48 protein-coding genes, 2 pseudogenes and 1 riboswitch (1 of these 51 running past the window's edge) are annotated in these 57,671 nt (G+C 64.0%); of the genes and pseudogenes, 32 read left to right on the plus strand and 18 right to left on the minus strand.

Translation table 11 applies throughout. The features are described 5' to 3' along the window. Nucleotides 1-48: 48 nt before the first annotated feature. Nucleotides 49-1,758: a tannase/feruloyl esterase family alpha/beta hydrolase gene (locus U6958_RS13230; protein WP_074924053.1), complete on the minus strand. Its 1,710-nt coding sequence runs from the start codon at nt 1,756-1,758 to the stop codon at nt 49-51. Between the two features lie 195 nt (nt 1,759-1,953). Here U6958_RS13230 and U6958_RS13235 point away from each other — a divergent pair, with 195 nt between their 5' ends. Then, on the plus strand, nt 1,954-2,841 hold the full coding sequence (locus tag U6958_RS13235; protein WP_046241907.1) for an amidohydrolase family protein: 888 nt from the start codon (nt 1,954-1,956) through the stop codon (nt 2,839-2,841). Between the two features lie 6 nt (nt 2,842-2,847). Here U6958_RS13235 and U6958_RS13240 read toward each other — a convergent pair whose 3' ends face one another. Continuing rightward, nucleotides 2,848-3,348, minus strand: a complete 501-nt coding sequence (locus tag U6958_RS13240; protein ID WP_016450569.1) for a MarR family winged helix-turn-helix transcriptional regulator — start codon at nt 3,346-3,348, stop codon at nt 2,848-2,850. 216 nt (nt 3,349-3,564) lie between these two features. Between U6958_RS13240 and U6958_RS13245 the strand changes: the two genes are divergently transcribed. The 9 genes from U6958_RS13245 to U6958_RS13285 all read left to right on the plus strand — a co-directional run bounded on the left by U6958_RS13245 (nt 3,565) and on the right by U6958_RS13285 (nt 13,333). Beyond that, nucleotides 3,565-5,394: a CocE/NonD family hydrolase gene (locus U6958_RS13245; RefSeq protein WP_074924050.1), complete on the plus strand. Its 1,830-nt coding sequence runs from the start codon at nt 3,565-3,567 to the stop codon at nt 5,392-5,394. A gap of 51 nt (nt 5,395-5,445) precedes the next feature. After that, nucleotides 5,446-6,072, plus strand: a complete 627-nt coding sequence (locus U6958_RS13250; protein ID WP_074924048.1) for a TetR/AcrR family transcriptional regulator — start codon at nt 5,446-5,448, stop codon at nt 6,070-6,072. Beyond that, nucleotides 6,069-7,118, plus strand: a complete 1,050-nt coding sequence (locus U6958_RS13255; RefSeq protein ID WP_074924045.1) for a DUF418 domain-containing protein — start codon at nt 6,069-6,071, stop codon at nt 7,116-7,118. The genes U6958_RS13250 and U6958_RS13255 overlap by 4 nt, the downstream gene beginning before the upstream one ends. Nucleotides 7,119-7,178: 60 nt before the next feature. Then, a riboswitch (TPP riboswitch) is annotated at nt 7,179-7,270 on the plus strand. Between the two features lie 67 nt (nt 7,271-7,337). After that, nucleotides 7,338-8,456 carry a hypothetical protein gene (locus tag U6958_RS13260; RefSeq protein ID WP_016453240.1) on the plus strand — a complete coding sequence of 373 codons (1,119 nt, stop codon included), beginning with the start codon at nt 7,338-7,340 and terminating at the stop codon, nt 8,454-8,456. Continuing rightward, nucleotides 8,453-9,940, plus strand: coding sequence for an acyl-CoA reductase (locus U6958_RS13265; RefSeq protein WP_074924042.1), 1,488 nt, complete (start codon nt 8,453-8,455; stop codon nt 9,938-9,940). Before U6958_RS13260 ends, U6958_RS13265 begins: the two co-directional genes overlap by 4 nt. 1 nt (nt 9,941) lies before the next feature. Further along, entirely contained in the window at nt 9,942-10,727 is a 786-nt protein-coding gene (locus U6958_RS13270; protein ID WP_016450563.1) for an ABC transporter ATP-binding protein, read from the plus strand. Then, a complete protein-coding gene (locus tag U6958_RS13275) occupies nt 10,724-11,485 on the plus strand; it encodes an ABC transporter permease (RefSeq protein ID WP_016450562.1) in 762 nt (253 codons plus the stop codon). Before U6958_RS13270 ends, U6958_RS13275 begins: the two co-directional genes overlap by 4 nt. A 38-nt stretch (nt 11,486-11,523) precedes the next feature. Then, the gene (locus U6958_RS13280) at nt 11,524-12,534 is read left to right on the plus strand and encodes an ABC transporter substrate-binding protein (protein ID WP_047473999.1); all 1,011 of its coding nucleotides are present in this window, start codon (nt 11,524-11,526) and stop codon (nt 12,532-12,534) included. Between the two features lies 1 nt (nt 12,535). Then, a complete protein-coding gene (locus U6958_RS13285; protein ID WP_074924039.1) occupies nt 12,536-13,333 on the plus strand; it encodes an SDR family oxidoreductase in 798 nt (265 codons plus the stop codon). A gap of 7 nt (nt 13,334-13,340) precedes the next feature. Here the strand turns inward: U6958_RS13285 and U6958_RS13290 are convergent, their stop codons facing one another. The 3 genes from U6958_RS13290 to U6958_RS13300 all read right to left on the minus strand — a co-directional run bounded on the left by U6958_RS13290 (nt 13,341) and on the right by U6958_RS13300 (nt 16,977). Continuing rightward, nucleotides 13,341-15,158 carry a methyl-accepting chemotaxis protein gene (locus U6958_RS13290; RefSeq protein ID WP_074924037.1) on the minus strand — a complete coding sequence of 606 codons (1,818 nt, stop codon included), beginning with the start codon at nt 15,156-15,158 and terminating at the stop codon, nt 13,341-13,343. Between the two features lie 93 nt (nt 15,159-15,251). Next, nucleotides 15,252-16,658, minus strand: a complete 1,407-nt coding sequence (locus U6958_RS13295) for an AraC family transcriptional regulator (protein ID WP_350337311.1) — start codon at nt 16,656-16,658, stop codon at nt 15,252-15,254. Further along, on the minus strand, nt 16,627-16,977 hold the full coding sequence (locus U6958_RS13300) for a hypothetical protein (protein WP_126312084.1): 351 nt from the start codon (nt 16,975-16,977) through the stop codon (nt 16,627-16,629). The genes U6958_RS13295 and U6958_RS13300 overlap by 32 nt, the downstream gene beginning before the upstream one ends. A 300-nt stretch (nt 16,978-17,277) precedes the next feature. On the opposite strand from U6958_RS13300, the gene U6958_RS13305 reads away from it, so the two are divergent. Further along, nucleotides 17,278-20,136, plus strand: coding sequence for a midcut-by-XrtH protein (locus U6958_RS13305; RefSeq protein WP_074924032.1), 2,859 nt, complete (start codon nt 17,278-17,280; stop codon nt 20,134-20,136). A gap of 54 nt (nt 20,137-20,190) precedes the next feature. Here the strand turns inward: U6958_RS13305 and U6958_RS13310 are convergent, their stop codons facing one another. The 5 genes from U6958_RS13310 to U6958_RS13330 form a co-directional block, all read right to left on the minus strand. Beyond that, on the minus strand, nt 20,191-21,459 hold the full coding sequence (locus U6958_RS13310) for a ferritin-like domain-containing protein (RefSeq protein WP_070080984.1): 1,269 nt from the start codon (nt 21,457-21,459) through the stop codon (nt 20,191-20,193). An 8-nt stretch (nt 21,460-21,467) separates the two neighbouring features. After that, a complete protein-coding gene (locus U6958_RS13315) occupies nt 21,468-22,334 on the minus strand; it encodes a phosphate/phosphite/phosphonate ABC transporter substrate-binding protein (protein ID WP_016450660.1) in 867 nt (288 codons plus the stop codon). 64 nt (nt 22,335-22,398) lie between these two features. Continuing rightward, the gene (locus tag U6958_RS13320; protein WP_026062547.1) at nt 22,399-23,508 is read right to left on the minus strand and encodes an acyl-CoA dehydrogenase family protein; all 1,110 of its coding nucleotides are present in this window, start codon (nt 23,506-23,508) and stop codon (nt 22,399-22,401) included. A gap of 327 nt (nt 23,509-23,835) precedes the next feature. After that, a complete protein-coding gene (locus U6958_RS13325; protein WP_061289629.1) occupies nt 23,836-25,068 on the minus strand; it encodes an EAL domain-containing protein in 1,233 nt (410 codons plus the stop codon). 369 nt (nt 25,069-25,437) lie between these two features. Then, nucleotides 25,438-26,253: a helix-turn-helix domain-containing protein gene (locus U6958_RS13330; protein ID WP_034367637.1), complete on the minus strand. Its 816-nt coding sequence runs from the start codon at nt 26,251-26,253 to the stop codon at nt 25,438-25,440. 73 nt (nt 26,254-26,326) lie between these two features. Here U6958_RS13330 and U6958_RS13335 point away from each other — a divergent pair, with 73 nt between their 5' ends. Continuing rightward, nucleotides 26,327-27,043, plus strand: coding sequence for an aspartate/glutamate racemase family protein (locus tag U6958_RS13335; RefSeq protein ID WP_016453229.1), 717 nt, complete (start codon nt 26,327-26,329; stop codon nt 27,041-27,043). A gap of 96 nt (nt 27,044-27,139) precedes the next feature. Here the strand turns inward: U6958_RS13335 and U6958_RS13340 are convergent, their stop codons facing one another. The 3 genes from U6958_RS13340 to U6958_RS13350 all read right to left on the minus strand — a co-directional run bounded on the left by U6958_RS13340 (nt 27,140) and on the right by U6958_RS13350 (nt 30,106). Then, on the minus strand, nt 27,140-28,306 hold the full coding sequence (locus U6958_RS13340; protein WP_017406008.1) for a GGDEF domain-containing protein: 1,167 nt from the start codon (nt 28,304-28,306) through the stop codon (nt 27,140-27,142). A 524-nt stretch (nt 28,307-28,830) separates the two neighbouring features. Next, the gene (locus tag U6958_RS13345) at nt 28,831-29,514 is read right to left on the minus strand and encodes an energy-coupling factor ABC transporter permease (protein ID WP_016453227.1); all 684 of its coding nucleotides are present in this window, start codon (nt 29,512-29,514) and stop codon (nt 28,831-28,833) included. A gap of 202 nt (nt 29,515-29,716) precedes the next feature. Then, the gene (locus U6958_RS13350) at nt 29,717-30,106 is read right to left on the minus strand and encodes a MerR family transcriptional regulator (protein ID WP_016450653.1); all 390 of its coding nucleotides are present in this window, start codon (nt 30,104-30,106) and stop codon (nt 29,717-29,719) included. Between the two features lie 72 nt (nt 30,107-30,178). Between U6958_RS13350 and U6958_RS13355 the strand changes: the two genes are divergently transcribed. From U6958_RS13355 to U6958_RS13365, 3 genes are all read left to right on the plus strand, one after another. Beyond that, nucleotides 30,179-31,258, plus strand: coding sequence for an SDR family oxidoreductase (locus tag U6958_RS13355; protein ID WP_074924029.1), 1,080 nt, complete (start codon nt 30,179-30,181; stop codon nt 31,256-31,258). Between the two features lie 161 nt (nt 31,259-31,419). After that, complete coding sequence (locus U6958_RS13360) at nt 31,420-32,316, plus strand: oxidoreductase (protein WP_074924026.1); 897 nt, start codon at nt 31,420-31,422, stop codon at nt 32,314-32,316. 250 nt (nt 32,317-32,566) lie between these two features. Continuing rightward, on the plus strand, nt 32,567-34,192 hold the full coding sequence (locus U6958_RS13365; RefSeq protein WP_026062543.1) for a sensor domain-containing diguanylate cyclase: 1,626 nt from the start codon (nt 32,567-32,569) through the stop codon (nt 34,190-34,192). 22 nt (nt 34,193-34,214) lie between these two features. On the opposite strand, the gene U6958_RS13370 is transcribed toward U6958_RS13365, so the two are convergent. Both U6958_RS13370 and U6958_RS13375 read right to left on the minus strand, forming a co-directional pair. Beyond that, nucleotides 34,215-34,703, minus strand: coding sequence for a MarR family winged helix-turn-helix transcriptional regulator (locus tag U6958_RS13370; protein WP_012206289.1), 489 nt, complete (start codon nt 34,701-34,703; stop codon nt 34,215-34,217). Beyond that, nucleotides 34,700-35,605 carry an alpha/beta hydrolase gene (locus U6958_RS13375; protein WP_074924024.1) on the minus strand — a complete coding sequence of 302 codons (906 nt, stop codon included), beginning with the start codon at nt 35,603-35,605 and terminating at the stop codon, nt 34,700-34,702. Before U6958_RS13375 ends, U6958_RS13370 begins: the two co-directional genes overlap by 4 nt. A gap of 197 nt (nt 35,606-35,802) precedes the next feature. Between U6958_RS13375 and U6958_RS13380 the strand changes: the two genes are divergently transcribed. From U6958_RS13380 to U6958_RS13445, 14 genes and pseudogenes are all read left to right on the plus strand, one after another. Next, nucleotides 35,803-36,978: an ABC transporter substrate-binding protein gene (locus tag U6958_RS13380; protein WP_016450648.1), complete on the plus strand. Its 1,176-nt coding sequence runs from the start codon at nt 35,803-35,805 to the stop codon at nt 36,976-36,978. A gap of 110 nt (nt 36,979-37,088) precedes the next feature. Beyond that, the gene (locus tag U6958_RS13385; RefSeq protein WP_074924022.1) at nt 37,089-38,009 is read left to right on the plus strand and encodes a branched-chain amino acid ABC transporter permease; all 921 of its coding nucleotides are present in this window, start codon (nt 37,089-37,091) and stop codon (nt 38,007-38,009) included. Nucleotides 38,010-38,011: 2 nt separating this feature from the next. Further along, nucleotides 38,012-38,962 (plus strand): branched-chain amino acid ABC transporter permease, encoded by a 951-nt coding sequence (locus U6958_RS13390; RefSeq protein WP_074924019.1) that lies wholly within the window; start codon nt 38,012-38,014, stop codon nt 38,960-38,962. Then, entirely contained in the window at nt 38,959-39,753 is a 795-nt protein-coding gene (locus tag U6958_RS13395; RefSeq protein ID WP_074924016.1) for an ABC transporter ATP-binding protein, read from the plus strand. Before U6958_RS13390 ends, U6958_RS13395 begins: the two co-directional genes overlap by 4 nt. Further along, a complete protein-coding gene (locus tag U6958_RS13400) occupies nt 39,753-40,466 on the plus strand; it encodes an ABC transporter ATP-binding protein (RefSeq protein WP_074924014.1) in 714 nt (237 codons plus the stop codon). Before U6958_RS13395 ends, U6958_RS13400 begins: the two co-directional genes overlap by 1 nt. A gap of 236 nt (nt 40,467-40,702) precedes the next feature. After that, the gene (gene tssI, locus U6958_RS13405) at nt 40,703-43,054 is read left to right on the plus strand and encodes a type VI secretion system tip protein TssI/VgrG (RefSeq protein WP_350337312.1); all 2,352 of its coding nucleotides are present in this window, start codon (nt 40,703-40,705) and stop codon (nt 43,052-43,054) included. 87 nt (nt 43,055-43,141) lie between these two features. Then, entirely contained in the window at nt 43,142-47,737 is a 4,596-nt protein-coding gene (locus U6958_RS13410) for an RHS repeat-associated core domain-containing protein (protein ID WP_350337313.1), read from the plus strand. 5 nt (nt 47,738-47,742) lie between these two features. Beyond that, nucleotides 47,743-48,186, plus strand: coding sequence for a hypothetical protein (locus tag U6958_RS13415; RefSeq protein ID WP_143044734.1), 444 nt, complete (start codon nt 47,743-47,745; stop codon nt 48,184-48,186). 172 nt (nt 48,187-48,358) lie between these two features. Continuing rightward, entirely contained in the window at nt 48,359-49,126 is a 768-nt protein-coding gene (locus tag U6958_RS13420; RefSeq protein WP_350337318.1) for an RHS repeat-associated core domain-containing protein, read from the plus strand. Nucleotides 49,127-49,136: 10 nt separating this feature from the next. Then, on the plus strand, nt 49,137-49,412 hold the full coding sequence (locus U6958_RS13425; RefSeq protein ID WP_350337314.1) for a hypothetical protein: 276 nt from the start codon (nt 49,137-49,139) through the stop codon (nt 49,410-49,412). Next, nucleotides 49,409-49,684 (plus strand): hypothetical protein, encoded by a 276-nt coding sequence (locus tag U6958_RS13430; protein WP_350337315.1) that lies wholly within the window; start codon nt 49,409-49,411, stop codon nt 49,682-49,684. Before U6958_RS13425 ends, U6958_RS13430 begins: the two co-directional genes overlap by 4 nt. A gap of 264 nt (nt 49,685-49,948) precedes the next feature. Beyond that, a pseudogene (locus U6958_RS13435) lies at nt 49,949-51,814 on the plus strand (RHS repeat-associated core domain-containing protein); the annotation flags it as partial. Between the two features lie 504 nt (nt 51,815-52,318). Continuing rightward, nucleotides 52,319-52,525: pseudogene (locus tag U6958_RS13440) on the plus strand (RHS domain-containing protein); the annotation flags it as partial. Nucleotides 52,526-52,530: 5 nt separating this feature from the next. Continuing rightward, the gene (locus tag U6958_RS13445; RefSeq protein WP_143044741.1) at nt 52,531-52,956 is read left to right on the plus strand and encodes a DUF6896 domain-containing protein; all 426 of its coding nucleotides are present in this window, start codon (nt 52,531-52,533) and stop codon (nt 52,954-52,956) included. Between the two features lie 352 nt (nt 52,957-53,308). Here the strand turns inward: U6958_RS13445 and U6958_RS13450 are convergent. Both U6958_RS13450 and U6958_RS13455 read right to left on the minus strand, forming a co-directional pair. Continuing rightward, a protein-coding gene (locus tag U6958_RS13450) for an IS5 family transposase (protein WP_404997202.1) occupies nt 53,309-54,117 on the minus strand; the annotation gives its coding sequence in 2 pieces (ribosomal slippage) (nt 53,309-53,775 and nt 53,775-54,117; 810 coding nt in all). Beyond that, a protein-coding gene (locus U6958_RS13455; RefSeq protein ID WP_156815040.1) for an IS5 family transposase occupies nt 54,108-54,916 on the minus strand; the annotation gives its coding sequence in 2 pieces (ribosomal slippage) (nt 54,108-54,586 and nt 54,586-54,916; 810 coding nt in all). The genes U6958_RS13450 and U6958_RS13455 overlap by 10 nt, the downstream gene beginning before the upstream one ends. A 682-nt stretch (nt 54,917-55,598) precedes the next feature. Here U6958_RS13455 and U6958_RS13460 point away from each other — a divergent pair. The 3 genes from U6958_RS13460 to U6958_RS13470 all read left to right on the plus strand — a co-directional run bounded on the left by U6958_RS13460 (nt 55,599) and on the right by U6958_RS13470 (nt 57,363). Further along, the gene (locus U6958_RS13460; protein WP_074924124.1) at nt 55,599-56,342 is read left to right on the plus strand and encodes a hypothetical protein; all 744 of its coding nucleotides are present in this window, start codon (nt 55,599-55,601) and stop codon (nt 56,340-56,342) included. A 43-nt stretch (nt 56,343-56,385) separates the two neighbouring features. After that, entirely contained in the window at nt 56,386-56,790 is a 405-nt protein-coding gene (locus U6958_RS13465; protein WP_074924123.1) for an SCO4402 family protein, read from the plus strand. A gap of 171 nt (nt 56,791-56,961) precedes the next feature. Then, nucleotides 56,962-57,363 (plus strand): hypothetical protein, encoded by a 402-nt coding sequence (locus tag U6958_RS13470; RefSeq protein ID WP_074924121.1) that lies wholly within the window; start codon nt 56,962-56,964, stop codon nt 57,361-57,363. A gap of 19 nt (nt 57,364-57,382) precedes the next feature. Here U6958_RS13470 and U6958_RS13475 read toward each other — a convergent pair whose 3' ends face one another. Then, on the minus strand, nt 57,383-57,671 hold the 3' end of the coding sequence (locus U6958_RS13475; RefSeq protein ID WP_074924118.1) for an enolase. The gene runs 458 nt beyond the window's last position; only the last 289 of its 747 coding nucleotides appear in the window; its start codon lies beyond the right edge, outside the window — the gene reads right to left on this strand; the stop codon is at nt 57,383-57,385.

A 57,671-nucleotide genomic window follows, 5' to 3' on the forward strand; every position in this document is an offset into this window, starting at 1 on the left:
GGGCGGAGGGGGCGGGCCGTTCAGGCGCCGCCCGCCTTCAGTGCATGGTCAGCGGCAACTGAAGCTGGCAGCGCTTTCCATGTCGCCGCTGCCGTTGTAGCGGGCGGCCAGCGGATGGGGGCACAGCGGCCGGGTGCGCGTGGGCGACCAGTTGGCGGGCAGGTCGGCGTTGGCGCCGCCCGCGTTGCCCGCGCCGCGCGCACTGGCGATCACGCGGTCCGGCGCCTGGCCTTTCTCCACCCAGGCCACGAGGGAGCTGAGCATGTCGAACTGATCGGTGGCCGGGCCGCCGCTGCAGTGGTTCATGCCGGGCACCAGGTACAGGCGGGCGAAGTCGGCGGCGTCGCCATGGTTGCGGCGCAGCGTGTCGTACCACTGCACGGTGTCATCGCTGGAGAAGATGGGGTCGGCCGTGCCGTGGTAAACCATGAGCTTGGCGCCCCGGTTGCGCAGCACGGGCAGCTTGCCGTAGTCGGGCGGCATCATCAGCGACAGGCCGCTTTCCGTGAAGGTGCTGTTGGTCGCCTGCACCTTGGCCAGCATGCTGTCCACGCTGCCGTTGAGGGCGAACTGCGCGTCGTTGAAGCTGGCGGCGCTTTCCGGCGGCGTCTGCCAGATGAAGGCCACGGCACCGGAGTCGCGGCTGATGGGGTTGGAGAATTTCCAGCCGGCCCAGCCGGCCGTATCCAGGCCCGCGTCATACGGGAAGCTGCTGTAGATGCGGCTGCCGCCGCTGGTGGTGGCGCCCTTGAACAGGCCGGCAATGGTGCTCTTTTGCTCGGCGCTGAGGCAGCTGCCGTCGCGCGCGCCGCCGCAGGTGGGCACGTCGCGCGACAGGTCGAAGCTCGCCTGGCAGGCTGCGCCTGCCTGCACCATGCCGTCGGTGGCCCCGTCCAGCGCATCGCACCGGGCCAGCACGGCCTGGCTGACCAGGCGGCGCTCGGCCTGGGTGAAGCCCGTGCCCAGGTCCGAGGCCGTGGTGGCCAGCTTCGCATAGCCCTGGGCGCCGGCAATGTTGGCAATGGCCGCCAGCGGCAGGCGCGTGCCGGGGTTGCCGGCGATGATGCCGTCGTACTGGTCGGCATAGCGCGAGGCCGCCACCATGGCGTGGCGCCCGCCGTTGGAGCAGCCGCCCAGGTAGGAGCGGTCAGGTCCCTTGCCATAGGCCGTCTGCAGCGCGCTGCGCGCCATGGGCGTGAGCTTGCCCACGGCCTGGTAGCCATAGTCCAGCCGCGCCTGCGGGTCCAGGCCGAAGAAGGGACCCAGGCTGCCTGCATGCCCGGCATCGGAGCTGAGCACGGCAAAGCCCATCTGCAGCGCGTTGCCCAGCGGCCCGCCGCCCAGCGCGCCCACGGCCGTGCTCACGACGCCGTCCAGCCCGCCGTTGGCCTGGTAGAAGAAGCGCCCGTTCCAGTCGCGCGGCAGGCGCATCTCGAAGCCCACGGCGTAGTTCTGGCCATCCACGGTGCTGACGCGCTCGTGCATTCGGCCGGTCACGCGGCAGTGCTCGGCAATGGGCTTGCCCGCCACCGCCAGCGTGCCGGCGGCCACGGTCTCGGCGGCGGTGATGCGGGTGTTGGGGAAGGATATTTTCGCGGCCAGGTCCGTGCACGACAGCAGCGTGGCGGGGCGGGCCTCGGCCAGCTGCGCGATGCCGTCGCTCGAGCCGCCGCAGGCCGACAGCAGCAGGGCGGGCAGGGCGGCGGCCAGCGCGGCCGGCAAGGCGCGGGAACGGGTCTTGTGGATCTTTCTGTCCATGTCTGTCTCCTCGGAAGGTGGTGTGAAGCCTCAGCGCGAATCCGTTGCGTGGCAGCCGTTGCCTGCATCTGCATCGCTTTCTGATGGCCGCGATTTTGGTTATATTTAATAACCAATTCAAGCGGCCTTTGCGAATTTCTTATTGGGACTTCCCCTTGATTGCGGGGCAGGCAGCAGGCCGCACAGGAGACAGACATGGACCACGAAAAACTCATTGCCATCGACATCCACACGCACGCCGAGGTGAGCTGCTGGAACCCGTTCGACAACTACGGCGAGGAGTACGACCGCGCCGCCGACAAGTACTTCGGCAACGGCCGGCGCCCGACCATCGCCGAGACCGTGGCCTATTACCGCGAGCGCAACCTGGGCCTGGTGATGTTCACGGTGGACAGCGAATCGCAGCTGGGCCGGCGCCGCATTCCCAACGAGGAGATCGCCGAGGCTGCGCGGGCCAACAGCGACATGATGGTGGCCTTCGCCAGCATCGATCCGCACAAGGGCCGCATGGGCGCGCGCGAGGCGCGGCGGCTGATCGAGGAAGAGGGCGTCAGGGGCTTCAAGTTCCACCCCACGGTGCAGGGCTTCCATCCCTACGACCGCATGGCCTGGCCGATCTACGAGGTGGTGGCCGAGTACCAACTGCCGGCCATCTTCCACACGGGCCACAGCGGCATTGGCAGCGGCATGCGCTGCGGCGGCGGCCTGCGCCTGGCCTACAGCAATCCCATGCACCTGGACGACGTGGCCATCGACTTTCCCGACATGCAGATCGTGATGGCCCACCCCAGCTTTCCCTGGCAGGACGAGGCCCTGTCCGTGGCCCTGCACAAGCCCAATGTCTGGATCGATCTGTCGGGCTGGAGCCCCAAGTACTTTCCCCGGCAGCTGGTGCAGTACGCCAACACCCTGCTCAGGGACCGCGTGCTGTTCGGCAGCGACTATCCCCTGATCACGCCCGAGCGCTGGATGAAGGATTTCCAGGAAGCCGGCTTCAAGCCCGAGGTGATGCCCGGCATCCTCAAGGGCAATGCGGTGCGGCTGCTGGGCTTGGACCGGCCCGCCGCGCAGAAGGCGGACTGAGCGCGCTCAGTTGTAGATCTTCTGCAGCAGCTGGATCAGCGTTTTGCGCTCGGCATCGGTCAGGCGGTAGGTGGCATCCATCTCCAGCTGGGCCGCCGTTCTTTCTGCCTGGGCCGTGAGTTCGGCGCCGGCCGGCGTCAGGTGCACGCCCACGGCGCGGCGGTCTGTGGGATGGGGGCGGCGCTCGATGAGCTTGCGCCGCTCCAGCGCGGCGATCAGGCCCACCAGGTTGGGCGGCATCACGTCCAGCGCCGCGCACAGCTGGCGCGAGGTGATGCCGGGGTTGTGGGACACCAGGGACAGCACGGAGAACTCCACCATCTTGAGATCGTGGGTGGCCATGCGCTCCACGAACACCTCGATGATGGACATCGAGGCACGCCGGGCGTTGTAGCCGACCAGGGTGTGCAGGAAAGAGGCGTCGATGGACGGCCCCGGCGCTGTGGTGCCGGACGGGGCCGTGTTCTCTTCGGACGGAGCGGGCTTGGATGTGCGGGCGCGGGGCATGGGTTCAAGGAACTGAAAATCGAATCATAGTGTGGCGCGCGGCTGCCGTGGTCCGGGGCCTAAGGCCGTGGCGATTGGCCGCGTTCGCCTTCAGCCTGTCTTCAGGCGTGCTTCAGCCCCCCTTCAGCCTGCGCGTGCGCCATGCGCCCGGACGGTCCTACATTGCGGCCTGCCCCCTTGCGGGCATGACTGCATCAGCAACCAGGAGGACCATCCATGATGACTTTTCGCCATTCCCGCGCGTGGCTCGGCGCGGCCGGCATCGCCACCCTTGCCCTGGGCCTTGCGGCCTGCGGCGGGGGCTCTTCGGGCAGCACCAACCCCGGGCCGCGCATCTGGGGCTACATCCAGCTGCCTGACGGCAACAAGATGCGCTATTCGGTGGTCTTTCCCAAGGGGCCGGGGCCTTTTCCCGTGCTGATGGAGTACGACGGCTACGGATCGGGCTCGGTCACGGACCAGACCACCCAGGAATGGACCAAGGAAGGCTATGCCGTGATGGGCCTGAACGTGCCCGGTACGGGCTGCTCCACGGGCGAGAACCAGTGGGCCGACGCCTCCGTGGGCGCGGCCGGGGCGCACGCGGTGGAGTGGGCTGCGCGCCAGGCGTGGTCCACGGGCAAGGTGGGCATGGTGGGCTATTCATACTCGGGCTACGACCAGCTGTGGGTGGCGGCCCAGCGTCCGCCCAGCCTCAAGGCGATCGCGCCTGGCAAGAACGTGGCCGATCCCTACCGCGACGTGGCCTATCCGGGCGGCATCCAGAACATCGGCTTTCCCGCCAATTGGTGGGGGCAGTTCCCCGCGATATGGCGCAAGGCCGCCGAGGACGCCAAGGCGCTGGACGGCGATACCGGATGCGCCCAGGTCGTGGAGGACAACATCCGCAAGATCCAGCGCCCCGACCTGGACATGGCGCGCTGGCTGGACGAGGACCGCTTCTTCGGCGCCCGCTACGCGCGCAAGAGCGCCATGTACACCACGCACCGCATCGACATTCCCACGCTGGGTACCCAGTCCTGGCAGGACGAGCAGGTGGGCACCCGCATGGGCTACTACGAGGACAGCATCGCCCCGGACAAGATGTGGCTGATCAGCTCCAACGGCGACCATCACACCGACAGCGCCCCCTTTATTCGCGAGACCATGAAGCGTTTTTACGCGCGCTTTCTCAAGGGCGAGAGCAACGGCTTCGAGCACACGCCGCGCGTGCTGCTGGCGCAGGAAATGCAGTGGATGAACGGTGGGGGCGACTATGGGCAGCTGCGCCCCTCGGCCGTGGCCAGCTTTGACCGGCTGCCCGTGCGCGTCACGCCCATGACGCTGTGGCTGCAGCCGGGCGGCGGGCTGGGCGATGCGCCCCCGCAGGCCGAGCGCCAATCGGCCAGCTACCGCTACCCGCTGCCGGGCGCCGATGCCAACCATCCCGACGCGGACACCGAGTCCGGCGCGGGCCAATGGATGGCCAGCCCCGCCGGGCAGGGCCTGCTGCGCTTTACCACGGCCCCGCTGCCGCGCGCGCTGAGCTTTTATGGCGAGGCCTCGCTGGACCTGTGGCTCAGCGCCACGGCCGGCGACACCGATGTGCAGGTCACCGTCTCGGAGGTGCGTCCCGACGGCCAGGAGATGTTCGTGCAGCGCGGCTGGCTGCGTGCCTCCATGCGCGCGCTGGACGGCCAGCGCTCCACCGCCTTGCGGCCCTGGGGCGATTTCACCGAGGCCGCCGTGCGCCCGCTGCGCCCCGGCGAGCCCACGCTGATGCGCGTGGAAATCCAGAAATTCGCCCATGTGTTCCGCGCGGGCTCCAGCCTGCGCGTGACCCTGGACACGCCTTCGCAGACCGGGTACTGGGCCTTCGACCATCTGTCCACGCCTTCGACCAACACCGTCTGGCTGGACCGCAGCCGGCCGTCGAAGATCGTGCTGGGCCATATCGCCTATGCCCATGAGCGGCAACTGCCGGACTGCCGGCGCATGCTGCGCCAGCCCTGCAGGCCCAACGAGGAGGCTGTTCCGCCGGGCGTGGGCCCCATGCCGCCGCTGTGACTTCGTGCCCCGGTGTTGACTATGAATGAACGTTCGTTCATCATTCGGGGCATGAAAAAGAAGGAAGACATCAGCGAGCGCAGGGCCCTCATCGTGCAGGCGGCCCTGCAGTGCTTCGTGGAGCGCGGCTTTCACTGCACCAGCATGCGCGACATTGCGCAGGCCGCCTCGGTGAGCCTGGGCAACCTGTACAACCACTTCGACGGCAAGGAGGCCTTGATTGCCGAGGTCGCCACGCAGGAGCAGACCGAGCTGCTGCCCTTGCTTCAGGCGCTGGAGCGGGCCGCAGCCCCTTCGCTGCCGGTGGTGGCGCAATTCCTGGTCGCCTACCAGGCGCTGTGCCGCCAGCGGGAATGGGCCGTGCTCAGCGCCGAGTGCCTGTCCGAGATCGCGCGTTCGCCCGGGCTGGCGCCGGCCTTCGAGGCCAACCGCAGGCGCATGCTCGACGGCCTGGCAGGCTTCATGGAGCGCGGGGCGCAGCAGGGCCTCTTGCGGCCCGCCGTGCCCGTGCGCCTGGCCGCGCAATTGCTGCTGGATGCCGTGGAAAGCGATGCGCTGCGCTTTGCGCTGGCGGTGACGCCGCAAGAAGACGCGGGGGCGGATGAAGGGGTCGATGTGCTGCATCCCGCCTTGCTGTCCTGCCTTCTTGGAGGCGAGGCACAGGGAGACGCGACATGAGGCATGCCACCGGCAGGGGCGCCCGCCTGGCGGGGCTGGACCTGGCGCGCTACCTGGCGCTGGCGGGCATGGTGTTCGTCAACTTCAAGCAGGCCATGCATCCCGCGCTGCAGGAGCCTGGCTGGCTGCTGTCGTTCTTCCATTTCCTGGAGGGCAAGGCCTCGGCCACCTTCGTGGTGCTGGCAGGCCTGGGCCTGGTGCTGGCCACGCGCTCGCTGGAGCCGGCCACGGCGCGCCTCTGGACGCTGCGCCGCGCGCTGTTCCTGCTGGTGGCCGGTGGCATGAACCTGGTGATCTTTCCGGCCGACATCATTCACTACTACGCGGTCTACTTCGTGCTGGCCATCGCCTGGCTGCAGGCCGGCGCAAGGGCGCTGCTGGCCGGCATGGCGGCCGTGGCCGTGCTCTCCGCCTGGGCCTTGCTGCAGCTGGACTACAGCCAGGGCTGGGACTGGGCCAGCCTGTCCTACCAGGGCCTGTGGGAGCCGGCCGGCTTTGCGCGCAACCTGCTGTTCAACGGCTTCCATCCGGTGCTGCCGTGGTTTGCGTTCTTCCTGTGCGGCATGCTGCTGGCGCGCCTGCCGCTGGCCGAGCCGCGCGTGCAATGGGGTCTGGTGGCTGCGGGTGGCGTGATGGTGGGATTGGCCTGCGCCGTCTCGGCGCTTGCGGCCCGCAGCGCTTGGGCTCCCTGGCTGGCCACCGGCCCCATGCCGCCCGGCCCGGCCTACCTGCTGATGGGCCTGGGCTGCGCCAGCATTGCCATAGGCGCCTGCCTGCGGCTGGCCGACCGCTGGCCCGGTGGACCGTGGCGCGGCCTGCTGCCGGCCGGGCGCATGACGCTGACCCTGTACCTGGCACACATCCTCATCGGCATGGGCCTGCTGGAGGCCATGGGCGCGCTGGACGGATCACGCAGCCTGCGCGAAGTGGCCGTGGCCGCCGCGCTGTACGTGATCATCGCCAGCCTGGCCGCCTGGGCCTGGAGCAAGAAGGTGGCGCAGGGGCCCGTGGAATGGGTGATGCGGCGGCTGACGGCACTGGGCTGACGCAGTCTTGCAGGGCGATGGCCCCGGGCCTGCGGCGTTGGCGACCCTGCTGTAAGATAGCCCTCCGCTCCGGGGTGCACGCCAGTGCTGAGATCCACACCCGAGAACTTGAACCGGGTCATTCCGGCGGAAGAAGAGCCTGCACCCCTGCGTGGCCGCCCATGCGCCACGGCCGGGGGAGCCTTCGGAGCATCACGTCCCAGCTCTCGAAGGAATTCCATGGACAAGGCCCGGCCCCAGGCGGCTTCTCTGGTCGCAGACCTGCTTGCATTCATCGCCATGGACGGCTGCACCGACGAGCAGTTCGATGCACTGGCCCTGCGGCTGTTCGCCTACCAATACGAATCGAATGCGCCGTTTCGCAGCTTCTGCCAGCGGCGCGGCGCCACGCTGCGCAATGTGAAGACCTGGAGCGACATTCCCGCCGTGCCCATCGATGCGTTCAAGGCCATGGAGCTGCGCAGCGAGCCGGCCTCGCCCGCGGAGCGCGTGTTCATGACCAGCGGCACCACGGGCCAGGCCAAGGGACTGTCCGCGCGCGGGCGCCACTTCCATCCAGCGCTCGATGTCTACGATGCGTCGATGACGCGCAACTTCGCGCAGCGCTTCATGGCCGGGCACGAGCGCCTGCCCATGGGCATCCTCTTTCCCGACGAGCAGGCCATGCCCAACTCTTCGCTGGCCCACTACCTGGCGCTGGCCAAGACGGAATTCGGCACTCCCGACAGCCGCTACTTCCTCACCCCCGACGGCCTGGACATGCCCGGCCTGTGCGCCGTGCTGGAGGAATCCGAGCGCAGCGGCCGCCCCTATGCGCTGCTGGGCGCCAGCTTCAGCCTGGTGCATGTGATGGACGCGCTGCGCGAGCAGGGCCGCAGCTTTTGCCTGCCGCCGGGCAGCCGCATCCTGGACACGGGCGGCTACAAGGGCCAGTCGCGCGAGTTGCCGCTGGAGGACTTCTACGCCGACCTGTCCCGGCTGCTGGGCGTGCCGCGCAGCCACTGCATCAACATGTACGGCATGACCGAGTTGAGCACGCAGTTCTATGACGACGGCAATGCCACGCTGCCCTCGGTCAAGTCGGGGCCGCACTGGATACGCTCGCGCCTGGTCGAGCCCGTCACCGGCCGCAGCGTGGCGCCCGGCGAGCGCGGCATTCTCGTGCACTGCGACCTGGCCAACTACAACGCGGTCACCACCATCCTCACCGAGGACGTGGGCCTGTGGGCCGGCCATGGCGAGAACAGCGGTTTCCTGTTGCTGGGGCGTGCCGAGGGCGCAGCGGCCAAGGGCTGCTCGCTGGCGGTCGATGAATTCGTGAAGGCCGCTGCTGCATGACCATCGAGCGGATCACGGCCGGCTACCTGCCCGAACTGCCTGGTTTGCGCGAGGACAAGGTGCAGTGGCATGTGCTGCCCTTCGAACGCGGTGGCGTGCGGCTGGAAGTCTCCGTGCCCCTGCTGACCGGCCCGCAGATGCATGCGCTGGCAGCCCATGTGCGCCGTGCCGCCGACCGCCACCTCAGGGCCATGCCCGTGGCCGAGATCATCGACGCCATCGACCGCGCCATCGCCCGCCTGCTGGACCGCAGCGATCCCTATCGGCGCCAGGCCGAGACCTGGCTGCCCGTGGTCAGCGGCTATGACGCCGACATGGTGCGCCTGGGGCTGACGGGCTTCTTCAAGACCTTTCGCGCCGCGCAGCTGCGGCGCTTCGTGGCCGAGGACTTTGCCAACCCGGCCGTGCTCGACGGCTTCCAGCCCGCGCCCAAGGGCGGCGCGGTGCGCGCCTTCGGGCCCGACCTGCTGATGCACAGCTGGGCCGGCAACGTGCCTGCGCTGTCCCTGTGGAGCCTGGTCTGCGGCCTGCTGGTCAAGGCGCCCGCCATTGGCAAGCTGGCCAGCGCCGAGCCGCTGTTCGCTGGCTGGTTCGCACGGCTGCTGGCCGAGGTGCATCCGCCGCTGGCCGATTGCCTGGCCGTGGTGTGGTGGAGCGGTGCGGGGGGTGTGGATGGGGCGGATGGCGCGAATGGAGATGCCGCCGCCGCGCTCCACGCCGAGGCCGACACCGTGCTCGCCTACGGCGGCAACCAGACGCTGCAGGCGCTGCGCCAGCGCCTGCCCGTGACCACGCGCTTTCTGCCGCATGGCCACAAGCTGGGCTTCGGCATGGTGGGCGCCCAGGCGCTGGACACGCTCAAGGCGCCCGCCGTGGCGCGGCTGGCGGCCTGGGACGTGATGCGCTACGACCAGCAGGGCTGCTACTCGCCCCATGTCTTCTACGTGGAGCGCGGTGCCCCCGTGCCGCCGCGTGCCTTTGCCGACTACCTGGCGGCCGAGCTGGCCAACCTGCAGCGGCGCTTTGCGCGCCGGCCGTTGGAGCTGGAGGAGGGCGCCGCCGTGGCCCGCTGGCAGCAGTCCGTGGAATGGTCGGGTGACGAACAGCAACTGCTGGGTCCGGTGGACGCGCCCTGGAGCGTGGCGTACAGCGACAGCCTGCAGCCGCTGGCGCCCACGGCCCTGTACCGCACGATTGCCGTGGTGGGCGTGGACCGCCTGGATGACGCCGTGCCCGTGGTGGCCGCGCAGCGCGACTACCTGCAGACGGCCGGCATTGCCGCCTCGCCCGAGCAGCTGTACCGCCTGGCCGGCCTGCTGGGCGCGGCCGGCGTCACACGCATCAGCGCCATCGGCTCCATGAGCATGCCCGAGGCCGGCTGGCACCATGACGGCCGCTTCAACCTGCTGGACCTGGTGCGCATGACCGAGATAGAGCAATCTGCCGAGGCGGCGGCGCAGCCGTTTGCGCCGTATGCGGACTGACATGGCGAACCTGCAAGAGGGGACGGACGGGGCTGCAACCATGGCGTTTCTCGATGTCGAGCAAGTGGTCTTCACCTACCCGGGCCGCCCGCCCGTGGTGGACGGCGTGGACTGGCGCGTGCAGGCCGGTGAGGTCCACTGCCTGCTGGGCCGCAGCGGCTGCGGCAAGACCACCTTGCTGAAGCTGGCGGCGGGGCTGCTCAGGCCGCAGTCGGGCCGCATCCTGCTGCGCGGCGCCGAGCTGGCCGAGCCCGGCCCGCAGCTGGGCTTCATGTTCCAGGCGCCCACGCTGCTGGAGTGGCATACGGCGCTGGGCAATGTGCTGCTGCCCGTGTCGCTGCAAAGGCGGCCCGCGCCGCAGGACGAGCAACGCGCCCTGGCGCTGCTGCAGCAGCTGGGCCTGGCCAGCCATGCGCAGCGCCATCCGCGCCATCTCTCGGGCGGGCAGCAAAGCCGCGTGGCGCTGGCACGGGCGCTGGTGCTCGATCCGCCGCTGCTGCTGCTGGACGAGCCCTTTGCCGCGCTGGACGCCATCACGCGCGCCGAGCTGCAGGACGACCTGCTGCGCACCTGCCGCGAGCGCGGCACCACGGTGCTCTTCGTCACCCATGACATCAACGAGGCCGTCTACCTGGGCGACCGCATCGCCCTCATGCACGGCGGGCGCATCGTGGCCGATATGGCAGTCGATCTGCCCGCGCCGCGCACCCAGGCCATGCGCCACGGGCCGGCGTTCAACGAACACTGCGCCCGCGTGCGCGCAGCCCTGGACAGGACGGCGGCATGACGGTGTCCTTGTTCCATGCCCGCCTGCTGGCCGCCGCGCTGGCGCTGGTCCTGCTGGGCCTGTGGGAGCTGCTGGTGCGGCAATGGGGCCTGTCCGCCCTGGTGCTGCCGGCGCCCTCGGCCATTGCGGCATCGCTGTGGACGGGGCTGGCCACGGGCTATTTCTGGCCGCACATCTGGGCGACGCTCCAGGCCCTGCTGCTGGGGCTGGCGGCCGGCAGCGCGATCGGCCTGCTGGCGGGCATGGCCCTGGCTGAATCCGAGCTGCTCGAGCGTGTGCTCAAGCCCTACGTGGTGGTCAGCCAGGTCGTGCCCAAGCTGGCGCTGGCGCCGCTGTTCGTGCTGTGGTTCGGCTTCGGCATGCTGCCCACGGTGCTGATCACGGCGCTGATCTGCTTTTTCCCGCTGATGGAAAACACCCTGACCGGCCTGCGCCAGGTCGATGCCCAGCGGCTGCAGCTGTTTCGCATGCTGGGCGCCACGCGGCTGCAGACGCTGCTGCGCCTGAAGCTGCCCACGGGCCTGCCCGCCATTCTTGCGGGCCTGCGCGTGGCCGTGGTGCTGGCCCTGGTCGGCGCCGTGGTGGCCGAATTCATGGGCGCCAGCCGCGGCCTGGGCGCCGTGGTCATCGCCGCCCAGGGAATGATGGACACCACCCTCATGTTCGCCGCCCTGGTGCTGATCGCCGCCATGGGCCTGCTGCTGTACCAGGCCTGCCTGGTGCTGGAGCGCCGGCTGCTGCGCTCGCGCGCCGCCTGACCATCCTGAACACTTCCGCAACCTTTTCCCCAAGCGCCATGCACACACCGCAATCCCCCTTCCTCACCCGCCGCAGCCTGCTGGGCGCCTCTGCCGGTTTTGCCGGCCTGGCGCTGGCCGGCAACTGCCTGGCCGCTCCTGTGCAAGGCAAGATCCGCCTGGCGGGCTGGAGCAAGCCCATCAGCGAGATCACCAACATCCTGGCCGAGCCCGACAAGGGCTTCTTCAAGGCCCAGGGCGTGGAGCTGGCCTACCTGCCCGGCGCGGGTGGCGGCGACGCCATACGCAACATGCTCAGCGGCCAGGCCGATGTGGCCTTCACCGATCCCGGCTCCTTCTTCATGGCGCTGGACAAGGGCGAGAAGCTGGTCGCCATCTACGACATCTACCCGCAGAACGTGTTCAACGTGGTCTCGCTCAAGTCGGCGGGCATCCGCAAGCCGGCGGACCTCAAGGGCAAGAAGATCGGCGTCTACAGCCTGTCCAGCGGCACGCGCCAGAACCTGCTGGTGATGCTGCACCAGGCCGGCCTCAAGGAGTCGGACGTGACCATCGTCGTCACCGGCCTGCTCAACTTCGCGCCGCTGATGCAGGGCCAGGTCGATGCCACGGCCGCCACCGACACCGGCCTGGCCGTGGGCCTGCGCAAAGGCATTGGCGAGGTCGATGTGATGCAGGTGCGCGACCACCTCAACATCTCCAGCGACATGTTCGTGGTGCGCGAGGACACGCTGCGCGACAAGAAGGACTTGCTGCGCGCCTTCCTCAAGGGCTACCGCGACAGCGCCGCCTGGATGATGGCCAACCCTGAGGAGGCCGCCACGCTGGCCGGCAAGCACGCCATCGACGGCACGCGGCGCGACATCAACCTGGACGTGATCCGCCTGCGCAATGCGTCTTCGCAGCCGCTGCAGGCCGGCAAGCCGCTGGGCAGCTTCGACCTGGCCGCCCTGCAAAAGGGCGCCGACGCCTACCGCGCGCTGGGCATGGTGCAAAGGCAGATCAAGGTGTCCGACGTGGTGGACACCAGCCTGCTGCCCGGGGCCTGAGATGGCACAGCCGTCTTCCCTGGGCCTGCAAGGCAAGGTGGTACTGGTCACCGGCGCCGGCCGCGGCATAGGCGCGGCCATTGCCACCGCCTTCGCGCGCGAGGGCGCCACCGTGGTGGTCAACCACCTGTCCAACGATGCCGCCGCCGCGCAGACCGTGGCGGCCTGCCAGGCTGCGGGCAAGCAGGCCGGAGGCGATGCCTGGGCCATCAAGGCCGATGTGGGCTCGCAGCCCGCCGTCCAGGCCATGACCGAGGCCATTGCGCGCGAGGCGGGCGCCATCGACATCGTGGTCAACAACGCCTTCAAACCCTACGCCTTCGACCCCGAGCGCCGCCGCCGCTTCGACGACCTGCAATGGAGCGACTACCAGGCCCAGTACGACGGTGCCGTGGGCGCGGCCTTCAATGTCTGCCGCGCCGTGCTGCCGCAGATGCGCCAGCGTGCGCGGGGCAGCATCGTCAACATCGCCAGCAACCTGGTGGAGCACCCCGTCGTGCCCTACCACGACTACACCACGGCCAAGGCCTCGCTGGTGGCCTTCAGCCGCAACCTGGCCAGCGAGCTGGGGCCCGTGGGCATACGCGTCAACTGCGTGGCGCCAGGCCTGGTCTATCCCACGCAGGGCACCCAGGACACGCGCGAGTCCTTCCGCGAATCGCTGATGGCCGCCACGCCGCTGCGCCGCCTGGCAAGCCCCGAAGACGTGGCGGGGCCGGTGCTGTTCCTGGCCTCGGCACTGAGCGGCTTCATGACGGGACAGGTACTGTTCGTCGATGGCGGCCTGGTGATGCGCTGAGCCTGTTCTAGAACTGCTCCCACTCATCGGTCTCGGCCATCTCGGCCATTCCGGCCGCCGTGGCGCGGCGGGGTGTTGCTGCCTTGGCGGGCAGCGCCACAGGCGCGCTGGAGGCCGCAGCCGCTGCCGCGCGCAAGGGCTTGGCGGGGCGGGGAACGGCAGGGGCCAGCGCGGGAGACGGCCTGGCGGTCTGTGCACGCGCCGGCACGGCCGCTGCCACTGTCGTGGACTTGGACAGGGCGGCCTGGGGGCGGGTCGCGTTCTCATCCAGCCGGAACACGCTGACCAGTTGCACCAGTTGCGCGGCCTGCTTGTTCAGGCTGTCGGCAGCAGCGGCAGACTCTTCCACCAGGGAAGCGTTTTGCTGCGTCACCTGGTCGAGCTGCTGCACCGCGTCGCTGACCTGGGTCACGCCCTGGGACTGCTCCTGCGTGGCGGCACCGATGTCGGAGATCAGTTCGGCCACGCGGTGTGTCTGGGTGACGATGTCGTTCATGGTGCTGCCGGCTTCGGCCACCTGGCGGGAGCCGGCGGCGACCTTGCCCACGCTCTCGCTGATCAGGCCCTTGATCTCCTTGGCCGCATTGGCGCAGCGCTGGGCCAGGGAGCGCACCTCCGAGGCGACCACCGCAAAGCCCTTGCCCTGTTCCCCGGCACGCGCGGCCTCCACGGCGGCATTGAGCGCGAGGATGTTGGTCTGGAAGGCGATGGCGTCGATCACGCCGATGATTTCCCCGATCTTGCGCGAGCTGTGCGTGATGTCCTCCATGGTGCTGACCACGCCATGCACCACCTCGCCGCCGTGCACGGCCGTGGCGCTGGCCGACTGGGCCAGGCCCGAGGCACTGCGCACCGTGTCCACGTTCTGCTGAATGGTGGCGGTCATCTGCTCCATGGAGGCGGCCGTCTCCTCCAGGTTGGCGGCCTGCTCCTCCGTGCGAGCGCTCAGGTCGGCGTTGCCCGAGGCGATCTGGCTGGCGCCCGTGGCAATCGATTCGCTGCTGTGGCGCACCTGGCTGACGATGCCGGCCAGGCTGGCGCGCATGGCCTCCAGGCTGGCCAGCAGGCTGGTGGTATCGCCCCGGCGCAGCTGCACGTTCACCGCCAGGTTGCCCTTGGCCACTTCCTGCGTGACCTGGGCCGCGTAGGCCGGCTCGCCACCGAGCAGGCCCTTGATGCGGCGGGTGATGGCCCAGGCCACCAGCGCACCCAGCAACAGCGAGGCCAGGGCCAGCGACAGCATCTGCCGGCCGGCGGCCAGCGATTTGCCTTCGGTGGCCTGGGCCGTTTCCGTGGCACGCACCTGCTGGTGGGCCAGCATGTCGTTGATGGCGGCAAAGAACGCGTCCTGCTGCCTGCGGAACTCTCCGCTGCTGCCCAGCATGGCCGAGACGGTGGGCAGGTCATGCCGCATGGCCGCGGCCATGAACTGGTCCAGCAGCGGCAGGTAGGCGGTGCGCGCATTCCTCATGCGGTCGTACAGGGCGATGCCCTGCGGCGTGGTCAGTCCCTCGCGGAACTGCTCCATGAGCTGGCCTATCTTCTGGCGCTGCGTGTCCAGCGTGGCCTTGGCCAGGGCCTTTTCCGCAGGGTCTTCGATCAGCGCCAGACTGCGCACGCCGCGGAAGATGAACTCCACCGAGCTCTTGACCTCCACCAGCCTGAGCAGGCTGGTGATGCGCGTGTCGGCCAGGTAGGAGACATCGTCCGAGGCCTGGATCAGCCGCGCTCGGCCCAGCAGCGCAATCGACAGCGCGATGAGGATGAGAACCGAGAAACCCAGACCCAGCATGGAGCCCGTTTTCATATTCTTCAGATATTTCATGCGTCTTCCTTTGCGTCCTACTTTGCGTGTTGCTTCGGGTGATCGGTAGGGCCTGAATACACGACCGTCATATGCATTCCAGGATTTTTCAAATCACGTCAGCCGGTGGTGCCGAACCCAGGCCGATGGCGGTATCCCATAATGGCCGGAAAAATCCCTGGAAAATGTGGAGAGGGAGGAATATCCAAGCCGGGAGGAAATCTGTCCTATGCTTTGATCCGTGGTCAGCAAGGATTCCGCAGCCAGGTGGATACGGCTTTGTCTTATATATTCACCAATGCTGCATGATCGGCTATGGCGAAATGAAACTTCCAGCGTGCGGCGGCTGACGCGGCAATGGTCGGCAATGGACTGCACCAGCAGTTTCTTGTCCAGGTTGTCTTCTATGTATTGAAGGGCGCGTTTCACATAGGCAGGTTCCAGGTCATGCAACCGCGCCTCGTCCATGGCCGTGAATCGTGATTTCTCCAGATAAGGACTGATGGCCATGCTCTTGAGTCGCATGATGTTCAGCGCCTTCAGCGTGGACAGTGCGCCCGCGAAATCGCCCTGCGTTTCCTGTATGTGGTACTCATAGACCAGCGCATTGCGGTACAGGCCCTCCAACTGGTAGGTCTGCGCCGTGGACTTGGCCAGTACGGCGGCCTGCAGCGCCTGTCCGTACTGGCGCTTGCTGCAATGCACCAGCGCACTGCTGAGCCAGGCCCAGCCTGCAATGGGCGGGTTCTTGGCCTGGTAGTGGATGCCGATGCGCTCAATGGCGCGGACCACGGCGGCAGCCTCGCGCCGGCCCGACTCCAACCCCTTGAGCGACAGCCGCAGCAGCTCGCTGTACGGCCAGGCCAGGCCCGCTGGCAGCTGGCGGCCCACATTCCCCAGCAGGTCCTGCAAGGCAGCGCTGTCGGGCGCAGCGGCACCCAGCTGGACCAGGCCTGAATCGGGCGGCGGCCCGCACCACAGGTCCTGGTGGTTTTTATAAAGAAAGACCTTCCAGAGGATTTGCGCCCTGGCCCAGGTGATCAGGGCGGGCAGCCAGGGGCTGTCTCCGGGCGCCATTTGCGCAAAATCATGGTCCTTGCCTTCGATCAATTGCAGGGCGGTATCGAGCTCGCCCAGCCGGCCATGCGCCAGCGCCAGCACATAGGTGGCGCGCACCAGGGCCTCGGGCGGCAGCAGCGCGGGATTGGCCATGGCCGCCGTGGCCAGTGAAATGGCATTGCGCTCCTCACCCAGCTGGCAATGGATGAAGGCCGCTGCGATGCGCGACGACACCGCGCGGTCAGGCATGCGGTGCAATTCGAAAATCGCCTGCGCTTCCTGAATATGCCTGAGTACCAATGATGGATATATCGGCGGCTCCGGCCATTTGCAGGCCTGCAGCAATTGCTCGGCCCGGCTGATTTTATTGTTTCCCTGATCAGTACGCTGGTGATGGTCGGATATTATTCTCCACAATCTGGATGCGCTCTCATCTGGGTGGCCGTGGATGTTGTGCGTCAAAAGATGGATTGAGTAAGAATTCTTGCATGAAAAAATCAATGATCCTGCTCGATTGATGCATTTTCATGATGAATGCATCTGTGGGATGGCGCAGGCCTGTCCCATGGGAAACACTGATTGACTGGAGGAATCTTACAGGCTGAATAAACAATTGTTTACATTTGGAAAAGCTTTCTCTTGTCAGATTGCGCAGGCGTTTGTCTTTTTGCGAAACTTTCTCCGGCTCCATTGACTTAATTCGCTGATGCGGCTCGGTTTTTCTGATGGGAAAAATCACAAAGGCCCGCGAGAAAATCCCTGGGTTTTCTAGGGTTGTCACAAGTCGAGTGATATGCGGCCCGCATGTGGGCGGGGTGGGTCTGGGCCGGTACCTGCCAGGCAAGGGCGGGCGGTCGGACGAGCTGGGCGCATTGGAGGGGTCGTGCGGCCTTCGAGCGGCCCTTGCCAGAGCCGGTGCCCGCTGGCCAATTACCTGCTTTCAGGGATATGCGCTGCGCAGGCCGTCGTCTAAAGTAAGAAATTGTCAGCAGCGCAGTCATTTGTGGCCTGCCTGAAGGCAGTGGCGGGGACCGCTCCCCGCCTGTTCGGATCTTCGGATCTTTTCTTCCAGGCCAGACCCATGCTGCAACTTTTCCAATTCCTTGCCCGTGGCACGGGGCTCGCACAGGCGTTGGGCGCCTTGGCCGTGGCCTGTGCCGTGCCGGCAGCCCAGGCCCAGAGCATCACTGCGGCACCGCTGGCAGCCGTGGCGCCGGCGGCGATTCCTGTGGACCACCCTGGCGCTCTTGCGCTGCTGGCGTTGGCCTTGGGGGCCTGCCTTGTGCGGGGTGTGCAAAAAGGGCGGATCTCCCTGGTCGGCCTGCGTGCCTGGGCCATGGGCGGTGCTGTTGTCATGACCGCAGCCACGGCGGTCTGGGGCGAGCGGGTGCAGGCCCAGATTCAGGAATTGCAGGAAGCCTTCAACCAGGCCGCAGGCGAGACGCTCACCGTTCCCGTGCAGACGACAGCGGTGGGTGCCGATGGCGCACCGCAGGGATTCCTGCCCGTGGTCTACCGCAACCAGACATCGCTACGGCTGAAAATCACCGGTATCACGGACCCTGTGTGGAACACCTGCTTTCCGCTGGGCGTGCCGGGCACGATTCCCACGACGGCCGCGCGTCCCGGCAGCGCCTGCGCGGTCGGCGCCACGCTGGAGGCGGGCGGCTCCTGCTGGGTGGACGTGGCGCAGCTGTGCGCCAACGCGGCGGCCGCCGCGCACGGCAGCCATCCCAGCGTGCTTGCGCCCGACAGCGTGCAGGTGGACACGGCTGGGCAGCGCACGGGCAATGTGCTGTCCAACGATTCCGATGCCGATGGGGTGCTCGTGGTCGCCAGCTTCACCTATGAAGGCCAGACCGTGGCGGCCGGCAGCTCCCGGAACGTGGCGGGGCGCGGGACCTTCGCGCTGCAGGCAGACGGCAGCTTCACTTTCCAGGCGGATGCGAACTACAGCGGCGGCCATCCGCTGGGCATCGGTTACACCGTGCAGACCGGCGCGTCCAGCACGCTGAGTGTTTTCGTGAACCGGGTGCCCGTGGCCGGCAACGATACGGCCACCACCGATGCCGATACATCCGTCACCATCGCCGTGCGCGGGAACGACAGCGATGCGGATGGGGACAGCCTGACCGTTTCCGGCATCACCCAGGGCGCCCACGGTTCCGTGGTCGTGGATGCCGTCACGGGCAATCCGGTCTACACGCCGAACGCCAACTTCACCGGCAGCGACAGCTTCACCTACACCATTGGCGACGGCAGGGGCGGTTCTGCCACGGCCAGCGTGTCGGTGACGGTTGCTGCTGCGCCCTCCGGCAATCAACCGCCAGTGTCTGTCTCCGATGCGATAGTGGTGGCCGAGGGCGCTGTGGCCACGGTCCTTGCCAGCGGTGCAACCAGCGTGCTGGCCAACGACACGGACCCTGACGGCAATCCGCTCGTCGCGGTGCTGGTGACGGGTCCGGCGAACGGGGCCCTGACGCTGAGCGGCAATGGCACCTTCACCTATATCCACAACGGCAGCGAGACGGTTTCCGACAGCTTTGCCTACCGTGCCAGCGATGGGCTGGCCTTGGGAAACATCGTCACCGTTTCCATCACGGTCACTTCCGTGAACGATGCACCGGTTGCCGTGGCAGATCAATGGATGGTTGCCACGGACATCCCGCGGAGCATCGGCTTTGCCACGCTGCTGGCCAATGACACGGACGCCGACGGCGACAGCCTGACCATCACACTGGCTCATTCGCCGATCAATGGCAGCCTTGCATCGCAGGCGGGCGGGGTGCTGTTCACGCCCGCGGCAGGCTACGAAGGACCGGCCAGCTTTCTCTACGACGTCAGCGATGGGCGCGGCGGTACCAGTATCGGCACGGTCAATCTGTCGGTTGGAGCGGCCAGCGCTTCTTCGGTCGTTGTCCTGAAGTCCCTGCTGGGCATCGCACACGGCACAGGCGGGACCAGCGTCAGGTTTCCGATAACCACGAAGCTGGTGGATACGGATGGCTCGGAAACCCTGTCGATCAGGATCAGTGGACTGCCCACCAATCTGTCCTTCAATGCGGGTACGAACCTGGGTGGTGGTGTCTGGCAGTTCACCGAAGCCGACCTGCCCAATCTCATCCTGAATCTGCCTGGCAGCTACACCACGAACGCCACCAATCTCACGGTCCAGGTCACGGCGACGGAGGTGAGCGGCGGCTTCACGGCATCGACATCCACCGTGGTCACGCTCAAGGCCTCATATACGACCGTGGATATCACCACGACCGAGAGCGGCAACCATACGGGCAACTCGGCCAACGAATACATCACCGGTGGCAACGGCGCCAACACCATCAACGCCGGCAGCGGAAACAACATCGTTTTCGGGGGCGCTGGCGACGACAACCTGTCGGCGGACTCGGGCTCCGATGTGCTGATGGGCGGCAGCGGCAACGACACCCTCAACGCGGGATCGGGCACGGACCGGCTGATCGGAGGCTCCGGCGACGACCTGTTGATAGGCGGCGATGCGGGCGAGAACTTTGTGGATGTCTTTGTCTGGTTGCTGGGAGATCAGGGGGCGGCGGGAACGCCGGCCTTGGACCGAATCCAGAACTTCTCCACGGCGGCAGCGGGAACCAACGGCGCAGGCGGTGATGTACTGGACCTGCGCGACCTGCTGCAGGGTGAATCCGCAGGCCCCAGCAATGCCGCAGGCAACCTGGCCAACTACCTGCACTTCGAGATCACGGGAGGTGATACCTGGGTCCATGTCAGCCACACGGGCGGCTTCGGTGCGGACTCCCATGCGGTGGGTGCAAGCTATTCGGCATCGGCCGAGACCCAGCAGATCATCCTGGAAGGCGTGAATCTGCAGACGCTGTATTCCGGTGCCGCCACGGATCAGCAGATCATCACGCAGCTGCTGAACAACAGCAAATTGATCGTGGATTGACCGGCGCCGGTCCTATGGCCACCGGGCACCGCGCACCGGGTCCGTTTCTCGTGCCTACATGAAATTGCGCGTATGCAGCGAAGCCAGCCGCTCCGCATGCCCACGCTCGAACCCCAGCCGCAGCAGCTTGGAAAACCGGCCGTCTGCCATGTCGCGCATGAGCTGCTGCACGCGGGCGGCGCCACGGGCCAGGGCCTCGGGAGTGAGGGTGCCGGCCGCGATGAGGATCAGGGCGTCGAAGACTTCCTCGTTCAGCCCCGAGGTGCCGGCCAGGTTGTCGAAGCGCTGCTCCACGGCCTGGGCCAGCTGGTGCTGGAAGCCGGGCTCGTGCTGCAGGCGGTACAGCAGGTGGGACATGCCCAGGGCCACATGGCGCGCCTCGTCGCGCGCGGCCAGGCGGCAGATCTGGCGTGTGAGGGGGTCGGGCGCCTCGGTCTGCAGGAACTGCAGCAGGTGCACGAAGGTGCCTTCGCCCAGCACCGACAGCAAAAAGCCCGCTACGGAAAAATCCGTCTCGTCCAGCAGGCTCTTGAGCGAGGCCTGGCCACCCGCCGTGGACAGCGCGGGCTCGCGGCCATGGCGGCGGATGCGGCGCGTGAAGACATCGATGTGCCGCGCCTCGTCGGCCACCTGGATGGCCAGCGCAGCCTGCAGTTCGCGGTAGTGCGGGTGCAACTGGCCGAGGAAGCGCGCAGGCACCAGCAGGGCCGCGTTCTCGTTCTCCACCATGTAGGTCATGAGCTGGACGATGGCGTCCTCCACGGGCGCGGGCAGCTCGGGTGCGTCGTTCCAGTCGATATCGGTGTCGGCATTCCACTGCGCGGCCACGGCCTGGGCGTAGAGGTCGGAGGCGCTGTCGGTCCAGACCTGCAGCTTGTCGCTGAGCCGGAAATGGAAGGCCGGCGCGCCGGCTTCCACCTGCGCGCCACGCGCGGCCAGGCCCCAGAAAGGCTGGGCCTGCGCGGCCACGGCACCGTCGCCCGAGCGCGCATCGCTGCGGCCCGTCTGCGCCGCGCCGCGCCAGCGCCCGGCCTGGGCGCCGCCGCGCGCCACGATGGCCATGGCCTGTGCTGCATCCACGCCATCCTCCCAGCGCAGGCCATGGCCCTGGTCGCTGCACCAGCCCGACAGTTGGGCCTGCCAGCCCGGCGCGCTGCCGGTCACGCGCAGCTGCCCCCCCACGGGCAGGGCGGCCAGCGCGTGCTTGACCAGCAGATGGGCGCCGGCATCGAAGCCCAGACCCTGCAGGTCGATGACAGGCAGGGTGGAGGCGGGCTGGGTGGAGGCGGGCAGGGCGCCGCTGTCGGAATCAGGCATGGCTATGGCGCGTATCAGTAACGGTAGTCCTGCACGGTGATGCGGCCTTCGGCGTCGTAGAAGGCCTCGTCCGTCACCGCGCGCTCCAGCAGGCCGTAGCCCGTGCCGCGGCCCGGGTGCCAGACCTTCAGGCCTTCCAGCTCCAGCAGCGGGCGCACTGCCGCGTCGTCCCAGGACATGGCCAGCAGGATGTCGCGGAAGGCGGCGGCACGCCCGGCATCGATGTGCGGGCCGGCCGTCATGTTGCAGTGGTCGAAGGCGCCCGAGGTGGCCAGCACGCGCGTGCCGCCGGCCGGCAGCGTGCCTTCGCGCGCAAAGGCCAGGTAGTTCTTGCCCACCATCCATGAAGCCTGTATCTCGCCGGCCACCATGGCGGCGGCGGCCAGGCGCTCGCCGCCGATGTGGTCGCCATGCTTGCCGCCCAGCACGTCAAAGCGGCGTGCCGTGTAGTCGCGCCCGGCCACCAGCCCTTGCTGGCGCAGATGGTCCAGCGGGATCAGCGTGGCCTGGGGCGAATCCACGGCACCGAAGCCCACGGTCTTGCCGCGCAGGTCCTGCACGCTCTGGATGGGGCTGTCTGCGGGAACGACCAGCAGCGAATGCAGGTCCAGGTCGGTATCGCGCATGGCGATGGACTCCACGCGCAGGCCGCGCGCGCGGGCCATGCGGTCGGCGCGCACAAAGGCCAGCGGCGAGTTCCAGGCCAGGTGCACATCGCCTGCCATCAACGCCTCGGTCAGCGACTCGTAGTTGGAATAGAGAACGTAGTCGAAGTAGTAGCCGCGCTCGATGAAATACGCCTTGAAGCCTTCCCAGATGGTGATCACCTTGGGGGCGTAGGCCACGGCGCCGAGCTTGATCACGGGGGCGGTTGTCGTCATGCGGAAGTCCTTTGCTGGATGGGGGAGGAGGGGTGAAGCGATCGACGGGTTCTGCCGTTCAGGCTCAGGCGGCGGCGTCGCACATGCCTTTGCCCAGCATGTCGTAGATCACATCGGTGGTGGGCGCCATGACCGAGGCGGCGCGCGCATCGCGGAACAGGCGCTCTATGCCCAGCTCCTTGCGGAAGGCGGCGCCGCCGCACACGCGCATGGCAATGTCGGTCACTTCCAGTGCGGCCTCGGCGGCTGCGGCCTTGCTCTGCAGCAGGCGGGTGCGCGCATCGGCCCGGGCCGCCTGCACGGCGGCCACGGTATCGTCGCGCAGCAGGCGGGCCTGCTCCAGGCGCAGCTGGGCACGGGCCAGGTAGGCGCGGATGGTGGGCAGGTCGGCCAGCGAGCTGCCGCTTTCCGCAAAGCGCGTGCCCGCCACATGGGCCACGGCGCGGCGCAGCGCGCCCTGCATCAGGCCGATGGACGTGGTGGCGATCAGCGTGGGAAAGAAGGGCATCAGATAGCGGCCCTTCACGGCCTCGCCCTCGCCGTCGGCGCCCAGCATGCGGGCGCGTGGAACGCCCACGTTGCGTGCCTCGATGGGCGAGGACGCATTGCCGCGCAGCCCCATGCCGTTGAAGCGTCCGGGAATGGACAGGCCCGGCAGCCGGCTGTCCACCAGCCACAGCGTATTGCCCTCGCCCTGCGTGGCGCGCGAGATCCAGACATAGGAATCGGCCTCGCCGGCCGACGTGATCATGCTCTTGAGCGCGTTCAGGTGGATGACATCTTCAGCGGCGGTCGCCGTGCCCGTCGGCGCCCAGATATGGCTGCGCGAGCCGGCTTCGGACACGGCCAGCGTGGTGAGGTGGCGGCCGGCCGCGATCTCGCGGCGCACAGGGTCGTCGGCAAAGGGTTCGATCAGCGCCACGCCGCAGTAGTGCATGGTCAGCACCATGGCCGTGCAGGGGCAGTCCTGGGCAATGCGCTCGACGACCTGCACCGCTTCGGCCAGGCCCTTGCCCAGGCCGCCCACCTCGCTGGCGCTGATCAGGCCCAGCAGGCCGGCTGCCGCCAGTGCATCCAGCGCGGCGCGCGGGTAGCGTGCCTGCTCGTCGATCTGCGCGGCCTGGGGCGCGATGATGTCGCGCATGAGGGGTTCGAGTTGCTTCAAAACTTCCATCTGGGTTCACCGTAGGCATGCCCATGACCGCCTGCCGGGAGGCTGTTGCTGGAAGTCTGGGGAAATGCTGGGGCGCCGCGATGGCCGCTGGACGCGCCTGCCGCATGCAGACCTGCAATGGCGGATGGGCTGGGGAAAGAATGCAGGCGATTATGCGCCGGGTGCACTACGGCTTCGCGCAACGGGCGCCTTGCTCGGGCACCATGGCTGGTGTGTGCTTGATCCCGGTCAAGGTGGCGGGAGAACGCTGCGTCGCCACAGCACATTCACGCACGCATGCAGGCAGGCACGCATTCACGCAGGCTCGAAAGCTTGAACGCCTGGGCCCTAGGCCCTGGCAAGCCCCATGGCCAGCGCCTGTGCTGACCCCATCGGCTTGGCAAAGAAGTAGCCCTGGGCCAGATCCACGCCAAGGCTTGCCAGCGCATTGAATTCCTCGGCAGTCTCCACACCTTCGGCGACCACCACGCTTCCTATTTCGTGCGCGAAACTCGTGAGCCCCTTGGCGAGCGCACGGCGGCTGCGGTCGGTATCGACGTCGTGCGTGATGCTCATGTCCAGCTTGATCATGTCCGGTTGAAGATGCAGGATGTGCCGCATGCTGGAGTAGCCGGCACCGGCATCGTCGACTGCCAAGGTCGCGCCCCGGCGCCGCAGCGGAGCCAGTGCATCGGCCAAAGCCCTGTAGTCATCCACGGCGGCATGCTCCGTGATTTCCAGCGTCACGCGCGAGAGATCCTGGTCCGAACCCAGAAGCCGGGGCAGCTGCCCCGACTGGATCAGCTGCGGCGAGCAGTTGACTGCGAGCAGCCAATCGGTTGGCAGGCGACCGAGCGCGCCAAGTGCCGTGTCGATTGCATGGCGCTCCAGCTCCAGCCCCAGGCCGACTTCGTGCGCTGCCTTGAACCATTGGTCTGGCGGGCGAAATGGCTCCAGGTCAAAGCGCGACAAGCACTCAAAACCGTGCAGCCTGCCTGTCGCGATGGTGTATACGGGCTGAAATACAGGGCGCAGCGCATTGCCCTGCATGGCAAGGCGGATTTCGTTGGCCGCTTTGTCCCTAGCATGCTGGACCGCAGAAGTTGCACTGAAATGCAGTCCCAATAAATCGGAGAATGCCCGCAACAGCGACATATCGTGCTCACCCAGCGCGGGATTGGGCTGGTGGCTGAAGCAGCACAAGGTGCCGTACAGACGGTTGTCATCCAGGCGGATCGGTACGCTCAGGTGCGAGCCGATGGGAATGGTGTGCGTCTCCGGTATTTCCTGTGCAGCGGGTAAACGGGACGTGTCTGGAATCAACTGCGGCAATTCGCCATTGACCACCTTCTGGCAATAGCCCTCGTTCAATGGAATCTTCTGCTGCCGGAAAATCACTCCGCCAGTGCTCTCGTCCACATGCTCCAGCACCCGATCCGCTTCGCGGAATCGGGCCACAAAGGCCACATCCATGCCCAGATGCCGCCGGACCACGGACAGCACACGGTCCACTCCATCCAGTTCAATGGCGAAAGCAAAAATTCTGCTCAAAGGTGCGAATGTGGATTTTCGAGGGGTCATTTCATTGATCTGCTCTATCAGATGTGTACGCACATTGAATTGACGCGCTGCTGGCGGATTGGCGGTCCTCAGTTCTGCCCGGTATGGCCGAGCGGCACGATATGCCGTTGATAACGGGAATGAATTATCGGTAGTCCGCTCCATTGGCAGGAACACGGCAAGGTTGGGGTTGCCGCGCCATCCCAAATCAGAACAGGGGGAGAGCAATGGCCCTAAGTATGCGCGGTTGAAGTGCGCAGGTCGAGTCCGTCTGTTCGGATTGACAATGGGAATGAAAAGCCAACGCGGGAACTTGCAAGTTCATTGCACCGTCTGGAACACCGGTCATGCCGCATGCCCCGGGCGTGACGGGTCCAGGTGCTCCATCGGTCACTGCCTGGCCGTATGGCGAATGCGGGCCAGGTACTGGCTGGGCGTCAGCCCCAGATGTTTGCGAAACGCGGCTCCCATGTGCGATTGATGGCTGAAGCCGCAATCGTGGGCGATACAGGCCAGCGAATCGGCATCCGCCCGCATCATGGAGCGGGCCGCCTGTATGCGGGTCTCCACAAGATAGGCATGCGGAGTCATGCCAAGCAGCTGGGAAAACTCACGCAGAAAACGCAGCGGGGTGCGACGGGTCATCCGGGCCAGCTGGGCAATGCTCAACGGCTGTGCAAACTCGGCCGCCATGCGCTCCAGAACCGGCCGATACACCGGGCGCAATGCATCGATGCGCGGGATGGGCGCATGGGGCACATCCCTCGCATCGACGCATTGCCGGGCCATGAAGTGCAGGGCTGCCTGCTCTATTGCCAGGGTGTCCGTCTCGGGGCAAAGCAGCAGTTGCCGCAGCTGGTGCGCAATCTGCAAGGCGGCGCGCTGGCCAGGGTGTACAACGCGCCGGGCTTCGGTGTCAGGCACTGCGTCGTCCAGCCATTGCTCCCATTGCGCAGGGGTACAGCGAACCACCAGGTACTCGCCGCCCGTGGCCGATTCGGAAAACACATCCACCCCCGGTGGCGTGCGTGCCACCGTGCCGGGCCATGTGTCGAAGTCCACGCGGCGGTCGCTGCCAATGGCATGCACGCCTTGCTGGCGCTCCAGCGCAATGCCCAGCGAATGAAGGCGGGTCGGGTCATGGCTGCTGTAGGCCGCGCGGCCCAGCAGCTGCACCTCGAATCCCGGTAGTTCCTGAACTTTCATCACCCTGGCGCCTTGTGTCTTGAACTGAAATTTCTTGATAGACGGGAAACCGGGCGCTGCCCACACTGAAGGCATGAACGCAAACCACACGGAAATTCACCGCATCATCGGTCTCATCGGGGGCATGAGCTGGGAGTCCAGCGCCGAGTACTACCGGCTCATCAACCAGGGCGTGCGCGACCGGCTGGGTCCGCTGCGCTCTGCAAAACTGCTCATGTACAGCGTGGATTTTGGCCCCATCGAGCTGGCCCAGCATGAAGGCCGCTGGGATGACGCAGCCGCCTTGCTGGAAGATGCCGCGCGGCGGCTGCAGGATGGCGGGGCGGATGGGGTGCTGCTGTGCACCAACACCATGCACAAGCTGGCAGACCGCATTGCGGCAGCGGTGCGCATCCCTTTTCTGCACATTGCCGACCCGGTGGCCGATGCGGCCCGGGCGGCAGGCTACCGCAGGCTGGGGCTGCTGGGCACCCGCTTCACCATGGAGCAGCCCTTCATGCGCGAGCGCCTGCAGCAGCAGGGGCTGGAGGTGATGGTGCCGCAGGAGGCGGACCGCGTCGAAGTGCACCGCATCATCTACGAGGAACTGTGCGCAGGCCGGATACGGGAAGAGTCGCGGCGCACCTATCAGCGCATCATGGCGCAGCTGGCCGGGCAGGGCGCCCAGGCCATGGTGCTGGGCTGCACGGAAATCAGCCTGCTGGTGCAGCAGGCGCATTGCCCCGTGCCCGTGCTGGACACCACGGCCTTGCATGCCGAGGCTGCGGTGGACTTTGCATTGACGCCTTGAGGCGCCAAAACGACCCGGACTGAACCGGCCCGGACCCCTATCAGCGGCAGATGTGACCTGCAAGCGCACGCAAGCGGCCCACCTGCGGCAAGCAGATCATCCGTGGGGCCGCCCTGGCGCAAGCGGGGCGAGTTCCATCCGGTCCCGTCCCTTGCGCTTCGATGCATAGAGGGCCTCGTCGGCCTGCTTGAGCCAGTGGGACAGCTCTGTTCCGGGCTGGTCGAACAAGGCCGCACCGATGCTCAGGGACACGGGCTGCGGCGTCGCGAACATCGCGCGCGCCTGCTGCACGAACGCCTCGCGCAAGTCCTGGCCCAGCGCCTGCGCGGCCGTGCCGCAGACGTTGTGCAGCAGGATCACGAACTCATCCCCGCCCAGCCGCGCGGCCAGTGCGCCGCGAGGCAGCACGCTGCGGATGAGGTCGCTCAGCGTCACCAGCAGGCGGTCGCCGGCATCGTGGCCGTGCAGGTCGTTGACCTGCTTGAAGTGGTCGATGTCGATCAGCAGCAGGGCGCCGGGGCGGGCCGGCGAGGCTTGTGCCAGCAGCGCCGGTGCGCGCAGATAGAGCGCGCGGCGGTTGTCCAGGGAGGTCAGCGGATCGCGGGCGGCAATCTGCGCGATGCGCTCCTCGCGGCGATGGCGCTCTGTCCCGGTCATGGACATGGCCAGCAGCATGATCGCCATCACGCCCTCCACCAGCGAGATCAGGATCACCGTGCCGCGGAAACTGCCCAGGTTGACGAAGGCGTCCAGCGCCACGGTCGATCCTGCCTTGGCGAGGTAGAACAGGCCGTGCGCCAGCAGCACGAAACTCAACTGCGCCGCGCCCATGCCCAGCGCGCCGCCATGCGGGCGCAGCAGCAGGCCGGCGCGCAAGGTGGTGATGGCGATCAGCAGCGACTGGATGCCCAGCATCGCCTTGGACCACCAGGGCCCGTCTGGCAGAAACAGCATGGCCAGCCAGACGACGGCCAGCAGCCACCAGAAGTGCGACAGCCGCACGCGCATGAATCCGGCGACCCCGGCCAGGAACAGCCAGTGGGCGGCGATCAGCAGGCCGTTGGGAAACCAGATGCCCAGCAGCACATGGCCGCTGGAACGCAGCAGGGCCAGCACGCAGCCCACGACGATGATGGCGAACCCCGCGCTCCACAGCAGCAGCGAGCGTTCGCGCACGCTGCTCCATTCCGCAGCCAGATACAGCGCCGAAGCGGCCGCCATGGCCGTGGTGAGAACGAGCAGGGTGAAGGGGTCGAGAGCCATGGGCGATGGAGGTATCGGCGCAGGCGCGCTCCTTGTGAGAGCCGCCAGACAAGGAGCAATGCGGAGACGGTCCGTGCCGTCGCGATGCAGTGGAGCAAAGCGAGCGGCGCGGATTGTCGCAGGAAGCGGGTTTTCAGGCTTGCCCGATCACCCGGCTGCAGCGATTCCGGCGTCGGCCGCGTTGCCAAGGCCACGTCGCGGAGGCGAACGCCGGGTCCTTGCACTGCGCAGGCATCCCGCCGCTCCAGACCATGGCGAAGCCGTCCTCACTGCTGGGCTGCGGGCTCTGTTGGAAGCCCGGGGCCTTGTGGAAGGCGGTGGATTTGCCGAGCTCGCTTGCCGGCAGGCTGATGAAGAGGGACCTGGTCATTCTGGACCAAGAGGAAGCGGCCACGGCTGCGCGCGGGGCCGTCCATGCACCTGCCGCTCCCCGCTTTGCCATGGTGGCCCGGGGGCGGCAAGGCGGGAGCACCGGGGCAAGATGCCCTATGGGGCGTCAACCGTGACCGGGGGAGCCGGCCCTGTCAGACGGCAACGGCGTGCAGGCGGGTATTGAAAAGCGGCCCTTGGGTGAAGGTCGCCAGGCGCTTGGCCAGCCACAGCACCGCCAGGTCCACCAGGGGTTCCACCAGCACGACGCACATGTAGGCAGCACCGAAGCTTGCCACTTCGGTCAAGGTTGCCAGGCTGGCACCGTGGCCGTAGATGGCCCAGAACGCGACCCACAGGACAATGCCGCCCTGGTAGGTGGTGGACAGTGCCAGGGCCTGCCTGTAGCTGATGTCCACATAGGCCGTGCCGGCGGGAATCAGCCGGCGCGCCAGTTGGTTCACCGCATACAGCGGCACCAGCAAGGTGGTGACGTTCATGCCGTACTGCGGCAGGTCGAAGGGGGCAAAGAACAGGCCCTGCACCAGCAGGCCGAACGCCAGGCCGATGGCCGCAGCTCCCGCGCCGAACATCAGCAGCAAGGTCGAGCCCAGGATCAGATGGACCTCGGACACGCCGACCGGCTCGTGCGGAAACACCTCGAAGAAGCTGAACACCAGCGCGGTGGTGATGACACTGCGGGCCAGCAGCGCGAGCCAGCCGCCGTTGTCGCGCAGGCTTTGCCGTGCCAGGGCGGCGGTCAGGCCGAAGGCCGCTGCGGCGGTGACATAACTGAGGGCGATTTTTTCGGGGCTGACGACGCCGGGTTCGATGTGCATGGGAGGTCCTGAACAGTCAAGGTCCGTTGCAGGGCGGGCGCCGACTGCGCAACGGCAAAGGTATTGAGCATAGCCGTGGATGAATGGCTGCGCCATGCCTTGGCGCGGCAGATGCGTTTTCTGTCCAGGCTGCGCGGATGTACTCGGGTGATGCCGGGAGCAGCCATGCAGCGATTGCCGCTGTTGTCTGGATGCCGACAGCTCACTTCAAGGCGTTGTTGAGTCGCTGAAGCTCAAGTTGCTTGGCAGCACTGGCCTCGAGATTTGCACGCTCCTCGTCCAAATACCGATAAATGCTTTTGAGCTCAGTGATTTTCTTTCTGATCTCCAGCATTTTCTTTTCAATCAACTTGGCACCCTCGGCACAATCGATTGACTTGTTTCTCTGCGCGTCCAGAATTTCGCCTATTTCCGCAAGAGAAAATCCCATGCTTTGTGCGCGCTGGATAAATCCAAGATCCTGCAGGGTTTGTGGTGTGTAAACACGGTAATTGTTGTTTCGCCGCAATGGTGCGATAAGGCCGATCTTCTCGTAGTAGCGCAGGGTATGGCGGCTGGCGCCGCTGCGGACCTCGAGTTCGCCGATATTCATGAAAAAACGCTTGACTATAGAGTTGGGTCGACAGTCTACACTCGATTTTTCATCGTGCCAAGGAGCAGAAAAATGAGCGTGGAGTGCTTTGTTACGGGAGGGACCGGCTTCATCGGCCAGCATCTGGTGTCATGCCTGAGCGCAAAAGGTCACACGATTCGGGTGCTGATGCGTCGCCCGGAGCGCCTGGCGCAACTGCGGGAGCAGGTCGACAATCTGGGAGGTGTCGCAAACCGTGTCTTTGCCGTGGCTGGCGATCTGGAGCAGGAGAGCCTCGGCTTGAGTCTTTCCGATCGAGAGGCTTTGCGGCAGGCCGAAGTTGTGTTCCACCTGGGCGCCCACTTCGCGTGGGGCCTTTCAATGGAGCATTCGCGTGCAGTGAATGTGGAAGGTGCAAAGCGCGTGGCGTTGTTGGCAGCGCAGCAAGATAGCCGGCTGGTGATGATCGGCGGCTATATGCTGAAGAACAATGAACATCTGCAGCGCATCGGAATTGATCCCGGCCATCCGGAAAGGACTCATTGGCCTGCCGTCTATCGGCGTGTCGGCGCTTACGAGGGGAGCAAACTGGAGGCGCATTTCGCGACCCTGGAGCTCATGGCTGCCAAGGGAGGGAAAATGACCGTCGTGCACCCCGCAACGGTCTGTGGTCATAGCCGCACGGGACATATACCTTGCAGCCAGCCACTGGTGGATCTGATACGCAATCTGGCGCAGGGAAAACTGGCTGCAGTGCCCGGTAGCGCAGAGCACTGGTTGCCATTGGTCACTGTGGATTATCTGGTCGAGCTGGTTTCGGCTTGCACTTTTGATCCTTCCATGGCCGGTCAGGAGCTTCTGGCGCTTGACGACCAAAGTCCCAACTTGCGAGAACTCCTGGCAGAGGTGGCACAACCCCTTGGAATAAAGTCCCCAAAGCATCATATTTCGCTCCGATTGCTGAAATGGCTTTTGAGCATTCCTCCGGTAGCGCGGTTTTTGAATACGGATGCCGAAGCCCTGGACTTCATCCAGACTACGCGTTTTGACACAGCGGCGGTCGAGCAATTCGCCAAAAGGCACGGAATATCAAAGCCGGATATTCGTCAATCGTTGCGGAATACTGCAATGTTCGTCAACTCATATTGCATGCCCAATGAAAGAGTCCACTGACTTGTATTTTGCCGGGATGAATACTGAGAAACTATCAAGATGCATTGCACCTATGCAGGCACAGCCAAGAGCAGCCCTCCACTGCGCCCGTGGCACTCCATAATTGTCCTTTTCAGGTGTCGAGGCCGGCGCCGAGCATCCGTTTCGAGGAATCCGCTTCAGTGAATCAACAAGTCCACACAAGAATCGCTGTCCTGGGGCCCGGTGCGATCGGGACCACCGTCGCTGCTGCGTTGCACGAAGTCGGCCGCACGCCCATGCTTTGCGGCCGTACGCCGCGCGACAGCCTGGTGCTGCAAGGTAGCGGTGTTCGCATCGTTGTTCCCGGGCCGGTGAGAACGGATCCAGCACAGATTGCACGCCCGGTGGGCCTCGTTTTTCTCGCGGTCAAAGCGACTCAGACCGCTGCCACTGCGCAATGGCTTGCGGCGTTGAGCGGCCCGCAAACCGTCGTGTGTGTCCTGCAAAACGGGGTCGAGCAGTTGGAGAGTGTCACTGCGCTGTGCCCTCAGGGGCGAGTCGTTCCTGCAGTCGTGTGGTTCCCTGCGCAGGCGCAATCCGATGGGTCGGTGCTCCTGCGCAGCGATGCTCGGATCAGCCTGCCTGACGAAGCGGCCTCCCTCGTGGTTGCGCAGGCACTGCAAGGCTCCCGGTGCCTGGTAGACCTGGTTTCGAATTTCAGATCTCTGGCCTGGCAAAAGCTGCTGCAGAACGCGGCGGCCGGGCTCATGGCGCTCACGCATCGCCGCTCGGGCATGTACGGCCGGCACGACATCTCCAAGCTCACACTGGACTATCTGCAGGAGTGCCTGGCCGTGGCACGCGCCGAAGGTGCTGAACTGGGCGATGAGGTCCCGCAGGCGATCCTCGACAAGTTCCAGGCATCCCCTGCCGACCTGGGCACGTCCATACTGGCGGATCGCGAAGCAGGCCGCCCGCTCGAATGGGATATCCGCAACGGCGTTATCGCGCGCCGCGGCCGGGCGCGCGGGGTTCCGACCCCGATCGGTGATGTCTTGGTGCCGCTTCTTGCTGCCGCGAGCGACGGCCCCGGCTGATCACCCATGCCTTGACGATAAGGCCTGTGATCACAGGCCTGCCATCCGCATTCAGCCTGAAGCTGTTGGCAGCACCCCCCAATCCCAACCCTGCCGGCCGATTTTTCCGAAGCCGGGGACAATACCGGGTTCGCGGGTTTTTCCGGCTCGACCTGGGTCGAGGACGGGAATCGCTTGCGGAAGGAAGCTGCACTGGCGTTGAACCCGGACGCAGAAAACCCCAAGATCGGACGGCGGCGAGACCGCCGAGATGGCGCAGGTGCATGTGACGAAGAGGGATTGGTGGACAAGGGCCTGCCGCAGCCGCAGCGGTCGGCCCGTCAAACGCGATACCCGCCTGGTGGGCTGGCTGCTGGCCGTGGTGTTCGTGTCGGTATCGGCGGCCACGGTGTGGCAGTTGGTGGCTGCACGCCAGCGCACGCTGGCCGAGGTGGATACCGTCAACCGCAATCTGGCGCAGACGCTGAATACCTATTCCGAAGGCGTGATCACCCAAAGCTCCATGCTGCTGCTGGGCATTGCCGAAAGGCTGGAGCTGGATGGCGCCGGTGCCGCGCACCTGGAGCGCGTGCTGCATCTGGTCAACCGCCAGGAGCAGCTGCTGAACCAGCTCAACGAGCTGCTGGTCGTGGACGCGCAGGGGCGTTGGCTGATGTCGTCCAAGGGGACGTTTCCCCCAGGAACGCAAAGCGCGGACCGCGACTTCTTCACGCACCACCGCGACGACCCGTCGTCAGGCATCTACATCGGGCCGCCGATCCGCAGCCGCTCCACAAGCGAATGGGTGATCACCATCAGCCGGCGCTATACCGACAGCGAGGGCCAGTTTGCCGGCGTGGTCGTGGTGACGCTGGGTGTGGAAAATTTCCTGCGGCTGTTCGGCAAGATCGACATCGGCGAGCAGGGCGCCATTTCACTGAGCACGCCGGGCGGGCAACTGCTGGTGCGCCACCCCTTCCGTGAGCAGGACCTGGGCCGGGACTTCTCGCAGTCGCCCAATTTCCTGCGCCACTATGCGGGGGCGATGTCGGGCACGGCGTCGTTCCGCTCGGGCCTGGATGGCACGGAAAGAATCTATGCCTTCCTGCGCAGCGAGCGCTATCCGCTGGTGACCACGGTGGCCCTGGGCCGCGACGAGGCGCTCAGTTCCTGGCAGCGCCAGGCGCAGCTGACGCTGGCCGTGGTGCTGGGGCTGTTTCTGGCGATTGCGCTGATCGGCTGGCGGCTGACGGCGGCGATGCGGCTGCGCTCGCGTGCCGAATGCTCCCTGGTCAGCGCGCGCGAGGAATTGCTGCAGGCCAACCGCCGGCTGGAGGTGCTGGCCGCCCAGGACCAGCTCACGGGCCTGGCCAACCGGCGCCGCTTCGACGAGGTGCTGGAGCGCGAGGCACGGCGCGCCGTGCGCGAGGGCACGCCGCTGTCGCTGCTGCTGATCGATCTGGACCATTTCAAGGGCTACAACGACGCCTACGGCCATGTGGCAGGCGATGCCTGCCTGCAGACAGTATGTCGCGCCCTGGCCCAGGCCGTGCAGCGGCCCGGCGACATGGCGGCGCGCTACGGCGGGGAGGAGCTGGCCGTGGTGCTTCCCAATACGGACCAGGCCGGCGGGCTGCAGGTGGCCGAGCGGCTGCGTGCGCGCATCGAGGGCCTGGGCCTGGAGCACCGCAGCAGCCGCTTCGGCCATGTGACGGCCAGCATCGGCGTGGCGACGGCGCAGTGCGGTGAGGCTGGCGCGACTCAAGGCGCTACACAAAGCGCTACACAAGGCACTACCCACGGCTCCACCCAAGGTGCCGCCGTGGCGCTGGTGGAAGCGGCCGACCGTGCGCTGTACCGCGCCAAGGCCGCAGGGCGCAACTGCGTGCAGGGCTGAATGGGGGTGGGTCTGCGTGCGCTCAGTCCGTGGGCGAGCGGTGGGCCACCACCTGCTGCTTGAGGTCGCCCAGCGCCTGGTACAGGTCGTTGCGGCTGGCCTGCGGCATGTCGCCGAACATGCCCATGACCCAGGACTCATGCGCCTTGGCCATGCGCGCAAAGGTCTTGCGGCCCAGCGGGGTGAGGTGCAGCACGGAGCTGCGCCGGTCGGACTCCACCTTGGTGCGCACCACCAGGCCTTCTTTCTCCAACTGGTCGGTGATGCCGGTGATGTTGCCGTTGGTCACCATCATGTGGCGCGACAGCTCGCCCATCTTCATGCCCTCGGGCGCGCGCTGCAGCTGGGCCATGAGGTCGAAGCGGGGCAGGGTGGTGTCGAATTCGCTGCGCAGGCGGTTGCGGATCTCGCCTTCGATGAGGTTGCAGCAGGTGAGCATGCGCAGCCACAGGCGCAGCGCATGGTGGTCGTCGGGCGCGGCGCGCGACTCCAGGTCGGGAGCGTGGGTCATGGCTGGTTCTGCGGTGTGGGGGCGCTCAAGCCCATCTGCGCGAGGATGGCGCGCGTCAGCGGGCTGGCCGGGTCGTTCAGGGTGAGCACGATGTCGAAATGGTTGGTGCCGGGCATGGCCACGTACTGGCCTGACGATGGACCGGGGCCACGGCGCTGGTTCCAGGCGGCCAGGTAGTCGTCGCTCTGGCGCTTGAATTCATCGGTCTCGCTCTCGCCGTAGCTCACGATGAGCGGGCAGGCCGCGCCGTGCGGCAGGAGGGCGGGGCTGTTGCGAATGGCGTCCTGCTCGCTCAGGCGCATCCATTCGTTGATGTGGGTGTGCACCAGCGGGCGCAGGTCGAACAGGCCCGACAGCGGTGCGGCGCCGCGCACCACGTCCTCGGGCACGCCGTAGTCCGCATGCCAGCCGCCGGCCAGCAGCATGCCCGCCAGGTGGCCGCCGGCCGAGCTGCCGCAGACATGGATGCGGCCCGGGTCGCCGCCGTAGCGGGCGATGTGCGCATGCACCCAGGCCAGTGCGCGGCGTGTCTGGTCCACGATGCGGTCCAGCGTGACGGCGGGCGCCAGCGAGTAGTTCAGGGCCACCACCACGGCGCCGGCGCGCGTGAAGGTGGGCGCCATGCTGCTGGAGTCGTCCTTGGACAGCAGCCGCCAGTAGCCGCCGTGGATGAAGAAGAGAACAGGGGCGCCTGCCGCCCCGGTTGCTGCCGGGAAAATGTCCAGCAGCTCGTCGGCATGCTCGCCATAGGCCACGTTCAGCGCGCAGGGCAGGCTCTGGCGCGCGGCCCGGCTGTCGTCGGCATAGGCCTTGATGATGGGGGTGATGTCGGGTACCGTCGCGCGGGCGTTGTACTGGACATCGAGTCCGGCGCGGTCGTAGTGACGGTAGAGTGAGGGCATTGGAACGGAGATGGCGCGAAATGGTTTGTATGGCAGGTATTGGTACAAGTCCCAGACTTGTTCTGCAAAATACTTTAAACCTAAACTAAGACCCGCGCCAACCGTTCCAGCCCTTACAGAGTTTCCCGTCCAGCGTGACGGAAGACTGCCTCACCACCGATTGTCATCCGCGCGGCCCGCGCAAGGAGCACAGCAGCATGCGTTTCCTCACCCCCTTCCTGGCCGCAGCGGCCCTGGCCCCTGCCTTTGTTCCCGCGCTCGCGCAGGCGGACACCATCAAGGTCGGTATCGCCAACGATATTTCCGGGCCGTTTGCCGCGCTGGGCGCCGAGGCGCGTGACGGCTTCAACCTCGCCATCAAGCAGCTGGGCGGCAAGCTGGGCGGCCAGCCGGCCGAGTTCCTGCAGACCGACATGGGCGGCAACCCCGACCAGGCGCGCCAGCTGGTCACGCGCTACATACAGCGCGACAAGGTGGATTTCTTCACCGGCCCCATCGGCTCCAACGTGGCCCTGGCCGTGGGCCCGGCGCTGTTCGGCGCCAAGGTGCCCTACCTGTCCAACAATCCCGGCCCCAGCCAGTTCGCGGGCGCGCAGTGCAATGCGTTCTGGTTCGGCACGTCCTACCAGAACGATGCCTTCCACGAGGCAGCCGGCAAGCTGGCCGCCGACCGTGGCTTCAAGAAGATGTTCATCATGGCGCCCGACTATCCGGCCGGCAAGGATGCGCTGGTCGGCTTCAAGCGCGGCTACAAGACCGCGCCCGGCGAAGAGGTCTACACCAAGCTGGGCCAGATCGACTACGCGGCCGAGCTGGCCCAGATCCGTGCGGCCAAGCCCGATGCGGTCTACATCTTCCTGCCGGGCGGCATGGGCATCAACTTCGTCAAGCAGTTCGTGTCCACGGGGCTGTCGCAAAGCGTCAAGCTGATCGGCCCGGGCTTCTCGGCCGACGAGGACGTGATCCAGGCCGTGGGCGAGCCCATGCTGGGCATGGTCAACACCGCGCAGTGGGCGCATGACCTGGACGTGCCGCAGAACAAGGCCTTCGTCGAGGCCTTCCGCAAGGAGTACAAGGGCCGCAACCCCTCGGTCTACGCGGCCCAGGCGTATGACGTGATCATGGCCATGGATGCGGCCGTCAAGCAGGCCGGCGGCAAGGCCTCGGACCGCCAGGCCATCGTCAAGGCGCTGGAGAAGGCCGACTACGCCTCGGTGCGCGGCCCCTTCACGTACGGCAAGAACCACTATCCCATCCAGGCCTACTACCAGCGCGTGATCGAGAAGGATGGCAGCGGCCGCATCACCAACAAGCTGGTGGGCAAGGTGTTCGACAAGTACCAGGACGTCTACGTCAACGACTGCAAGATGTGACCCCGCCGCCGCGCCCCCGTCGGGCGCGGCGTGCCTTGATCTTGATTTTCAAAGCCGGATGATTTGTTGACCGCGCGCGGGCCGATGCGCCTGCGGCAGGGGGCGTGTGGATGACGTGGACGCTGCTCTTGGAGCAATTGCTGAATGGCCTGCAGTTCGGGCTGATGCTGTTTCTGATCGCGGCCGGGCTGACCCTGGTGTTCGGCATCATGGACATCATGAATCTGGCCCATGGCTCGCTGTACATGGCGGGCGCCTATGTGGCGGCCGAGACCATGCAGCGCACGGGCTCGTTCACCGCGGCCGTGCTGGTGGCAGCCGTGGCCACGGGCGTGGCGGGTGTGGTGCTGGAGCTGGTGCTGATACGGCGCCTTGCCGTGCGGGACCACCTGGCCCAGGTGCTGGGCAGCTATGCGGTCATCCTCATCGCCAATGACCTGGTCAAGATGGTCTGGGGCCCGGCGCCCGTGATGCTGAACATGCCGGCTGCGCTGTCCGGGCCCGTGCAGCTGCTGCCCGATCTCATGTACCCGGCCTACCGGCTGATGATCATCGTCTTCGGCCTGGCCGCCGCGTTGGGCCTGTATTGGTTCGTGACGCGCACGCGCGCCGGCGTGCTGGTGCGGGCAGGCGCCTCCAACCGCCAGATGGCCACGCTGATGGGCGTGCGCGTGCCGCTGCTGTTCCTGGGCGTGTTCACGCTGGGCGCCATGCTGGCGGCGGTGGCGGGCGCGCTGCTGGGACCCATCACCTCGGTGCAGGTGGGCATGGGCGAGGACATCCTGATCCTGGTGCTGGTGTGCATCGTCATCGGCGGCATAGGCTCCATACGCGGCGCCCTGGTGGGCGCCTTGCTGGTGGGCATGGTGGATACGGCGGGGCGGGCCTTCCTGCCCATGCTGCTGCGCCAGGTGTTCTCCCCGGCCGTGGCGTCCAGCGTGGGGCCCACGCTGGCGGCGATTTCCATCTACGTGCTGATGGCGGTGGTGCTGGTGTACCGTCCTTCCGGCCTTTTCCCTGCGCGAGGCTGAGCATGGAACACAGCAGATTCCGCGGCACATTCGTCTGGACCGCGCTGGCCCTGCTGGCGCTGGCGGTGTTCCCGCTGGTGGCGCCTGCACTGGGGCTGGACTTCTACATCTCCTTCGTGCGCCGCGTGCTGATCTACGCGCTGGCCGCCACCAGCCTGAACCTCATCCTGGGCTACGGCGGCATGGTGGCCCTGGGGCACGCGGCCTTCTTCGGTGCGGGGGCCTATGCGGTGGGCATCCTGGCCATGAACGGTGTGACCTCGGCCCTGGTCGCCTGGCCTGCCGCCGCGCTGCTGGCCGGGCTGCTGGCCGCCGCCACGGGCGCCGTGTCGCTGCGCACGCGCGGCGTGTACTTCATCATGATCACGCTGGCCTTTGCGCAGATGCTGTTCTATATCTTCATCTCGCTGCGCCAGTACGGCGGCGAGGACGGGCTGAACCTGCCCGGCCATTCCGTGCTGCCCGGGCTGGACCTGGGCCACGACGTTTCTTTCTACTACGTGGTGCTGGCGCTGTTCGCGGTGCTGATGGCCGTGTTCGGGCGGCTGGTGGATTCGCGCTTCGGCAAGGCGCTGCAGGGCGTGCGCGAGAACGAGTCGCGCATGGAGTCGCTGGGCTACCCGGTCTACCGCCTGAAGCTCGTGGCCTTCGTTCTCAGCGGCGCGGTGGCGGGGCTGGCGGGCGCGCTGCTGGCCAACCACAACCTGTTCATCTCCCCCAGCCTCATGCACTGGACCCAGTCGGCCAACCTGCTGATCATGGTGCTGGTCGGTGGCGTGGGCCTGCGCTGGGGCGGCGTGGCCGGCGCCGTCGTCATGCTGACGCTGGAGGAAGTGCTTCGCATGTGGACCGAGTACTGGCACCTGCCGCTGGGCCTGCTGCTGCTGTGCGTGGTGTTCGGCGCGCCACGCGGCCTGACGGGCCTGTGGTCCGCACGCGGGAGGCAGGCATGAGCGGCGCGGCCACCCCTATCTCCATTCCCACTCCGGCCCTGGAAGCCAAGGGCCTGGTGCGCCGCTTTGGCGCGCTGCTGGCCACCGACCATGTCTCGCTGTCGCTGGCGCCTGGCGAGATCCATGCGCTGATCGGCCCCAATGGCGCGGGCAAGTCCACGCTCATCCATCTGCTGTCGGGCACGCTGGCGGCCGACGCCGGCACCCTGGCACTGGCCGGGCGCGACGTGAGCGCGCTTAACGCCCACCAGCGCGTGGCGGCGGGGCTGTCGCGGTCTTTTCAGATCACGAACATCTTCAAGCAGTCCAGCGTGCTGGACAACCTGGCGCTGGCCGTGCAGGCGCATGCCGGCAGCAGTTTCCGCTTCTGGCGCCCGCGCGCGGCCGAGACCGAGCTCTACGAGCAGGCCCGCGAGCTGGCGCGCGAATGCGCCATTGACGCCAGCCTGCTGCAGCGCCCCGCAGGCACGCTGCCGCATGGCGAGCAGCGCAAGCTGGAATTCGCGCTGGCCCTGGCCGCACGGCCCGGCGTGCTGCTGCTGGACGAACCCATGGCCGGCATGGGGCCTGATGAAACACTGCGCCTGACCGAGCTGATCGAATCCCTGCGCGGCCGCGCCGCCATGCTGCTGGTGGAGCACGACATGCAGGCCGTGTTCCGCCTGGCCGACCGCATCTCCGTGCTGGTCTACGGCCGCATCATCGCCACCGGCACGCCCGACGAGATACGTGGCAACGCCGATGTGCGCCAGGCCTACCTGGGGGACGAAGAAGTGAAGGAGGGCGCGTGATGCTCGAAATGCAGGCCGTGCAAAGCGGCTACGGACCCAGCCAGGTGCTGTTCGGCGTGGACCTGCGCATCGAGGCAGGCCAGGTCGTCACCCTGCTGGGCCGCAACGGCATGGGCAAGACCACGCTGCTTCGCACGCTGCTGGGCCAGCTGCCGCTGCGCGCTGGCCGCATGGTGTTTGCCGGGCAGGACATCGCCGGCTGGGCCACCGACCGCATCGCCCGCGCCGGCGTGGCCATCGTGCCCGAAGGCCGCCAGTGCTTTCCCAACCTCACGGTGCGCGAGCACCTGACGGCCTTTGTGGCCCATCGCAATTCGGGCAGTCCCGGCGCGGCACAGCCCTGGACGCCCGAGCGCGTGTTCGCGCTGTTCCCCCGCCTGGGCGAGCGCGCCTCCAACATGGGCAACCAACTGTCGGGCGGTGAACAGCAAATGCTGGCCATAGGCCGCGCCCTGGTCACCAACCCGCGCCTGCTCATCCTGGACGAAGCCACCGAGGGCCTGGCCCCCCGCATCCGCGAAGAGATCTGGTCCTGCCTGGCCCAGCTGCGCGCCGCTGGCCAGACCATCCTGGTCATCGACAAATACGTGGAGCGCCTGCTGGGCCTGGCCGACCGCCACCTCATCCTGGAGCGCGGCAAGGTCGTATGGAGCGGAGACTCGGCCGCGCTGGATGGGGACAGAGCGCTGTGGGAACGGTATTTGGGAGTGTGAGCACGCGCAATGCATTCGCAGTTCAAGGCGAAATTCAAGACGCGATGGAGGGTTGAATGGCATTGAAGATCAATGGGTGGCATGCCATTCAAATACATGCCTGTATCCAAGATGGGAAATTGCTTACATTTACAAGATGTATCTGACCCTGCATTTGATTGCCCTATAGCCATAGGCTTGTCTATGATCCCCCGCTCACCAAGAGACGGGAGGCCGCCCCCAGGGCGGTTCATACAATGACACGCCGAGTCACCATCCATACGCCATTGGGCGATGAACTGCATTTCCGTGAATTGCGCGGCCAGGAAAACATCAGCCAGCTCTTCAGCCTCGATGTGGAAATGCTCAGCGAAAACGAAAGCATCGATCCCAAGGCCCTATTGGGCAAAAACGCCACCATCGAAATAGAAACCCAGGGCGGCGGCAGGCGCTTCATCGACGGCATCGTCACCCGCTTCGGCATGCAGGGCCAGGACCACCGCCACTACGCCTACAAGGCGCGCCTGAGCCCCTGGCTGTGGCTGGCCACGCGCAAGAGCGACTTTCGCATCTTCCAGAACCTCAACGTGCCCGACATCGTCGAGCAGGTATTGGGCGTCTATGGCCATCCAATGCAAAGGAAACTCACCCGCGCCTATCGCAGTTGGGATTACTGCGTGCAATACAACGAAAGCGATTGCGACTTCGTCTCGCGATTGATGGAGCACGAAGGCATCTACTATTTCTTCGAGCACGCATCGGGCCGGCACACCCTGGTGCTGTGCGACGACATCATTGCCTCGCACGGCGCATTGCCAGGCGGTGAATCCATTCCCTTCTATCCCCCGGAAAAAGCCGCCGCAGGCGATCAGGAAAACATCCACGCCTGGCAGCTGGAGCAGGAAATCAAGCCGGGCCGCCATTACATCGACGACTACGACTTCAAAAAGCCCCGGGCCGAACTGTCCCACATGCGCCGCGATCCACCGGGCCATGCGCACGACGGCCATGAAACCTACGAATGGCCGGGCGGCTACACGGAGTACGGCGACGGAGATGCCTACATCCGCGTGCGACTGAAGCAAGGCCTCACGGGCCACAGCCGGGTGCGGGGCCAGTCCTGCCACCGGGCGCTGGCCACGGGCTACACCTTCAGCCTCTACAACTACCCGCGCGGGGACCAGAACCGGCAGTACCTGATCACGGGCCTGAGCTACCACCTCAAGGAGAACCCCCGCGTCAGCGCTGTGGCCCCGGGCGCCAAGGGCAGCGCCGCCGAAGACGGCTCCTTCCAGCGCTACGAACTGCAGGCCCAGCCCACCAGCCTGGCCTTCACGCCGCCGCGCACCACGCCCAAGCCGCGCACCACGGGACCGCAGACCGCCGTCGTCGTGGGTCCGGCCGGAGAAGAAATCTGGACCGACGAATACGGCCGCATCAAGGTGCAGTTCCACTGGGACCGGCTGGGCAGCAAGGACCAGAACTCCAGCTGCTGGATCCGCGTGGCCACCAACTGGGCAGGCCCGGGCTTTGGCGCCATCTCGATCCCCCGCATAGGGCATGAGGTGGTGGTGGACTTCCTCAACGGCGACCCGGACTATCCGCTGGTCACGGGCTGCGTCTACAACGCGGCCAACATGCCGCCCTGGGCGCTGCCGGCCAACGCCACGCAATCGGGCATCAAGACCCGGTCGAGCAAGGGCGGTGCCGCAGGCGCGGGCATGAAGAACGGCCCGGGCGACGCCAACGCCATCCGCTTCGAGGACAAGGCGGGCGCCGAACAGCTGTGGCTGCATGCGCAAAAGGACCAGCTCACCGAAGTCGAGAACGACGAGGACAAATGGGTGGGCAACGACCGGCGCAAGACCATCGACCGGGACGAGACCAGCGTCATCCACCGCGACCGCACCGAGACCGTGGACCGCGACGAGACCATCACCGTGCACAACAACCGCACGGAGCGGGTGGACCATAACGAGAAGATCAGCATCGGCGACAACCGCAACGAGGATGTCGGCATCGACGAGAACATCTCCATCGGCAAGAATCGCAGCAAGACCATCGGCAAGACCGAGACCGACAAGATAGGCCAGAACTGGCACGTCACGGTCGGCCTGCTCAAGACCCAGACCATAGGCATGGCCTACATGCAGAACGTGGGTGGGATGAAGATGATGAACATCGGCGTCAACTACATGGAAAACATCGGCGTGGCCATGCAGACCCATGTGGGCATGAACCAGAGCCTCACCGTGGGGCAGGAGCGCCAGGTCAAGGTCGGCAGCAAGCAAAGCACCGAAGTGGGCTCGCAGTACTCGCTGACCGTGGGCGGTGGTGGCGGTGGTGGTGGCGGCAGCGGTGGTGGCGCGGGAGGCGGAGCCGGTGGCGGCATGGCCATGAACATCACGGCGCCCGGTGGCGGTGGCGGTGGCGGTGGTGGAGGCAAGGCCTCCCAGCTCACCATGGATGGGCAAAGCATTGAGCTCAATGCCGCCAAGATCCGGCTCGAAGCCCAGCAGGAAATCCTGCTGACCTGCGGCGAAAGCACCATCCGCATCACGCCCGGCGACATCCAGATCCTCTCGCCCATGGACCGGCTCAACTGCTGAGGCCCGCATGTCCTGCAGCCCCTGCATTCCCCGCATCTTCCGCATCCGCCGTCCCGTTCTCTCTCACCTCTCCAGGAGCAGCCTCGCATGAGTGGCCAACCCGCAGCCCGCATCACCGACAGCGTCGTCAAGGGCAAGATCGTCACCGGCTCGCGCACCGTGCTCATCGGCAGCCAGGGGGGCCTGGCCTGCTCCGTCTGCCCGGGCGGCATCACCGTCAGCTCCCCCGTCAACCCCCAGCTGGGCGCCAAGGTCCTGCTGGGCGCACAAGACCTGGACTTCGCCCTGCCATCGGCTGCGCTGCCCGTGGCCTGGCAGCGCCAGTACAGCAGCTACGTCAACCCCGAGCACGGCGCGGCCTGCGGCCTGCTGGGCCATGGCTGGCACCTGCTGCAGGAGCTCAGCATCCGCCTGCAGGAAGAGGCCACCTTGCTGCTGGACGCCAGCGGCCGCGTCATCACCTTCGACCAGCCTCTGGCCCCGGGCGGCCAGCTGCACAGTGCCAGCGAAGACATCTGGCTGCTGCGCGGCGGCAGCCCGGAGCCGGACGGCGGCACAGCGCCCTGGGCTGCGAACCCGCGCTGGTCGCATGTGGAGGCGGCGCTGGCGTGCAATCCCGAGGCCATCCTGGCCTTCAGCGGCGATGGCGACACCCTCTGGGGCTTTGGCCCCCCGCCCGGTGAGTCGGTCGATGGCCCCTGGCGCCTCATGGCCCAGATCGACCGCTACGGACGCCGCCAGCTCTACCACTACAGCGACGGCAAGACCACGGCCCCGGACGTCAACGGCAGTCCGGAACCGCTGCCCGCAGGCCGCCTGGTCTCGCTGAGCGACGGCACAGGCCGGCGCTACCGCCTGCTGCACCAGCGCATCCACGGCGGCAAGGACGCGCAGGGCCTGAACGGACTGTGGGGCGCCGACGATGGCTGGCGCCTCATCGGGGTCGACCTCACGCAGGACCCGTTGCATCCCCTGTCCACCCCCATCACGCTCGTGCGCTACGGCTACAGCAGTGCAGGCGATCTCATCACCGTCCACGACCGCGCAGGCCAGCTCGTGCGCGAATTCGAATGGGACCACCACCGCATCAGCGCCCACCGCCATGCCAGCGGACCCTGGCACCGCTACCGCTACGAGAGCGCCCAGCCCGGCGCCCGCGTCATCGAACACAGCAACCAGGAAGGGCTGTCCTACCGCTTCGACTACCTCAGCCAACCGCCGGGCCCGGACGGCCAGCCGCGCGCGGCCACCCGCGTCAGCGACAGCCTGGATCGCATCGAGACCTACTACTTCGAAGGTGCGGCGGGCCTGTCGCGCCTCATCGCCCACCACAAGGCCGACGGCAGCCGCTGGCTGCAAAGCTACGACAGCTTCGGCCGCCTGGCCTCGCGCACCGACCCGCTGGGCCGCAGCGTCCACCTCAGGCGCGACGGCCAGGGCCGGCTCATCGGCGTGCAACTGCCCGACGGGCGCAGCACCCAGCAGGAACACGACGAAGCCACGGGCCGCCTGCTCGCCTCCACGGACCCGGCAGGCGCCACCACCGGCTACCAATACGACGCCTGGGGCCGTCTCACCCAGATCACCCAGGCCGACGGCAGCACCGAGCGCTACCACTACCCCGACCCCCAGGAAGCGCCGCTCACCTGCGACAGCCCCCGGCGCATCGAAGACGCCCAGGGCGGCAGCAAACAGCTGGCCTGGAGCGACGCGGGCCAACTGCTCAGCTACACCGACTGCTCGGGCCACAGCACGCACTACCACTACGACCGCTGGGGTGCACTCATCGAAGTGGGCAACGCCCTGGGCCAGCGCCAACGCCACCAGCGCGACGGCCAGGGCCGCATCGTGGCCAGCGAACTGCCCAACGGCCAGATCGAGCGCTACCACTACGACAGCGCAGGCCACCTCACGCGCATCGAACCGGCCCAACCCCCGCTCACCCCTCTCATGGGGGGACAAAGCCCTGCTGCACCGGCCGCCGACCCCAGCATCCACCTGCGCTACGACCTCTGGGGCAGGCTGGTCCAGCGAACACATGGCGGCCTCACCCTGGCCTTCGAATACGACAGCGCTGGCCGCCTCACGCGTCTCGTCAACGAAAACGGAGCCCAAAGCCGCTTTGCCTGGGACGCGCTGGACAGGCTCGTGCAGGAAGAAGGGTTCGACCAGCGGCTGCAGCGCTACCGCTGGGATGCGGCAGGCCAGCTCATGGAAGCCACGGACGGCAACGCCGCACGGCAAAGCAGCAGCCACTACCGCTGGGACGAAGGCGGCAGATTGGTCGAACGCCAGCTGCCCGCCACGGCCCATGCGCCGGCCCAGACCCACCGCTACGAATGGGATGCGGCCGGACGCCTCATGGTCGCCAGCGTCTGGCAGCACACCGTCGAGAACACCGCGGAGAACACCACCCAACTGCAAAGCCGCATAGCACTGGAACGCGATGCCCTGGGCCGCATCACCGCAGAAGTGCAGCAGCTGTACCGGCCCGGCAAGCACAGCAACGGGGGCGGCGGCGCAGACCAGATCGAATACGAACACCGCATCGCCCACAGCCTGGACGCGCTGGGCGCACGCCAGCACAGCCAGCTGCAAGGCCTGGGAGAGATCGCCTGGCTCACCTACGGCTCAGGCCATGTGCACGGACTGCAGCTCAACGGCGCCGGCCTCATCGACTTCGAACGCGACGCCCTGCACCGCGAAGTCCGCCGCAGCCTGCACCCACCCACTCCCGCAGCAGATGCAGAAGCAGATGCAGACGCACACCACCCCCTGCAGGTGCAACGCCAATGGGACAGCATGGGCCGCCTCACGGCCCTGGGCACCACAGGCCTGCAAAGCACGGAAGGCAGGGATCACCTCGTCCAGCCCCTCATAGGCCAGATCCTTGGCCGCCGCTACCACTACGACAGCCTGGGCCAGCTCGTTGCCATCGAACAGGCCGGCGCCCCGAGCCAGGCCGCACAACTGCTGCGCTACGGCTACGACAGCGCCGGGCGCCTCAGAGCGGCCACCGACAGCCAGGACCCCCAGACCACCGCCCGCTGGCAGATCGACCCTGCCGGCAACCGCCTGCCCGCACTCGGTGCACCCGGTGCACCGGGCCAGACGAACACCCAGGACAGCTGGGCCGCCCAGGTCCATGCCCACTGGCGGCACACCGACTTCAACCTCATGGGCCTGGGCCACCTTGCAGGCCAGCGGCAAGGCCCCGTGCAGCGCTGGGAAGACAACCGCATCGGCTTCACCGAAGACCGCGTCTGGCGCTACGACCCCTGCGGCAACCGCATCGCGCAAATGCATGCAGACCACAGCCAGCAGCAACTGCACTACGACGGAGCACACCAGCTCATCGCCGTGCGCAGCAGCCAGATCCAGGGCAACGCCGAGCAGTTGCGCCACCACAGCCGTTACACCTATGACGCCCTAGGCCGCAGGCTCAAGCAGCAAGTGCAAAGCGCAGACACGGAACTGCCCACCCGCACCCACTACTACGGCTGGGACGGCGACCGCCTCATCCACACCGAGCGCCTGCAGCACGGCAGCGACACGCGCCACATAGAGCACACCATCTACGAACCGGGCAGCTTCACCCCCCTGGTGCGCCTGAGCACCACGGCCAGCGGAGACCCCCAAGACGAGCCCCACCTGCTGGTGCGAGCCATCGCCGCAGGCCTGCCCGACCCGGACGACCCCAACCACGCGCCGGCCCTGGCCCTCATGCAAACCATGCTCGACGCCATGCCGCGCGACATGCAGCAAGACGCCGCCCGCCACCTGCGCCACACCCTGGAGCACGGCCTGCCGCCCAGTGCCCAGGCCATGCTGGGCGAACAGGCCGAAAGCACCACCCGCCTGCTCAGCGGCATGCAGACCCAACTGCAGAAACAGGAAAAAGAACAGCACGCCCGCATCGCCATCCACCACTACCACTGCGACCATCTGGGCACGCCCATGGCGCTGACGGACCAGACCGGCCAGGTGGTCTGGGCCGCAAAGCTGGATCCCTGGGGCAATGTGCTGCAGGAGTACAACCCGCAAGGCATCCACCAGGCGATCCGGCTGCCGGGGCAGCACCATGACAGGGAAACGGGGCTGTATTACAACCGGCATCGGTATTACGATCCGGTGGTGGGGAGTTATATCAATCAGGATCCGATTGGGTTGGCCGGAGGGGTTAACAAAAGTATATATGCGATAAATCCCATGATTTCCATGGATCCTTTGGGCTTGGCCCCCGTAAAAACGTGTGCAGAGAGAATTTTGAAAGCAGCGGAGAAATTAAATAATCAAGAAAGATACTCATACGCCTCGAATTATGGCTTTGGGTCAAAGAGAAATAAATGTAATCTCTTTGTTCATGAAGTGCTAGAAAATGCAGATGTCGAATCTCCCTCGCGCTACAGATTTGGAATTATCCCAAGAGGACCAGCAACTGCTGGAGATTGGGCAAATCCACAAAAAGCGATTCCCGGATTCGAAATTGTTACGTCTCCAAAGCCTGGTGATATTGTTGCGGTGGCATATCCATATGGGGACGCTACTGGGCATGTGGCAGTCGTGACAGGGAGTAGTACAACCATTGGCGCAGGCTCAGAAGACGGATCACATTCAACAGGTTGGCCATGGAATGGGGCATCGCCTAAAGGCAATCCAATATATAGAAGATGCAAAGATTGAGAAAGATGATGAAGACAGTAATTTACATAATAGCCGCAACGCTTGGTTTTCAAATAATATCTTTGCTAACTTTCTTGATGGCACCAATGAAAATTGATTTATCGGATATAGAGGGATTTAATTTATCTTATATTTTTAATAAACTGGGAAATCCAGACTATGATTTGAGTATCAAAGATATACTGGGATGGCAAAGCCATCGTTATCTAATTCGTCAAAATGTCGAACTTAGGATAAAAGAATCGAACATTAAACCAACTGCTTTCCCTGCATCAATAAGTATTTCAAATACATTGGGGGAAGAAACTCATTATTTCAAGTTATCAAAACACTCAAGATCTGACGGAAATAACAATTTTATTAGAACGACCACCATAACCGTATGGCCATACGGTGATTTTCTAATAAGTAAAGAGATTGTTGAAAATAAAGATCACCAGTCACAGTGAGTCTCGATATGCGTGGATTGTTCAGCCCCATGGGTTATAACAAGATGGGGCCAAAACGCGTGCAGATCGCTTGGTCATGTTGGGTATCCACGACGAGCACACCATAAAAATGCTGCAGGAGATGCGCAAGTAACTGCAAAAGCAGGAGCGAGCGCGACAGGGCTCCGTAGCCATCCATCATTACAACTGCGACCATCTGGGCACGCCCATGGCCCTGACGGACCAGACCGGCCAAGTGGCCTGGGCCGCAAAGCTGGACCCCTGGGGCAATGTGCTGCAGGAATACAACCCGCAGTGCATGCACCAGGCGATCCGGCTGCCGGGGCCGCACCATAACAAGGAGACGGGGCTGTATTACAACCGGCATCGGTATTACGATCCGGTGGTGGGGAGTTATGTGAATCAGGATCCGATTGGGTTGATGGGGGGTATGAATAAATTTCGATATGGAAATGCGCGCCCGCTGGAGTTTATAGACCCCTTGGGGCTCGATGGTTGGCAGGCTCTTGCCCATGCTTTCTGCCCGAATGGATCTTGTATTCCTGCTACTCCTGAGCCATGGTATATGAATAGTGGTTCTACCACTATTTTGAATCAAACACACAATGATATGAAAAGCATGAATTTGATGGGGGGCGATCAGTTCTTTCATTGCATGGCATTTTGCAGGGTTTCAAAATCAAGATCTGCAAATACGACATGGGCCAAAGTACTAGGAAACATTAAAGAGGCAAGAGATATTGCGTTGAATACTGTTGGTTTATATGGGGCTGGCAAACTGTCGTTCGATGAAATACTTGCTGACAGCAAGGGAGATTTGATCGTCAATGACTATGGTCTTTCATGCCCGCAGAATAAAGATTGCTCTGAGCACTGCGATAGTAAGTTGCCTGCGGAGGCTAACAAAACTAGAGCTGTTCTAAGAAGTCGAGGATATTAAATACATAAAAATGAATCAAAAAATAAAGATATTCTTCATGTTGATCTCTGGGGTCATATTTCTATGCTTTGTTCTTTTGATTTCAACGGCTGAAAATCAGAAGGAAAGCACGTTCTCTTCTTATGAGGATTTGGAAAAATATGGGGAAAAATATAGATCTTGGATACCCGGATTTTTGCCAAAAGAGGCATTTAATATAAGAATATATACTCACGTTGAAACAAACTATTTTTATATGTTTTTTCAGCTTGAGAAGAAAAAAATGTTGATTTTCGAGGGAAAATGAACATTGAGACTTCAAATGAAGGCTTGTCGGTTCTTCAGAAAGGTGCTGAAGGAATAAAATCGGGGTGGTGTGTTTTTCAGGACGCATCGGATGGATTTGGGGAGAATTTATATCTGATCGGAGAAATAAATTCCAGTGAAGAAAGCTATTATTTAACGAAGGCAAGCACTGGGGTTAAATTGAACTCGGCTGAATATATTGATGAAATCGCAAAGAAATACTGCAGGCTTGGCGAATTCAATCCTGAAATGCGACACTTGAATCACCGGTAATTTGCACAGTGGAATACATGATATGTACACTTGCAGACAGAAGATCGACTCAGCCTGACATCGCTAATGCAGCAATCTCCTGAAAAATCGCCCTATTTCTTGCTGGCCTGACACGGCGAAGCTGTCATGGCGAATTTAATTCACAGATTATGTTCCAGTAGACCGTCTAGTCCCGGGTGGCCTTTGAATCCATTGACCCGCCATCAATAGACATCGGATTTCTTGCATGTGGCAACCCTATCCATTGCTTTCCACTGCGGCCAGCTCATAGGCCAGATCCTCGGCCGCCGCTACCACTACGACAGCCTGGGCCAGCTCGTTGCCATCGAACAGGCCGGCGCCCCGGGCCAGGCTGCACAACTGCTGCGCTACGGTTACGACAGCGCCGGGCGCCTCAGAGCGGCCACCGACAGCCAGGACCCCCAGACCACCACCCGCTGGCAGATCGACCCTGCGGGCAACCGCCTGCCAGCACTCGGTGCGCCCGGTGCACCGGGCCAGACGAACACCCAGGACAGCTGGGCCGCCCAGGTCCACGCCCACTGGCGGCACACCGACTTCAACCTCATGGGCCTGGCCCACCTCGCAGGCCAGCGGCAAGGCCCCGTGCAGCGCTGGGAAGACAACCGCATCGGCTTCAGCGAAGACCGCGTCTGGCGCTACGACCCCTGCGGCAACCGCATCGCGCAAATGCATGCAGACCACAGCCAGCAGCAACTGCACTACGACGGAGCACACCAGCTCATCGCCGTGCGCAGCAGCCAGATCCAGGGCAACGCCGAGCAGTTGCGCCACCACAGCCGTTACACCTATGACGCCCTGGGCAGGCGCCTGAAGCAGCAGGTCGAAAGCGCGGACTCCACAGAATCCACCCGCACCCACTACTACGGCTGGGACGGCGACCGCCTCATCCACACCGAGCGCCTGCAGCACGGCAGCGACACCCGCCACATAGAACACACCATCTACGAACCGGGCAGCTTCACGCCCCTGGTGCGCCTGAGCACCACGGCCAGCGGCGACCCCCAAGACGAGCCCCACCTGCTGGTGCAAGCCATCACCGCAGGCCTGCCCGACCCGGACGACCCCAACCACGCGCCGGCCCTGGCCCTGATGCAAACCATGCTCGACGCCATGCCGCGCGACATGCAGCAAGACGCGGCCCGCCACCTGCGCCACACCCTGGAGCACGGCCTGCCGCCCGGCGCCCAGGCCATGCTGGGCGAACAGGCAGACAGCACCGCACGCCTGCTCACCGGCATGCAGACCCAACTGCAGAAACAGGAAAAAGAACAGCACGCCCTCATCGCCATCCACCTCTACCACTGCGACCACCTGGGCACGCCCATGGCCCTGACCGACCAACGGGGGCTAGTCGCCTGGGCGGCCAAGCTGGACCCCTGGGGCAATGTGCTGCAGGAATACAACCCGCAAGGCATCCACCAGGCAATCCGGCTGCCGGGGCAGCACCATGACAGGGAAACGGGGCTGTATTACAACCGGCATCGGTATTACGATCCGGTGGTGGGGAGTTATATCAATCAGGATCTGATTGGGTTGAATGGAGGAACGAACATATCAGTGTATGCGCCAGGTCCATTGCAATGGATTGATCCACTGGGATTAGTGAGGTGGGCTGATGCAGTGAATAATGGGTTAGGAATTTTAGGGAACGCGGGCGGTGCAATCGTTGGCGGCGCCTTGCTGGCGGCACCAGAGCCGACCCTGGTAACAAAAGTGGCTGGATCTGCCGTGCTTTCAAAATCTGTATATGGTTTTGGTGCAAGCTGGTATGGATTTACAAGAGCCTTGAGCGATGACCCAAGCTACGATATACCGAGCGATCAATCTTCATTGCCTCGTGCACTCGTTTGTGCTGCTGGATGCAATGATGCAGGCAGAGGGGTTGCAGATGTGATGGATTTAAGCTTGGATTTGGCTGTTGGAAAGATTCCAGTTAATAATAAAATAAAACTACCAATAAAATGGGGCATGGATGTGGACCCACCATGGAAACAGCCTGTCAGCAGTATGTTCACTCCCCGGCAAAACACTGCTCTGGATGTATTGCAAGGAGCGACTGCTGCGCAAAGCATGATGAACTCCGGGTCGTCCATTTGCAAGAAATAGAAATCAATGAAAATAGATCATAAATCATCTTTAGTGCATTTTGAAAAATATTCAGATATATACGCTGGACTTGTATCTATTCTAATGAATTTAATGCTAGTTATTAATTTATTCGAGAATAGTGTAAGTTTATTATTTAGTTTCTTGTTTTACATTTTTTGTGGATTGTATATATTTGGCGCAGGCTCAAGGGAACTAAGAAGAAAAAATACTAGAGGTTATTTCATTTTCTTTTTATTCTATTTAATTCCGTATTTCTTCTCTGGTGTATTTTGTTTATATTTTGCATTATTTAATAATGCTTAAAAACCCGCGAAGAATTCAAAATATCAATAAGCGTGCAATGATATTTTTATTCAAGTAGTGGCAAAATATGCCTGCACTACACCCAGAATCGTAGCTGCAGACACCTTGGCCCTGCTGGGGCTAGCAGTTCCAATGTGCCACGCACATTCATGCAATATATGTAGATGCAACTGCAGAGAAAAAAGAGAACAGCAATAGCGCATCGCCATCTATCACTACCGCTGCGACCGCCTGGGCACACCCATGGCCCTGACCGACCAGACCGGCCAGGTGACCTGGGCCGTAAAGCTGGACCCTTGGGGCAATGTGCTGCAGGAATACAACCCGCAAGGCATCCACCAGGCGATGCGGCTGCCGGGGCAGGCTCAAGACGCCGCCGCTGCTCGTTCAAATAGAACAAGGTATTGATTATGGTAGATTATTCCCTTATCAAAAATATCGCTTTTGGCATAAAAAAATATGTAGAAAAACAGGAGATTCTACATCTTTCTTTCATGAGAACCCATAGTGATCTTGTGAAGCTGTCAAATATAGAATTTCTTCCTCGTGGCGGATTTGTTTTTGATGAGGAAATGAATAAATGGGAATTTAAAAAGCATGGGTGTGGTTATGAATTTTCTCATGAAGGTACGTTTATTGATATAAATGATTATTTCCTGTCGAATGGAGATTTTTTTAGCGCAAATAGATTATTCTTCTATTTCAAATCGATTAAATTTAATTTCAAAAACCAAGATGCAGACGATGCGATTAAATCTGCCTTGATTTATTTGGAATCTACAGGAGAGATCGTGAAGGTGCTGCCAACGGGGTATTATAAATTTCTTTCATCTTAATGCTGCTATTAATTTAATAAATAATTTTTGAAAATATTATTTATTTCGCATCAATAAAATTTAATGAGAATAAATTATATTGACTAATTATGATATTAATTTTGGGTAATTGGTCTTGTATTAGTGACATGTCAGAGTGAAGCAAACAGCCCCACGGTATTTGCGGAAGGAAGGCCTGGTCCCGGCTTCTGGCCCGGGTGTTCATGAACTGCAAGCGGTGAGGGCTTGGCATGGCTGATGAAGCCGGTAAAAGTGATGTACTGAATCCCTATGGACTCAACCCGAACTCAGGCAAGCCCATGCCCTGTGCCAGATGGTTCCTGGCGGACAGCCTTTTGCCCAATAAGAGTGGCTAACACCACCGATCCACGAAGCGTGCACAGATGATCGCCGCTGCCAGTTTTAGCAGCGCTTCGTGGATATCCAGTCGTCTTTCAAAGCGGATTCGCAACTTGCCAAAGCCTGCAAACCATCCATGGGTCCGCTCCACCACCCAGCGATGCTTGCCCAGTCGCTCGCTACTCTCAACGCCTCGCCTGGCAATGCGGCTGGCGATGCCCCGTTGTCTCAAGTGCGCACGGCAACGCTTGTAGTCATAGCCCTTGTCGGCATGCAACTTCGATGGTCTTTTGCGGGGGCGCCCTCCCAAGCCTGCAATCGCAGGAATCGCGTCCACGCACCTCTCGAACATCTTGGAGTCGTGCCGGTTCGCGCCGCTGACCAAGATCACCAGCGGGATGCCTCTGGCATCTACGACGATGTGCCGCTTGGAGCCGAGCTTGCCTCTGTCCGTGGGGTTGGGGCCCGTTTCCTGGCCCCCCGGGGGCTTGGTACCGAGGAGCCATCAATGCTAGCCCGGCTCCAATCAATCTGGTCATGTTCACGCAAGCGAGTCAACATGGCCTGGTGCAGCTGCTCCCAGACACCAGCAGCGTTCCAGTCGCGCAGGCGGCGCCAGCAAGTCATGCCGCTGCCGTACCCAAGGGATTGGGGAAGGTCTTCCCACGGAATGCCTGTTTGCAACACAAACAGGATGCCGTTGAGGGCGGCTTCATCGCTGACTGCGAGCTTGCGCGCACCGCCTTTGGCGGAAGGTACGAAGGCAGGGATGAGGGGTTGTAGTTGTCGCCACAGTTCTTTGCTTAGAGTGGCTAACACCACCGATCCACGAAGCGTGCACAGATGATCGCCGCTGCCAGTTTTAGCAGCGCTTCGTGGATATCCAGTCGTCTTTCAAAGCGGATTCGCAACTTGCCAAAGCCTGCAAACCATCCATGGGTCCGCTCCACCACCCAGCGATGCTTGCCCAGTCGCTCGCTACTCTCAACGCCTCGCCTGGCAATGCGGCTGGCGATGCCCCGTTGTCTCAAGTGCGCACGGCAACGCTTGTAGTCATAGCCCTTGTCGGCGTGCAACTTCGATGGTCTTTTGCGGGGGCGCCCTCCCAAGCCTGCAATCGCAGGAATCGCGTCCACGCACCTCTCGAACATCTTGGAGTCGTGCCGGTTCGCGCCGCTGACCAAGATCACCAGCGGGATGCCTCTGGCATCTACGACGATGTGCCGCTTGGAGCCGAGCTTGCCTCTGTCCGTGGGGTTGGGGCCCGTTTCCTGGCCCCCCGGGGGCTTGGTACCGAGGAGCCATCAATGCTAGCCCGGCTCCAATCAATCTGGTCATGTTCACGCAAGCGAGTCAACATGGCCTGGTGCAGCTGCTCCCAGACACCAGCAGCGTTCCAGTCGCGCAGGCGGCGCCAGCAAGTCATGCCGCTGCCGTACCCAAGGGATTGGGGAAGGTCTTCCCACGGAATGCCTGTTTGCAACACAAACAGGATGCCGTTGAGGGCGGCTTCATCGCTGACTGCGAGCTTGCGCGCACCGCCTTTGGCGGAAGGTACGAAGGCAGGGATGAGGGGTTGTAGCTGTCGCCACAGTTCTTTGCTTACAGGTCGTCGTGCCATGAGGGCAGCGAGCATAACTGCTCTGCGGGGGCCTGTGACGAAGTGGTGTTAGCCACTCTTACAGGTCGTCGTGCCATGAGGGCAGCGAGCATAACTGCTCTGCGGGGGTCTGTGACGAAGTGGTGTTAGCCACTCTAAATGGGCAATTGTCCGTTCCAATGGGAAGAATTTTTGGTCACGAAGGTGGTTCCTTAGGAGCAGGGGCACCGCTAAACAGTATTAGGATATCAGTTCGATCAGGAAAAAAAGAATTGATAACGACATATCCTGATTGAATTATGAAAGTATTCGAAACCATTGAATGTACAAACTGCAGGCAAGATAAATTAATTATCTCGAAAAATACAGATACGGGAAAACTTTATTTGTATTGTAGCGAATGCTTTGCTGCGTGGAATTCAATTGAAGAAGTTGCCGAAAAAAAATCGCATGTTTATTGATCTAGATGGGAATTCAGAAGACCCTAGCTACGAAGAAATATTAGCTAATGGATGGGATTTATTTGTATCTAGGATAATTGAGGTTTAATTTTCTGAAAATAGTCATTAAGGTGGATATATTTACTTCAGATTAAAAATACAATTGCTATTGACTATGGCGTGGTTATTGGTTAAATAGTATTTGATAAATATTATTGCTTTCTATTTTCTCTAGTTCATAATCCAAGGAAAATGGCAATCTCATGAATGGTAAAATCTCTGTCTTACCAAAAGCTCTCACGGAGCAGCTTGGTACCCAGAGTCGCCTGGAGTGGCTGCTCCTCCTGCCTTATTTGGATAATGTTCCTTCAGATGTTATTTTTCAACACCTGAGCGAAAGTATTTATCATTTCAGTTCTGCAGAAAATGGATTGACACTTGCCGTGCAATGTCTGAATCCAACGGCTGCTGAAGAGAGTTTGAAATGGGGGCTGCAGAGTTTTACTTTGGATGCATATTCCTGGCAGGGCCCTTGGATTCAAAACACCAAGCCTAGAGACATTGAACCAGAGAGCTTGATGCAGTTGTTGAGTCCTTCTCCCGACGAAGTGATGCATATGCACCCCATGCTGTGCTTCCCCATCGAAGGAAAGGGAGGGCAGACATGGGGTGTAGTGGCCACCTTCGATCAACAAAACAGGCTGAGTACTTTCAGCCTGGTGCATTCTGGAGAATGGCGGGAAGCGGCGCCTATTCCGCAACCTGAGCAAGCCAGTGCAGTGCCTGTTGAAACGCCTACACGCAGATCATTGACTTGCCGCTCTGGAGCAAGAACACCCGAATCCGGCATCTGGGAGGGGCGACTGCCTTCTGACCATCCCCGAGCCCACATACTGGCAGATGCGCCGCACAGGTTTGTCTACAAACGCGCAGGTGATGCGATGGGGATATTAGGTCTTGCACCGTTTGATGAAGCAACGGTGGTTTGGACTTGGCTACGAGCCTAGTGCTACTCACAATCGGCGGGTAACAGGATAGGAAGATATTGAGATGCCTCGCTTGAAATATCCTGAAATGAGGATGGAATTGCTCGGATATCTGAGGAAACTCAAGGATTTGAAGTATCAAATGAAAGCCTGGGTGAACCATGATTTCCCTGCAGACGTTCAATACGACCATCTTGATTGGGCCATACATTTTATTTTTGACGATACGGATCTTGGCAGTGATGCTCGTATGGCGATCGGTGAAATTCTTCTCGATGGGCAGGAGGCAGCACTGATGGGGCAATTGGTGGATGCCATCAATGCCGTCTTTGAGGCGTACGGCACGGACATGCCGGACAGCTTCTACATGCAAGTTGGCGAATGGACGAGGGTGGTGGCCTGTGCCGAAAGGGCGTTCGATTGTCTGGAGGGGAGCAACGCCGCTGGCTGCCCCGAGCCGCTGGATTGACACGGGCATGCCAGACGACTAGCCGGGGAAAGACCATGGCTGATCGTGATGTCCAGTCGATGGTAAAGAGTACCGTAGCGTTGCCAGGTTCGTGGAACAACAAGATGTTTTCCACTGGTAGCCCGCCCCCAAAACCTGCCAGACAATCCATAAAAACCAAGGCACCGTTCCATGACAACTTCAATCCCCCTTCCCGAACCCGAATTGAGAGCCTTCGCCGCAGCGGCGGCCGAGCAGCAGCGATGCACGGACTGTGCTGTGCTGTGGAGGCCGGGCTGGGAGTCCTTGTCGGGGGCGGACAAGACTTCGCATCTGCAGCAGGTTGGTGCGCTGGGCACGCCGGAGACACGGGAATTGCTTGATGAATACCACCCCCAGGGCACGAACCAGTGGTCACCGGATGCCCCCATCGCCCTGGGCTGGCACCCGTACAACCGCTGCACGCTCTGGCGCTGCCACCATTGCAATGCCGCCTTTCTGCGCTACACGGAATACGGCGGCTACTACCAGGACGATCGCATCCGCCCGCTGCTGGCGCATCTGATCGTCACGCCCGAGCCGGGGCGCGTCTGAGCGGCGCTGCTCGGCCGGCTCAGGTCCAGTCGAAGGTGAACAGCGCCGTGCGGCTTTCCGGCTCGTAGAACAGCAGGATGCTGTCCGCGCCCGTGGCGCACCAGTTGTAGCCGGCCACGTTGGCCACGTGGAAGAAGGGCTTGCCGTCGCGCGTGATGCGGATGCCGTCGTCTTCCAGTTCATCGCCCATGCCGGCGTTCTCCGCCTCGTCCAACTGAAAGGCCGGGGGAATGGGCGGGTGGCTGGTCCAGTTGCCGTACCAGATGCCGCCGCCCAGGCTGTCCAGGTAGTCCTGCTCCATGGGCTCG

The organism is Delftia lacustris (assembly GCF_040267515.1).
Taxonomy (GTDB): Bacteria; Pseudomonadota; Gammaproteobacteria; order Burkholderiales; family Burkholderiaceae_C; genus Comamonas; species Comamonas tsuruhatensis.

What these genes read in the sequence shown, in the direction of transcription:
- U6958_RS13230 (WP_074924053.1), bottom strand. Translation starts at nt 1,758, where the DNA reads ATGGACAGAAAGATCCACAAGACCCGTTCCCGCGCCTTGCCGGCCGCG.
- U6958_RS13235 (WP_046241907.1), top strand. Translation starts at nt 1,954, where the DNA reads ATGGACCACGAAAAACTCATTGCCATCGACATCCACACGCACGCCGAG.
- U6958_RS13240 (WP_016450569.1), bottom strand. Translation starts at nt 3,348, where the DNA reads ATGCCCCGCGCCCGCACATCCAAGCCCGCTCCGTCCGAAGAGAACACG.
- U6958_RS13245 (WP_074924050.1), top strand. Translation starts at nt 3,565, where the DNA reads ATGATGACTTTTCGCCATTCCCGCGCGTGGCTCGGCGCGGCCGGCATC.
- U6958_RS13250 (WP_074924048.1), top strand. Translation starts at nt 5,446, where the DNA reads ATGAAAAAGAAGGAAGACATCAGCGAGCGCAGGGCCCTCATCGTGCAG.
- U6958_RS13255 (WP_074924045.1), top strand. Translation starts at nt 6,069, where the DNA reads ATGAGGCATGCCACCGGCAGGGGCGCCCGCCTGGCGGGGCTGGACCTG.
- U6958_RS13260 (WP_016453240.1), top strand. Translation starts at nt 7,338, where the DNA reads ATGGACAAGGCCCGGCCCCAGGCGGCTTCTCTGGTCGCAGACCTGCTT.
- U6958_RS13265 (WP_074924042.1), top strand. Translation starts at nt 8,453, where the DNA reads ATGACCATCGAGCGGATCACGGCCGGCTACCTGCCCGAACTGCCTGGT.
- U6958_RS13270 (WP_016450563.1), top strand. Translation starts at nt 9,942, where the DNA reads ATGGCGAACCTGCAAGAGGGGACGGACGGGGCTGCAACCATGGCGTTT.
- U6958_RS13275 (WP_016450562.1), top strand. Translation starts at nt 10,724, where the DNA reads ATGACGGTGTCCTTGTTCCATGCCCGCCTGCTGGCCGCCGCGCTGGCG.
- U6958_RS13280 (WP_047473999.1), top strand. Translation starts at nt 11,524, where the DNA reads ATGCACACACCGCAATCCCCCTTCCTCACCCGCCGCAGCCTGCTGGGC.
- U6958_RS13285 (WP_074924039.1), top strand. Translation starts at nt 12,536, where the DNA reads ATGGCACAGCCGTCTTCCCTGGGCCTGCAAGGCAAGGTGGTACTGGTC.
- U6958_RS13290 (WP_074924037.1), bottom strand. Translation starts at nt 15,158, where the DNA reads ATGAAATATCTGAAGAATATGAAAACGGGCTCCATGCTGGGTCTGGGT.
- U6958_RS13305 (WP_074924032.1), top strand. Translation starts at nt 17,278, where the DNA reads ATGCTGCAACTTTTCCAATTCCTTGCCCGTGGCACGGGGCTCGCACAG.
- U6958_RS13315 (WP_016450660.1), bottom strand. Translation starts at nt 22,334, where the DNA reads ATGACGACAACCGCCCCCGTGATCAAGCTCGGCGCCGTGGCCTACGCC.
- U6958_RS13320 (WP_026062547.1), bottom strand. Translation starts at nt 23,508, where the DNA reads ATGGAAGTTTTGAAGCAACTCGAACCCCTCATGCGCGACATCATCGCG.
- U6958_RS13325 (WP_061289629.1), bottom strand. Translation starts at nt 25,068, where the DNA reads ATGACCCCTCGAAAATCCACATTCGCACCTTTGAGCAGAATTTTTGCT.
- U6958_RS13330 (WP_034367637.1), bottom strand. Translation starts at nt 26,253, where the DNA reads ATGAAAGTTCAGGAACTACCGGGATTCGAGGTGCAGCTGCTGGGCCGC.
- U6958_RS13335 (WP_016453229.1), top strand. Translation starts at nt 26,327, where the DNA reads ATGAACGCAAACCACACGGAAATTCACCGCATCATCGGTCTCATCGGG.
- U6958_RS13340 (WP_017406008.1), bottom strand. Translation starts at nt 28,306, where the DNA reads ATGGCTCTCGACCCCTTCACCCTGCTCGTTCTCACCACGGCCATGGCG.
- U6958_RS13345 (WP_016453227.1), bottom strand. Translation starts at nt 29,514, where the DNA reads ATGCACATCGAACCCGGCGTCGTCAGCCCCGAAAAAATCGCCCTCAGT.
- U6958_RS13350 (WP_016450653.1), bottom strand. Translation starts at nt 30,106, where the DNA reads ATGAATATCGGCGAACTCGAGGTCCGCAGCGGCGCCAGCCGCCATACC.
- U6958_RS13355 (WP_074924029.1), top strand. Translation starts at nt 30,179, where the DNA reads ATGAGCGTGGAGTGCTTTGTTACGGGAGGGACCGGCTTCATCGGCCAG.
- U6958_RS13365 (WP_026062543.1), top strand. Translation starts at nt 32,567, where the DNA reads ATGGCGCAGGTGCATGTGACGAAGAGGGATTGGTGGACAAGGGCCTGC.
- U6958_RS13370 (WP_012206289.1), bottom strand. Translation starts at nt 34,703, where the DNA reads ATGACCCACGCTCCCGACCTGGAGTCGCGCGCCGCGCCCGACGACCAC.
- U6958_RS13375 (WP_074924024.1), bottom strand. Translation starts at nt 35,605, where the DNA reads ATGCCCTCACTCTACCGTCACTACGACCGCGCCGGACTCGATGTCCAG.
- U6958_RS13380 (WP_016450648.1), top strand. Translation starts at nt 35,803, where the DNA reads ATGCGTTTCCTCACCCCCTTCCTGGCCGCAGCGGCCCTGGCCCCTGCC.
- U6958_RS13385 (WP_074924022.1), top strand. Translation starts at nt 37,089, where the DNA reads ATGACGTGGACGCTGCTCTTGGAGCAATTGCTGAATGGCCTGCAGTTC.
- U6958_RS13390 (WP_074924019.1), top strand. Translation starts at nt 38,012, where the DNA reads ATGGAACACAGCAGATTCCGCGGCACATTCGTCTGGACCGCGCTGGCC.
- U6958_RS13395 (WP_074924016.1), top strand. Translation starts at nt 38,959, where the DNA reads ATGAGCGGCGCGGCCACCCCTATCTCCATTCCCACTCCGGCCCTGGAA.
- U6958_RS13400 (WP_074924014.1), top strand. Translation starts at nt 39,753, where the DNA reads ATGCTCGAAATGCAGGCCGTGCAAAGCGGCTACGGACCCAGCCAGGTG.
- tssI (WP_350337312.1), top strand. Translation starts at nt 40,703, where the DNA reads ATGACACGCCGAGTCACCATCCATACGCCATTGGGCGATGAACTGCAT.
- U6958_RS13410 (WP_350337313.1), top strand. Translation starts at nt 43,142, where the DNA reads ATGAGTGGCCAACCCGCAGCCCGCATCACCGACAGCGTCGTCAAGGGC.
- U6958_RS13415 (WP_143044734.1), top strand. Translation starts at nt 47,743, where the DNA reads ATGATGAAGACAGTAATTTACATAATAGCCGCAACGCTTGGTTTTCAA.
- U6958_RS13425 (WP_350337314.1), top strand. Translation starts at nt 49,137, where the DNA reads ATGAATCAAAAAATAAAGATATTCTTCATGTTGATCTCTGGGGTCATA.
- U6958_RS13430 (WP_350337315.1), top strand. Translation starts at nt 49,409, where the DNA reads ATGAACATTGAGACTTCAAATGAAGGCTTGTCGGTTCTTCAGAAAGGT.
- U6958_RS13445 (WP_143044741.1), top strand. Translation starts at nt 52,531, where the DNA reads ATGGTAGATTATTCCCTTATCAAAAATATCGCTTTTGGCATAAAAAAA.
- U6958_RS13460 (WP_074924124.1), top strand. Translation starts at nt 55,599, where the DNA reads ATGAATGGTAAAATCTCTGTCTTACCAAAAGCTCTCACGGAGCAGCTT.
- U6958_RS13465 (WP_074924123.1), top strand. Translation starts at nt 56,386, where the DNA reads ATGCCTCGCTTGAAATATCCTGAAATGAGGATGGAATTGCTCGGATAT.
- U6958_RS13470 (WP_074924121.1), top strand. Translation starts at nt 56,962, where the DNA reads ATGACAACTTCAATCCCCCTTCCCGAACCCGAATTGAGAGCCTTCGCC.